Annotated in this window: 53 protein-coding genes (2 of these 53 cut by a window edge); 28 read left to right on the top strand and 25 right to left on the bottom strand. The window is 60.9% G+C overall.

Features of this window, described 5'->3' with window-relative positions; translation table 11 throughout:
- Positions 1-919, top strand: the 3' portion of a protein-coding gene (locus WDZ78_RS09485) for an ATP-binding protein (protein ID WP_425672875.1). It extends 461 nt beyond the left edge of the window; only the last 919 of its 1380 coding nucleotides appear in the window; the start codon falls outside the window, past its left edge; it ends in the stop codon at positions 917-919.
- Between the two features lie 15 nt (positions 920-934).
- Here the strand turns inward: WDZ78_RS09485 and WDZ78_RS09480 are convergent, their stop codons facing one another.
- From WDZ78_RS09480 to WDZ78_RS09465, 4 genes are all read right to left on the bottom strand, one after another.
- Complete coding sequence (locus WDZ78_RS09480; RefSeq protein WP_020011343.1) at positions 935-1276, bottom strand: tRNA-binding protein; 342 nt, start codon at positions 1274-1276, stop codon at positions 935-937.
- An 11-nt stretch (positions 1277-1287) separates the two neighbouring features.
- A complete protein-coding gene (proC, locus tag WDZ78_RS09475; protein ID WP_020011344.1) occupies positions 1288-2106 on the bottom strand; it encodes a pyrroline-5-carboxylate reductase in 819 nt (272 codons plus the stop codon).
- A 1-nt stretch (position 2107) separates the two neighbouring features.
- Complete coding sequence (locus tag WDZ78_RS09470; protein WP_004442934.1) at positions 2108-2608, bottom strand: YbjN domain-containing protein; 501 nt, start codon at positions 2606-2608, stop codon at positions 2108-2110.
- Between the two features lie 426 nt (positions 2609-3034).
- Positions 3035-3298 carry an accessory factor UbiK family protein gene (locus WDZ78_RS09465; protein WP_425672874.1) on the bottom strand — a complete coding sequence of 88 codons (264 nt, stop codon included), beginning with the start codon at positions 3296-3298 and terminating at the stop codon, positions 3035-3037.
- A gap of 310 nt (positions 3299-3608) precedes the next feature.
- On the opposite strand from WDZ78_RS09465, the gene lgt reads away from it, so the two are divergent.
- The 6 genes from lgt to WDZ78_RS09435 all read left to right on the top strand — a co-directional run bounded on the left by lgt (position 3609) and on the right by WDZ78_RS09435 (position 9625).
- Positions 3609-4421 (top strand): prolipoprotein diacylglyceryl transferase, encoded by an 813-nt coding sequence (gene lgt / locus WDZ78_RS09460; protein WP_020011345.1) that lies wholly within the window; start codon positions 3609-3611, stop codon positions 4419-4421.
- Between the two features lie 15 nt (positions 4422-4436).
- Positions 4437-5537: a class I SAM-dependent methyltransferase gene (locus WDZ78_RS09455; RefSeq protein ID WP_425672873.1), complete on the top strand. Its 1101-nt coding sequence runs from the start codon at positions 4437-4439 to the stop codon at positions 5535-5537.
- A gap of 151 nt (positions 5538-5688) precedes the next feature.
- Positions 5689-6483: a peptidoglycan editing factor PgeF gene (pgeF, locus tag WDZ78_RS09450; RefSeq protein WP_425672872.1), complete on the top strand. Its 795-nt coding sequence runs from the start codon at positions 5689-5691 to the stop codon at positions 6481-6483.
- 1 nt (position 6484) lies between these two features.
- A complete protein-coding gene (locus WDZ78_RS09445; RefSeq protein WP_020011348.1) occupies positions 6485-7636 on the top strand; it encodes a M24 family metallopeptidase in 1152 nt (383 codons plus the stop codon).
- Between the two features lie 89 nt (positions 7637-7725).
- Positions 7726-8472 carry a hypothetical protein gene (locus tag WDZ78_RS09440; RefSeq protein ID WP_020011349.1) on the top strand — a complete coding sequence of 249 codons (747 nt, stop codon included), beginning with the start codon at positions 7726-7728 and terminating at the stop codon, positions 8470-8472.
- Positions 8473-8692: 220 nt separating this feature from the next.
- On the top strand, positions 8693-9625 hold the full coding sequence (locus tag WDZ78_RS09435) for a ribose-phosphate pyrophosphokinase (RefSeq protein ID WP_003522877.1): 933 nt from the start codon (positions 8693-8695) through the stop codon (positions 9623-9625).
- A 232-nt stretch (positions 9626-9857) separates the two neighbouring features.
- Here WDZ78_RS09435 and WDZ78_RS09430 read toward each other — a convergent pair whose 3' ends face one another.
- Genes WDZ78_RS09430 through WDZ78_RS09415 form a run of 4 tightly spaced genes read right to left on the bottom strand, consistent with a single transcriptional unit; the run spans position 9858 to position 13326 of the window.
- The gene (locus WDZ78_RS09430; protein WP_425672871.1) at positions 9858-10706 is read right to left on the bottom strand and encodes a phosphatase PAP2 family protein; all 849 of its coding nucleotides are present in this window, start codon (positions 10704-10706) and stop codon (positions 9858-9860) included.
- Complete coding sequence (locus WDZ78_RS09425; protein ID WP_425672869.1) at positions 10699-12204, bottom strand: ArnT family glycosyltransferase; 1506 nt, start codon at positions 12202-12204, stop codon at positions 10699-10701. Before WDZ78_RS09425 ends, WDZ78_RS09430 begins: the two co-directional genes overlap by 8 nt.
- Complete coding sequence (locus WDZ78_RS09420) at positions 12179-12466, bottom strand: lipid-A-disaccharide synthase N-terminal domain-containing protein (RefSeq protein WP_020011353.1); 288 nt, start codon at positions 12464-12466, stop codon at positions 12179-12181. The genes WDZ78_RS09425 and WDZ78_RS09420 overlap by 26 nt, the downstream gene beginning before the upstream one ends.
- A 20-nt stretch (positions 12467-12486) precedes the next feature.
- Positions 12487-13326, bottom strand: a complete 840-nt coding sequence (locus WDZ78_RS09415) for a glycosyltransferase family 2 protein (protein ID WP_099086021.1) — start codon at positions 13324-13326, stop codon at positions 12487-12489.
- Between the two features lie 189 nt (positions 13327-13515).
- Here WDZ78_RS09415 and WDZ78_RS09410 point away from each other — a divergent pair, with 189 nt between their 5' ends.
- Entirely contained in the window at positions 13516-15780 is a 2265-nt protein-coding gene (locus tag WDZ78_RS09410; protein WP_080866331.1) for a methyl-accepting chemotaxis protein, read from the top strand.
- A gap of 140 nt (positions 15781-15920) precedes the next feature.
- Here WDZ78_RS09410 and adh read toward each other — a convergent pair whose 3' ends face one another.
- The 3 genes from adh to WDZ78_RS09395 form a co-directional block, all read right to left on the bottom strand.
- Positions 15921-17438: an aldehyde dehydrogenase gene (adh, locus tag WDZ78_RS09405; RefSeq protein WP_137038025.1), complete on the bottom strand. Its 1518-nt coding sequence runs from the start codon at positions 17436-17438 to the stop codon at positions 15921-15923.
- A 173-nt stretch (positions 17439-17611) separates the two neighbouring features.
- The gene (locus WDZ78_RS09400; protein WP_026363867.1) at positions 17612-18571 is read right to left on the bottom strand and encodes a helix-turn-helix domain-containing protein; all 960 of its coding nucleotides are present in this window, start codon (positions 18569-18571) and stop codon (positions 17612-17614) included.
- An 88-nt stretch (positions 18572-18659) separates the two neighbouring features.
- Positions 18660-20741 (bottom strand): putative bifunctional diguanylate cyclase/phosphodiesterase, encoded by a 2082-nt coding sequence (locus WDZ78_RS09395; protein WP_425672970.1) that lies wholly within the window; start codon positions 20739-20741, stop codon positions 18660-18662.
- A 305-nt stretch (positions 20742-21046) separates the two neighbouring features.
- On the opposite strand from WDZ78_RS09395, the gene WDZ78_RS09390 reads away from it, so the two are divergent.
- The 5 genes from WDZ78_RS09390 (at position 21047) to WDZ78_RS09370 (ending at position 26353) form a co-directional block, all read left to right on the top strand.
- On the top strand, positions 21047-21655 hold the full coding sequence (locus WDZ78_RS09390; RefSeq protein WP_020011359.1) for a 50S ribosomal protein L25/general stress protein Ctc: 609 nt from the start codon (positions 21047-21049) through the stop codon (positions 21653-21655).
- 296 nt (positions 21656-21951) lie between these two features.
- Positions 21952-24339, top strand: a complete 2388-nt coding sequence (locus WDZ78_RS09385; protein WP_425672868.1) for an EAL domain-containing protein — start codon at positions 21952-21954, stop codon at positions 24337-24339.
- Between the two features lie 17 nt (positions 24340-24356).
- Entirely contained in the window at positions 24357-25070 is a 714-nt protein-coding gene (locus WDZ78_RS09380; protein WP_020011361.1) for a substrate-binding periplasmic protein, read from the top strand.
- Positions 25071-25176: 106 nt separating this feature from the next.
- The gene (pth, locus tag WDZ78_RS09375; RefSeq protein WP_020011362.1) at positions 25177-25893 is read left to right on the top strand and encodes an aminoacyl-tRNA hydrolase; all 717 of its coding nucleotides are present in this window, start codon (positions 25177-25179) and stop codon (positions 25891-25893) included.
- 7 nt (positions 25894-25900) lie between these two features.
- A complete protein-coding gene (locus tag WDZ78_RS09370; protein WP_425672866.1) occupies positions 25901-26353 on the top strand; it encodes a GNAT family N-acetyltransferase in 453 nt (150 codons plus the stop codon).
- Positions 26354-26356: 3 nt separating this feature from the next.
- Here the strand turns inward: WDZ78_RS09370 and clpS are convergent, their stop codons facing one another.
- Entirely contained in the window at positions 26357-26668 is a 312-nt protein-coding gene (clpS, locus tag WDZ78_RS09365; RefSeq protein ID WP_026363868.1) for an ATP-dependent Clp protease adapter ClpS, read from the bottom strand.
- Positions 26669-26908: 240 nt separating this feature from the next.
- Here clpS and ychF point away from each other — a divergent pair, with 240 nt between their 5' ends.
- The 4 genes from ychF to WDZ78_RS09345 all read left to right on the top strand — a co-directional run bounded on the left by ychF (position 26909) and on the right by WDZ78_RS09345 (position 29914).
- Positions 26909-28012, top strand: a complete 1104-nt coding sequence (gene ychF / locus WDZ78_RS09360; protein ID WP_035260423.1) for a redox-regulated ATPase YchF — start codon at positions 26909-26911, stop codon at positions 28010-28012.
- Positions 28013-28304: 292 nt separating this feature from the next.
- Positions 28305-28778, top strand: coding sequence for a MaoC family dehydratase (locus WDZ78_RS09355; RefSeq protein ID WP_020011366.1), 474 nt, complete (start codon positions 28305-28307; stop codon positions 28776-28778).
- On the top strand, positions 28775-29242 hold the full coding sequence (locus WDZ78_RS09350) for a MaoC family dehydratase (RefSeq protein WP_425672865.1): 468 nt from the start codon (positions 28775-28777) through the stop codon (positions 29240-29242). Before WDZ78_RS09355 ends, WDZ78_RS09350 begins: the two co-directional genes overlap by 4 nt.
- A gap of 63 nt (positions 29243-29305) precedes the next feature.
- Positions 29306-29914 carry a class I SAM-dependent methyltransferase gene (locus WDZ78_RS09345; RefSeq protein ID WP_425672864.1) on the top strand — a complete coding sequence of 203 codons (609 nt, stop codon included), beginning with the start codon at positions 29306-29308 and terminating at the stop codon, positions 29912-29914.
- A gap of 39 nt (positions 29915-29953) precedes the next feature.
- Here WDZ78_RS09345 and WDZ78_RS09340 read toward each other — a convergent pair whose 3' ends face one another.
- From WDZ78_RS09340 to petA, 5 genes are all read right to left on the bottom strand, one after another.
- On the bottom strand, positions 29954-30496 hold the full coding sequence (locus tag WDZ78_RS09340; protein WP_003494623.1) for an adenine phosphoribosyltransferase: 543 nt from the start codon (positions 30494-30496) through the stop codon (positions 29954-29956).
- Between the two features lie 92 nt (positions 30497-30588).
- Positions 30589-30981 carry a GFA family protein gene (locus WDZ78_RS09335; protein ID WP_425672863.1) on the bottom strand — a complete coding sequence of 131 codons (393 nt, stop codon included), beginning with the start codon at positions 30979-30981 and terminating at the stop codon, positions 30589-30591.
- Positions 30982-31063: 82 nt separating this feature from the next.
- Positions 31064-31951: a cytochrome c1 gene (locus WDZ78_RS09330; protein ID WP_020011370.1), complete on the bottom strand. Its 888-nt coding sequence runs from the start codon at positions 31949-31951 to the stop codon at positions 31064-31066.
- A gap of 22 nt (positions 31952-31973) precedes the next feature.
- Positions 31974-33257, bottom strand: coding sequence for a cytochrome b (locus WDZ78_RS09325; RefSeq protein ID WP_004430245.1), 1284 nt, complete (start codon positions 33255-33257; stop codon positions 31974-31976).
- A 14-nt stretch (positions 33258-33271) separates the two neighbouring features.
- Positions 33272-33850, bottom strand: a complete 579-nt coding sequence (gene petA, locus WDZ78_RS09320; protein WP_035212667.1) for a ubiquinol-cytochrome c reductase iron-sulfur subunit — start codon at positions 33848-33850, stop codon at positions 33272-33274.
- Between the two features lie 309 nt (positions 33851-34159).
- Between petA and WDZ78_RS09315 the strand changes: the two genes are divergently transcribed.
- Positions 34160-35092, top strand: coding sequence for an endonuclease/exonuclease/phosphatase family protein (locus tag WDZ78_RS09315; RefSeq protein ID WP_020011373.1), 933 nt, complete (start codon positions 34160-34162; stop codon positions 35090-35092).
- A 9-nt stretch (positions 35093-35101) separates the two neighbouring features.
- Here the strand turns inward: WDZ78_RS09315 and WDZ78_RS09310 are convergent, their stop codons facing one another.
- The 3 genes from WDZ78_RS09310 to WDZ78_RS09300 form a co-directional block, all read right to left on the bottom strand.
- Entirely contained in the window at positions 35102-36970 is a 1869-nt protein-coding gene (locus WDZ78_RS09310; RefSeq protein ID WP_034501307.1) for an ABC transporter ATP-binding protein, read from the bottom strand.
- A gap of 124 nt (positions 36971-37094) precedes the next feature.
- Positions 37095-38945, bottom strand: coding sequence for an ABC transporter ATP-binding protein (locus WDZ78_RS09305; RefSeq protein ID WP_080866336.1), 1851 nt, complete (start codon positions 38943-38945; stop codon positions 37095-37097).
- 380 nt (positions 38946-39325) lie between these two features.
- Positions 39326-40201, bottom strand: a complete 876-nt coding sequence (locus WDZ78_RS09300) for a phosphodiesterase (RefSeq protein ID WP_425672862.1) — start codon at positions 40199-40201, stop codon at positions 39326-39328.
- Between the two features lie 234 nt (positions 40202-40435).
- Here WDZ78_RS09300 and WDZ78_RS09295 point away from each other — a divergent pair, with 234 nt between their 5' ends.
- Together WDZ78_RS09295 and WDZ78_RS09290 are read left to right on the top strand one after the other, a co-directional pair.
- Positions 40436-40897: a tRNA (cytidine(34)-2'-O)-methyltransferase gene (locus WDZ78_RS09295; RefSeq protein ID WP_020011377.1), complete on the top strand. Its 462-nt coding sequence runs from the start codon at positions 40436-40438 to the stop codon at positions 40895-40897.
- A gap of 172 nt (positions 40898-41069) precedes the next feature.
- Entirely contained in the window at positions 41070-42722 is a 1653-nt protein-coding gene (locus WDZ78_RS09290; RefSeq protein ID WP_112355861.1) for a Na/Pi cotransporter family protein, read from the top strand.
- Positions 42723-42782: 60 nt separating this feature from the next.
- Here the strand turns inward: WDZ78_RS09290 and WDZ78_RS09285 are convergent, their stop codons facing one another.
- Positions 42783-43058: a hypothetical protein gene (locus tag WDZ78_RS09285; protein WP_004430221.1), complete on the bottom strand. Its 276-nt coding sequence runs from the start codon at positions 43056-43058 to the stop codon at positions 42783-42785.
- 131 nt (positions 43059-43189) lie between these two features.
- Here WDZ78_RS09285 and hemF point away from each other — a divergent pair, with 131 nt between their 5' ends.
- From hemF to WDZ78_RS09270, 3 genes are all read left to right on the top strand, one after another.
- Positions 43190-44101, top strand: coding sequence for an oxygen-dependent coproporphyrinogen oxidase (gene hemF, locus WDZ78_RS09280; RefSeq protein ID WP_425672861.1), 912 nt, complete (start codon positions 43190-43192; stop codon positions 44099-44101).
- 122 nt (positions 44102-44223) lie between these two features.
- Positions 44224-44493 carry a hypothetical protein gene (locus WDZ78_RS09275; RefSeq protein WP_020011380.1) on the top strand — a complete coding sequence of 90 codons (270 nt, stop codon included), beginning with the start codon at positions 44224-44226 and terminating at the stop codon, positions 44491-44493.
- Between the two features lie 131 nt (positions 44494-44624).
- A complete protein-coding gene (locus WDZ78_RS09270) occupies positions 44625-44810 on the top strand; it encodes a DUF1059 domain-containing protein (protein WP_003523091.1) in 186 nt (61 codons plus the stop codon).
- A 26-nt stretch (positions 44811-44836) separates the two neighbouring features.
- On the opposite strand, the gene WDZ78_RS09265 is transcribed toward WDZ78_RS09270, so the two are convergent.
- The 3 genes from WDZ78_RS09265 to WDZ78_RS09255 are packed head-to-tail and all read right to left on the bottom strand — an operon-like array spanning position 44837 to position 47354.
- Positions 44837-46093 carry a CCA tRNA nucleotidyltransferase gene (locus tag WDZ78_RS09265; RefSeq protein WP_425672860.1) on the bottom strand — a complete coding sequence of 419 codons (1257 nt, stop codon included), beginning with the start codon at positions 46091-46093 and terminating at the stop codon, positions 44837-44839.
- Positions 46090-46728 (bottom strand): NUDIX hydrolase, encoded by a 639-nt coding sequence (locus WDZ78_RS09260; RefSeq protein ID WP_425672859.1) that lies wholly within the window; start codon positions 46726-46728, stop codon positions 46090-46092. The genes WDZ78_RS09265 and WDZ78_RS09260 overlap by 4 nt, the downstream gene beginning before the upstream one ends.
- Positions 46725-47354: a DUF1285 domain-containing protein gene (locus WDZ78_RS09255; protein WP_425672858.1), complete on the bottom strand. Its 630-nt coding sequence runs from the start codon at positions 47352-47354 to the stop codon at positions 46725-46727. The genes WDZ78_RS09260 and WDZ78_RS09255 overlap by 4 nt, the downstream gene beginning before the upstream one ends.
- Positions 47355-47529: 175 nt before the next feature.
- Here WDZ78_RS09255 and WDZ78_RS09250 point away from each other — a divergent pair, with 175 nt between their 5' ends.
- The 5 genes from WDZ78_RS09250 (at position 47530) to WDZ78_RS09230 (ending at position 54876) form a co-directional block, all read left to right on the top strand.
- On the top strand, positions 47530-48540 hold the full coding sequence (locus WDZ78_RS09250) for an AAA family ATPase (RefSeq protein WP_003523087.1): 1011 nt from the start codon (positions 47530-47532) through the stop codon (positions 48538-48540).
- 25 nt (positions 48541-48565) lie between these two features.
- Entirely contained in the window at positions 48566-49480 is a 915-nt protein-coding gene (locus tag WDZ78_RS09245; RefSeq protein ID WP_020011384.1) for a DUF58 domain-containing protein, read from the top strand.
- Positions 49477-52287, top strand: coding sequence for a DUF4159 domain-containing protein (locus WDZ78_RS09240; protein WP_425672857.1), 2811 nt, complete (start codon positions 49477-49479; stop codon positions 52285-52287). Before WDZ78_RS09245 ends, WDZ78_RS09240 begins: the two co-directional genes overlap by 4 nt.
- A gap of 1 nt (position 52288) precedes the next feature.
- A complete protein-coding gene (locus tag WDZ78_RS09235) occupies positions 52289-54373 on the top strand; it encodes a membrane protein (RefSeq protein WP_020011386.1) in 2085 nt (694 codons plus the stop codon).
- A gap of 89 nt (positions 54374-54462) precedes the next feature.
- Positions 54463-54876: a GNAT family N-acetyltransferase gene (locus WDZ78_RS09230; protein ID WP_026363872.1), complete on the top strand. Its 414-nt coding sequence runs from the start codon at positions 54463-54465 to the stop codon at positions 54874-54876.
- Between the two features lie 14 nt (positions 54877-54890).
- On the opposite strand, the gene WDZ78_RS09225 is transcribed toward WDZ78_RS09230, so the two are convergent.
- Positions 54891-55804, bottom strand: the 3' portion of a protein-coding gene (locus WDZ78_RS09225) for a LysR substrate-binding domain-containing protein (protein ID WP_020011388.1). It continues 40 nt past the right edge of the window; 914 of the gene's 954 nt are visible here — the last part of the coding sequence; its start codon lies beyond the right edge, outside the window; it ends in the stop codon at positions 54891-54893.

Raw genomic sequence — 55804 nt, 5'->3', positions numbered from 1 at the left:
GGTCGAAATCCGCGTCCAGCTGGAAGACAAGACCCTGCGCGTCTTTACCAGCCGCAGCGCGGCCTATGCCTCCAACACTCATATCTTCCTTGTCTGGATGGTGGGTGCATCGCTGGTGCTGATCGCCATCTCCATTCTATTTCTGCGCGGCCAGATCAAGCCCATCGAAGCGCTTGCCAAGGCGGCCGAGAACTTTGGCAGAGGCCAGAAGATCACCGCCTATTCCCCGCGCGGCGCGGACGAAGTGCGGCGTGCGGGCCTCGCCTTCATATTGATGCGCGAGCGTATCGAGCGGCAGATGGAGCAACGCACCGCCATGCTGAACGGCGTCAGCCATGACCTGCGCACCATCCTCACCCGCTTCAAGCTGCAACTGGCGCTCGCCGGCGACAATCCCGACCTTGAGGGGCTCGACAAGGATGTCGAGGACATGCAGTCAATGCTGGAGGCCTATCTGACCTTTGCCCGTACTGATGTCGAAGAGGATGTCGGCACGCTGGAGCTTCCAGCCCTTCTCGAAAAAATCGGCCATGATTTCGAACTGCACGGCAAGAAATTCAGCTACGAGCTCTATAATATCGAGCGGATCATCGCGCGACCGAATGCGCTTTCACGGCTCGTCGCCAATCTCGCCGAAAATGCGCGGCGTTACGCCGGCAATCTCCACGTCGATATCCGCAAGGCGCCACGCTCCATCATCATGACCTTTGACGATGATGGTCCCGGCATTCCGGAAATCTCACGCGAGGATGTGTTCAAGCCGTTCTTCCGGCTGGACGAGGCGCGCAACCTCAACGCCTCGGGCACGGGCCTTGGCCTCTCCATCGTTCGCGACATCGCCCGCAGCCATGGCGGCGACGTATCTCTGGATGAAAGCCCGATGGGCGGATTGCGGGTAATCGTCAAAATTCCGGCTTAGCGGTAAACACGCCGGTCAGCACATCTTCTCGCCGTTCGGCACCGGCCGCTCAACCGCGGCCAGAACGATATCGCCCTTGGCATCGGCAAAACCGAGCGTCAGCACTTCGGACCGGAAAGGGCCGATCTGGCGCGGCGGAAAATTCACCACACCAAGAACCTGCCGCCCGACAAGACTTTCCGGCGTATAATGCACCGTGATCTGCGCCGAGGATTTCTTGATGCCGATGTCCGGCCCGAAATCGATCTTCACCTTGAAGGCCGGCTTGCGCGCTTCAGGAAAAGGTTCTGCTTCGACAATGGTGCCGACGCGGATATCGACCTTCTCGAAATCGGCATAGGAAATTTCACCGCTCATCGCTCGCCCCTTCAGCCCGCCAGCTCTTCGGCGCGCGTTTTCGCGGCAGCGACCGCCCTGTCGAACAGGGGCTGCATGCCGTCCTCAGCCATCAGCACGGACAGCGCCGCAGCTGTTGTGCCGCCCGGCGAGGTCACATTCTGGCGCAGGCGCGCCGCCTCGTCGGAAGACTGGTGCAGGAGTTCGCCGGCGCCGGCCACGGTTTCACGCGCCAGACGCATGGCGACATCCGCCGGCAGGCCGGCCTTGCGCCCAGCCTCGGCCATGCATTCCACGAGATAAAAGACATAGGCAGGGCCGCTACCCGAAACCGCAGTCACCGCGTCGATATCGCTTTCGGCATCCACCCATTCAACCGGACCGCTGACCTTCAGCAACCCGTCCACCACGGTTTTAAGCTCGGGCGTCACCAGGTCGTTGGCATAGGCCCCCGTCACGCCGCGGCCGACCATGGCCGGCGTGTTGGGCATGGCCCGCACGGCGGCAACCGCACCGAAATGCGAAACGAAGGTGGCAATGGTGGTGCCCGCCGCGATGGAGACCACAACCGTTTCCGGGCCCAGCAGAGGCTTCAGCGACGGCAGCACGGCTTCCATCATCTGCGGCTTCACCGCCACGAAAAGAATACCGGCCTTGACGCCCCCAGGTACGCTTTCGGCGTGGGTGGCGCCGGCTTCCGCAATCGTCGTGCGCATGGCGTCGGAAGGGCGCGGGTCGATGACGATGACCTGCGATCCCGGCACACCCTTTTTCAGCCAGCCTGAAAGCATGGCGCCGCCCATATTGCCGGCGCCAACGAGGACGAGCGGCCCGGAAGCCTTGTACACCATGTTACGCTTCTCCCACGGTCTCAAACATGACCGCTTCGATTGCACTTTTCGCATCAAGCCCCGACCAGACGACGAACTGGAATGCCTGATAATATTGCTCGCAGGCCTCCAGCGCGCTGGAGAGCAGCACTTCAACCTGCTGGTTGTTCGGCTCGGCGCCGCCGGACAGAAGCAACGACTGGCGGAAGATCACGACGTCTTCCTGTCGCCACAGATCGAAATGCCCCATCAGCACCTGACCATTGACCTGCGACAGCAGGCAAATGACTTCGTTGACACGGTGGTCCGGCACCTTGATGTCGAAGGCGCAGGCAAGATGCAGCGCTTCGAAATCTTCCATCCATGCAAAGGAAACGTGATAATCGGCCCAGTGGCCCGCCACAGTCATGGCGATCTCGTCTTCGCCCGAACGCTCGAACGACCAGTCGTTCGAGGCGGCGACAATCTCGATCATATCGACGGGATTGGACTGACGCTCAATTTCAAATTCTATCAGACTCATGCGGCACCTTCTCAGCCGGTCAGAATGTCGTGTTTTGAACGCCGGGCACAAAACGCACATACAAACCGGGATAAACATTTGAGACGATTGCCCGACACCACCAGAATAACGCATTCACCCTGTCTGGAGCTTACCGGTCTTTTCGAATCATCATTTAAAATCAGTGTATAATGGCCGAGTCCTGCTGCCACCCCTTCCCCGCCATTTTTGCCTTTTGAGCAGTGGATATCTTCTCCCCCATCACCTCAGGCGAGAGTCTTAAGCGACTCTGCCGATTGTGTTTTTTGGAAGTGTCCACAGGCCCAAAAAATTCGCGTCCGAGCACGACTTTCGGCAACCGGCAGTCAAGTCGGCCAGAGGGAGCCGAAAAACAAAAAGCCCCGGAATCGCCTGCGATCCGGGGCTTCTTGGAAAAGTGACGAGGCATCAGTCCCTCGCGGCCGAAAGCTTTGCTTCGAGAGCCTCGATCCGGGCGCGCAACGCGTCATTTTCATCCCGCGCCTGAATGGCCATTTCGCGCACTGCGTCGAATTCCTCGCGGCGGACAACGTCCAGACTGTTCAGCCAGCGATCCGCCTGGGCATGGAAAGCCGCTTCGGCTTCCTTGCGCACGCCCTGCGCCGCGCCGGCCGCGTCGGTCATCAGCTTGGCGAATTCATCCAGAAAACGATTGGTGCCTGTCGTGCTCATGGCGCTTGTCCTTCGTCGGTTCAGGGGCATCGTCTTGCCCGCTGTTGATAGTCTTCAGGTAGGCACTCCACCGCCGCCTTGCAAGCGAAATCGAAAAATCGCAAGAGCTTGCGTGACCTACGGTATCTTGAACCGGAGCTTGAAGAATCACCTTGACCGCCGCCACCGCAATCGCCATTTTCCTTGGCGTCAGGGAGACCGGTGAGCATCATCGCCCGGCCCCTCCTGAGGCAATGGATCGTTCCGTTGTCCGCCCAGCAACGATGACGGAATATACGGATTGTTAGCCGCTCCCACCCAACTCGCCATCATGCCCTTCCCCAATATCGATCCGGTGGCGCTGTCCCTCGGCCCGCTCTCGATCCACTGGTACGGCATTGCCTATGTTGCCGGCATCATGCTCGGCTGGTTTTACGCCCGTCGCCTCGCCCGCACGGATCGCCTGTGGCCGAACGACGTCTCGCCCATCTCGGCGCAGCATCTTGATGATTTCATCCTCTGGGCAGCCGGCGGGATCGTGCTCGGCGGCCGCATCGGTTACATCCTGTTTTACGATATGGCAGCCGTGGCCGCCAATCCCATCAGGGCGCTTGAGATCTGGAACGGCGGCATGTCGTTCCATGGCGGCCTGATCGGCACGACGATCGCCATGATCCTCTTCGCCCGCAAGAACGGCATTCCGGTCTGGAGCATGTTCGACGTCGTCGCCGCCGTCGCGCCCATCGGCCTGCTGTTCGGGCGCATCGCCAATTTCATCAATGGTGAATTGTGGGGCCGCATTGCCGATGTGCCATGGGCGGTGGTCTTCCCAACGGGCGGCCCCTTTGCACGGCACCCGAGCCAGCTTTATGAAGCGGGCCTCGAAGGGCTCGTGCTCGTCGTCATCCTGGCAATCGCCATCTATGCCTTCAGGGCGCTGAAGACACCCGGCACCGTCACCGGCATCTTCGTCTGCGGTTACGCGCTGTCACGCATCTTCGTGGAATTCTTCCGCGAACCGGACGCCCAGATCGGTTATCTCGCCGGCAACTGGCTGACCATGGGCATGGTGCTCTCCACCCCGATGTTCGCTCTCGGCCTCTGGGCGGTCCTGCGGGCGCGCAGCGCGACAAAAAGCGCCTAAGCGGTATGATTGCCCATGACGACACCGCTTGCGCAACGTATCAAATCACTTATCCGGCTCAATGGTCCGCTCAGCGTTACCGACTATTTTTCGCTCTGCCTCGCCGATCCTGAACACGGTTATTACAAGAGTCGCGAACCCTTCGGCCGTTCGGGTGATTTCATCACCGCGCCAGAGGTCAGCCAGCTTTTCGGCGAAATGCTCGGGGTCTTCGTGGTGCATGCCTGGCAACGGCATGGCGCTCCCGCACAAACGCAACTGGTGGAAATCGGCCCCGGCCGCGGCACCATGATGTCGGATATGCTGCGCGTCATCCGCCGCATCGCGCCGCCGCTTTACGAGACGATGCGAGTGCATCTGGTCGAAACCAGCCCTCGCCTTTCCACCATCCAGAAGCAAACGCTGGCCGAACATGCGGACAGGCTGACATGGCATGACAGTTTCGACGATGTGCCGGATGGTTTCCTGCTGCTTGTCGCCAACGAACTCTTTGATGCCATTCCGATCCGGCAATTCGTCAGGACACCGCAGGGTTTCCGCGAGCGCGTGGTCAACCTCGATGCCAATGACGAACTCGTCTTCTCAACGGGTCTTGCCAGCATAGACCCGTCCCTGCTGCCGCCGCAGCCCGAACGGCAGCCGCTTGGCGCCATATTCGAGATTTCGCCGGCCCGCGAGGCCGTGATGACGGCGATCTGCCAGCGCCTCTCCGCCCATGGCGGCACGGCGCTCGCCATCGATTACGGCCATCTGGTCGCCGGTTATGGCGATACGCTGCAGGCCATGCGCAACCACGCCTTCGACCCGGCGCTTGCGCATCCCGGCGAAGCCGATCTCACCAGCCATGTCGATTTCGAAAGCCTCGTAAAGACGGCCGAAGCGACCGGCGTGCATGTCAACGGCGCGCTGCGACAGGGCGATTTTCTCTATGGTCTCGGCCTCAAGGAAAGAGCAGGCGCTCTTGCCGCCAAGGCGACGCCCGACCAGACGCTTGAAATTGCCGAAGCGGTCAATCGCCTCGCCGGTGAAGGCGCCGGCAAGATGGGGGAACTTTTCAAGGTCATCGCCGTTTCAAGTCCCGCGCTTCATCTCCTGCCGTTTCGCGCGGTGGATTGACAGCGCAATAACCTCTGGGCCAACATCGCCGCGACACACGAAGCAGGCACACTGCATCACACACGCCGCGCAACGCCGCAGCAACCGGAAACATCTCGCTTAACCGTAGCTCACTGGCCAACAGCGATATTCTCCAAGGAACTCCCGCACCATGCAGAACGCAACGCTGCCGCTCCCGCTCCAGTCCCCCCTGCTCGCCGCGTCAGGTGAAAACCGTGTCCGGCACGGTTTCTTCACCCGGCAGGGCGGCGTCTCGGAAGGGCTATATCAGGGCCTCAATGTCGGCCTTGGCTCCCATGACGAACCCGAAAAGGTGCAGGAAAACCGCCGGCGCGTGACGCAATGGTTCGGCCTGCCCTCAGGCCGCCTCGCCACCGTGCATCAGGTCCACTCCCCCGATGTCCTCGTGGTCGATGACACCTATGACGGCAGCCGCCCGCAGGCGGACGCCATGGTGACGGCAACGCCGGGTTTCGTGCTGGGCGTGCTGAGCGCCGATTGCGGGCCAATCCTGTTTGCAGATGCGGAAGCAGGCGTCGTGGGTGCGGCCCATGCCGGCTGGAAAGGCGCGCTCTTCGGCGTGCTCGAAAACACCATCGAGACCATGACGAAGCTCGGCGCCAGCCGCGAGCGCATCGCCGCCTCGCTCGGGCCTTCCATCAGCCAGAGCAATTATGAGGTCGGGCCGGAATATGTGGCGCGTTTCACCGATATCGATCCGGCCTATGCGGATTATTTCGCCGAGACGGAGAAGCAGGGCCACGCCCTGTTCGACCTCAAGCAATTCACCATAGACCGCCTGACCAAGGCCGGCGTGAAGGCGGAAAACCTCGGCCTCTGCACCTATCCGGACGAAGAACGGTTTTATTCATACCGTCGCACCACCCACCGCGCCGAACCCGATTATGGCCGGCAGATTTCCGCAATCGCAATTTTGGAGGACTGATATGGCCCTGCATTTCGAGCTTTCGGAATTCGATGCCCGCCGCGAGCGGCTGCTCGCGAAAATGGCCGAGGAGAAGCTGGATGCGCTGCTGCTTTTCGCGCAGGAAAGCATGTATTGGCTGACCGGCTATGACACTTTCGGCTACTGCTTTTTCCAGACTCTGGTGGTCAAGTCGGACGGCTCCATGACGCTGCTGACGCGCTCGGCCGATCTGCGCCAGGCCCGCAACACTTCCATCATCGAGAACGTCCTGCTGTGGGTCGACCGGCCCAATGCCGACCCGACGCTCGACCTGAAGAACCTGCTGAGTGATCTCGACCTGCTCGGCGCAAAGATCGGTGTGGAATATGACACCCACGGCATGACCGGCCGTGTCGCTCGCCTGCTGGACAACCAGCTTGCCAGCTTCGGCCAGATGGTGGACGCCTCCTATCTCGTCAGCACCCTTCGGCTTGTCAAAAGCCCGGCCGAAATCGCCTATGCCCGCAAGGCCGGGCGATTGGCCGATGAAGCTCTGGATGCGGCATTGCCCCTCATAAAGCCCGGCGCGGACGAAGCCGCCATTCTCGCGGCGATGCAGGGCGCGGTGCTGGCCGGCGGCGGCGATTATCCCGCCAATGAATTCATCATCGGCTCCGGCGCGGATGCGCTGCTGTGCCGTTACAAGGCCGGCCGCCGCAGGCTCGACGCCAAGGATCAGCTGACGCTGGAATGGGCTGGCGTCAGCGCCCATTACCATGCCGCCATGATGCGCACGGTGGTGATCGGCGAACAGGATTTCCGCCAGAAGGAACTTTACAGCGCCTGCCTGCAAAACCTCACCGCCATCGAAGAAGTACTCCACCCCGGCAAGACTTTTGGCGATGTCTTCGACGTCCATGCCCGCGTGATGGACGAACGCGGATTGACCCGCCACCGGCTGAACTCCTGCGGTTATTCGCTGGGTGCGCGTTTCTCGCCCTCTTGGATGGAGCATCAGATGTTCCACGCCGGCAATCCGCAGGAAATCACCGCCGACATGACACTGTTCGTGCATATGATCGTGATGGATTCCGATTCCGGCACGGCCATGACGCTCGGCCAGACCTATCTCACCACCGACGGCGCGCCGGAGCCGCTCTCGCGCCACAACCTCGATCTTCTCACAGCTTAAATCGCCGCCGGGTTTGACAGAGCGGGAAAAGCGCCCTTACATTGCGCCACCTTGGGCAAGAAGGAGCGGAACATGAGAGGGAAAATCGCATGAGCCGGACGGGGTTCACTCCCCTTTGTCTGGCCGTCATTGTTCCAGCGCTTGTCCTGGCTCTGTCAGGCTGCAACACGACGGAAGCGCTGACACCGCAGGTGGATGTCGGCCATAATAGCTCGCAATCGACGCCGGTAACGCAGGGCGATCTCGACCAGATGGCGGCCGCCGCCGACCGCGCGCCCACCGCCCCGGCAACCGCGACATCCGTTCCCGCCTATGCACCGCAAAACTCGCTGCAGGCGCAGGCACAGGCGCTGTCCAATGGCAGTCAGTATGGCGAACCGCTGCGCCAGAACCAGACCGCGGCCCAGCCCGCCGCAGCCGCGCAATCCGCCCCCTCGCAGCAGACGGCGTCACTTGCGCCCGCCTCCTCTGCAAACTCGATCCGCTTCCTGCCCATCATCGGCGCACCCGTTCAGGCGGTGACCCCGCTGTCGCGCCAGCTCGGGGCCGAAGCGCGGGCGAAGGGGTTGACCATCCGCGCCTCAAACGACAATTCGGCCGAAAATATCCTGAAAGGATATTTCTCCGCGTTTGCCGATGGCGGCAAGGTCAATATCGTTTACGTCTGGGACATTCTCGACGCCAATGGCGTGCGGCTGCATCGCCTGCAGGGACAGGAGGCGGTGGCGGCAAAAGGCAGCGATCCATGGGCCGCCGTGACCGACAGGGTCATGCAGGATATCGCTGCAAAAACGCTCAACGATTATTCGTCATGGAAGCAATCTCAACGCGGATGAGGTGAATCGACGGGAGAAGTCACAGAGATTTCACGAAAATCATTGCGAAAGCGCGGAGTCCTCTTGCAATCGGAAGCAACAGCGCTATTAAGGCGCGCATGGCAACAAGGCGTATCCGGCAAAGGCTTTTCAGCCGGATGTTCCTCCCCTTGAACGACGCTTGGTTACGGTGGATTGAGCCCCGTGGCGCAAGGCGATGGCATGGAAACAGGCGGCCGCAATGAAGGTTTTCGCAGGCAATTCGAACCGGCACCTTGCCGAAGCGATCTGCAAGTATCTTAATGTTCCTCTCGGAAATGCCACTGTAAAGCGGTTTGCTGACCAGGAAATATTCGTAGAAATCAGCGAAAATGTGCGTGGTGAGGACGTTTTTATCGTCCAGTCCACCTCTTTCCCGGCAAATGATCACCTGATGGAACTGCTCATCATGATCGATGCCATGCGCCGCTCCTCGGCCAAGCGCATCACGGCGGTGCTGCCCTATTTCGGTTACGCCCGCCAGGACCGCAAGGCCGGCCCCCGCACCCCGATTTCCGCCAAGCTCGTCGCCAATCTGATTACCGAAGCCGGCGCCGACCGCGTTCTCACCCTCGATCTTCATGCCGGCCAGATCCAGGGCTTCTTCGATATCCCCACCGACAATCTCTTCGCAGCACCAATTCTCGCCCGCGACGTGAAGGACCATTACGACACCAACAATGTCATGGTCGTTTCGCCTGATGTCGGCGGCGTGGTCCGCGCCCGCGCACTCGCCAAACGTCTCGACTGTCTTCTGGCCATCGTTGACAAGCGCCGTGACCGTCCGGGCGAATCCGAAGTCATGAACGTCATCGGCGATGTCTCCGGCAAGGATTGCATCCTCATCGACGATATCGTCGATTCCGGCGGCACGCTCTGCAACGCCGCTGAAGCGCTGCTGAAAAAGGGCGCGACGAGCGTCACCGCCTATATCACCCACGGCGTCCTTTCCGGCGGCGCGGTTGCCCGTGTGGCTTCCTCCAAGCTGCGCGAACTCGTCATCACCGATAGCATCCAGCCGACTACCGGTGTCCAGTCCGCGCATAATATCCGCGTTGTCAGCACCGCAGGCCTGCTCGGCGAGGCAATCAACCGCACCGCACAGGAACAGTCGGTTTCCGGCCTGTTCGACTAAAGAACTTCGCCAATCGCCCTTAGCGCTGCCAACTGCTGTCCGGTTTAATTTCCGGGCAGGCTGCCGATCGGGCTAACATTCTCTCGGCGTCATCCTCAGCCCTGTGCCGAGGCTTCAGTCACGTTGAATAAAATCATTAGGTTGCAGATCCTCGGGACAAGCCCGAGGGTGACGCAGGAGCGTCTGGCGTTTCTCGCCATTCATCGCATGGATGCAGCGCCCGACCTTCCGCTTAAGACGAGGCCGCACCCGCATCCGGCGGCCGGTGCAGACGGGAGGCGGCGGCCTTGATTTTCGGCCACCAGCGCCGAAGCCGGGTCAGGACGGCATGGCGACCATTACGCCAGATGCTGACCGTATCGGCCGAGACCGCATTCCCCGTGAACAGGTGACGGTGGCGGTTTACCGCCAGTACCCGGTAGAGAAACAGGGTCGTCAGGGCGGAAAACAGGATGGACATCACCACATCGCTGAGGAAATGCCCACCGGCCGCGATGCGCAAGCCGGACATGAGGGTTATCATACCGGCGGCAGTGCTTCCCATCACGAACCGTCCGCGCCATTGCAGCCGGGGCCAGACGAGCACGCAGAGCGGCAGAAAGAAACTGGCGATCAGGGCGGTTTCACCTGAGGAAAACGAGCAGTTTGAATAACATTGCGTGCTGAACTGGAAAGGCGGCGTGAAAAGTTGCTGCCCGCCGAATTCGGTAATGCTGAACGGGCGTGCACGACCGATGGTCGCCTTCAGCACGCCATTGACGAGAAGACCGGCGCAGAGGATCACGGGTCCGCACAGGAAGGCCCAGACGCGCCATCCGGTTCTCTGCAGCGGACCCAGCCGCAGATTGCCGACAAGGATCACGAAGACCAGAAGAGTGGCAAGCTCCGTACCTTCGCGCAGCGTATCTCGCAGCCATTCGGGAAACGGTTCACGGCCGGACCATGGCTGCTCGACGGGAGAGAAAAACAGCGCGGAGAACCGGAGATCGATGGAGGGAAAAGTCGCAAACAGGATGACGAGCGCCAATGTGGTGAGTGTCAGCCAGATCGTGATCCGCATATGCGAAAGATCATTATCCATTGCTGCCCTCCGGCATGCATTGCGGTAGCAGGCGCCAGAGGCCGATTTCCCTGCCCTCGAGGAAACCCGGCCCGGCGGTCCAGCGCGCAACCGGCGTCTCGCCGGCAAGGCAGGCCGGCAGGCCATCCGCGCTTGCCAGGAACAGGGGATTTTTCGTCTCGCCAGCTCTCAGCGGATAAAGAAGCGCGTAGTGGCTGGAGGGTACGCCGGTTTCGGGCAATGCCCGCGTCAGCACCTGTTTTTCGTCCCGCAATTGATAAAAAAGCTCGGCTAGTATCGAACGATCATTGGCGACGATGGCGTCCGCCCCCGCCTCGCGCGCCCGTGCCAGGCCGGTCGACACCAGCTCGGCGCGCCCGAGATACCGCGCCATCGCCAGTTCACCTTTGGGCAGGCGCAATTGCGTTCCGGCAATGGTCATCAGCGGCAGCACAACAGCCACGACGCCGCCAAGCACGAGGGTGGACACGGTGAGCCAGCGCCGCGACGCCAGCACCGGCGTCGCCAGAAGCACGCCGGCCGCATAGGCTCCGACCGCCCAGTTGGCGAGCGCCCGCGACATCAAACCCTGCGCGGTGATCAGCAGAACGATCGGCACCGAAAGCACGACCAGCGCCCGGGCTTCACCGGTCCTTGCGCGGATCGTCGCGACAATCATGCCAACGAAAACGAATGGTCCGACCACGCCTGCCTGCGAGAAGAAGAACTCCAGCGCGGAGCCGATCTTCAGCTGGACGCCATGCCAGTTCGCATTGTCGGCCGTGTGGCGTGCGGTCATGAAATCATGCGCAGCGTTCCACCACAGATTGGGCGCGATGACGGCAACGCAGACCAGTGCCGCAATCGCCGCGTCACGCAGCCGGATGCGCCATGCCTCGCAAAGCCAGCCGGCGGCGATGAAGCAGGGCAGAAAATAGATCATCGCATATTTCGACATCAGCCCGAGGCCGAAAGAGAGACCGAGAGCGATGCTCCAGCCCAACGCCGGCCGGCCCTCGCCGCGGGCGAGCGCAAGCTTGCGCACGGAGATCATCGACAACACGATGAACAGCATCATCGGCGTATCGGTCGAGATCAGCAGGCTGCCGAGCGTCACGGCCGGCAAGGTCAGATAGATCACCGCAGCCAGCGAGCCCAGCCTGACATCGTAGATCATACGGCCCAGCACAAGGATCGCCGCCGCCGCCACGCCATGCACCACGGGCGCGGCCAGCCGAACCTGAAACGTGCCCTCGCCACCCCCCAGAATGGTCGCCGCGCGAATGAGCCAGCCGATCAGCGGCGGCTTGGAATAGGCGCCGAGCGCCATTTCGCGGCCCCAAAGCCAATATTGCGCCTCATCGACAAAAAGGTCGGTGCGGTTGAAGGCCAGACCAAGGACGCGCAGGGCGGTTGTGAGGACGATCGCTGAAAACGCAAATGTCAGCCATCGGCGCTCATCGCCTGCCTGCGCATAAGGCAGGGTCGCCGCGTCATGCATGCTGGCGGCGTTCTGCATGAATCAACCAGAGATTTCGGGCATAGATGAAGAGGCCGGAGGCCTGCCCGATGATAAAGACCGGATCACGCCGCCAGATGGCGTAGGACAAAAGCACCAGACCGCCGATAACGGAAAAATACCAGAAGGCCACGGGAATGACCGAGCGGTTCGCCCGTTCCGAGGAAATCCATTGAACCAGAAAACGCATGGTGAACAGCATCTGGCCCATGAAGCCGGTGCAGACCCACAGAAATTCCTTCCAGCTGTTCACATGCAGCATGGACCATAAAGCCGGTGCATTCACGGCAATGTCTCCGTTTTGAAAGTTTCAGCCCAGCTTGACCGCTTGCGCCGACGCAACAGCCAGGCGACACCGATCAGATCGTGGATACCGACAAGCGCGCGGCCAATATTGGTGTAATGGGAATTTCCGTGCAGCCGCGCCCGGTGTGTGACGTCGACATGGGCGACCTGCCAGCCGTCGCGACTGAACAGCGCCGGGAAATAGCGGTGGTGATGATCGAAATAGGGCAAAGCGAGATAGGCGTCGCGGCGGAAGGCCTTGAGACCGCAGCCTGTATCGCGCGTGCCGTCCTTCAATATCCGCGCCCGAAGCCCGTTGGCGAAGCGGGAGGAAAGGCGTTTTCCAAGCGTATCACGCCGGCCGACGCGCTGGCCGGCCACGAGGCCAAGCCGGCTCGGGGCGCTGGCTGAGAGAAGCGGTGCGAGAAGTGCCGGCAGATTGTCCGGCGGGTTTTGACCATCTCCATCAAGCATGCAGATAACAGGCGCACGCGCCGCCTGCACGCCGCTATGGATCGCCGCCGATTGCCCGCCCTGGCGGTCGTGCCGGACGAGCCGCAGCATCGGATAACGGTCACCAAGCGCAAGCACTGCCTTGACCGTGCCGTCGGAAGATGCGTCGTCCACCACCACGATCTCGAAGGCGCCAACCGGCTGGCAGGCAGCAACGATCTCCGCCACGAGCGTTTCGACGCTCGCTTCCTCATTGTGCATCGGCACGACAACGGCGAAATCCGGCCTTGGTCTCACGCTGGCTCCGTCATATCCGTCCGCATTCAGTCCGCAGACATCATCGATAGTGGCGAGAGAAGGAGCGCGAAAAGCTTGCATGAACATGAACAGCCGTTGAACTTCACCCGATATGCGCCCGTTCTATTGCAGTTTTATTACGGGAAACGTCTCAGTGGCGGCCGGTTATTTTTTCACGGCATGCGGGAAATAATCGTACAATTCGCAGCGCTTTTAACGCGGCCGTAAGCAATTTTTGTCACCCTGCGCTCACGTTTTTTTGGGGGAGGAAACAGGATGCCGGGTGGGAATCCGACTGCTGTAAAAGCTAAATCATTGTCGATAAAAGCTAAATTTGCCGCGCTCGTCACGGGCGCAACACTGGTTTCATGCCTGTCCGTGGGGTTGTTATCCTACGAGATGGGCAAGTCGGGCCTGATCGACGCCAGCGAAATCAGGCTCGAGACGGTTGCAAGCAACCAGTCCAAACAGCTTGACGCCTATACTTTGCGCGTCGAACAGAGCATTTCCGAACTGTCGCAAAACGCCGCGGTCGCGCAGGCGCTGGAGACGATGACCACAGTTGTGCCGACGGAAAGGGATGCGATCCTCCAGGCTTTCCGCCGCGAGGGCGTCTCCGAGGAGGAGCGCGCCTCCTTCAACGGCGAAGGGTTGCGACTGCTTTATGCCATTCGCCATGCCACCATCAACTCCACCATCGCCAGCGTCTGGCGCAACACCCGCGTCAGCGACATCTATGTGATCGATAAGAGCGGCCTCATTATATACACCGTGACCAAGGGGAAAAACTTCCTGACCAGCGTGACGGAACCGCAGAACGCCGCGATCAAGGAGCTGTTCGACCGCATCGAGGCCGGCAAGGACGGTGTCGTCAGCACCACGGGCTTCAGCGGTGGGGAAAATGATTCGGCCATGATCGGCATGCCGCTCGCCGTTTCCAACTGGGGCCAGCTGCAGCGCAAGGGCGCCGTCATCATGCGCATCGCCGCCGATCGCATCGGCGCAGTCGTGACGCCCGAGGAAACCGGCAAGACCATCGATGACGCCGTTCTTCTGAACGCCGACGGCAAACGCCGGGCTGGCGTTCTTTCGGGCGGCGCGGATGCCGCCGTTTCCGAAAGCCTCGCGGCTCTTTCCAACGCAAACGAGGCAGGAACGGTGATGGCGCAGACGCCTGCGGGCAACATCTTCTATGCCTATCGCCCGGTCTCCGTCTTCGGACAGAAACATCTTCTGGCCATCGGTCAGCAGGAGAGCAAGGTTCTCGCCGCCGCCAACGATCTCGCCTTCTGGGCGACGCTTGCGACACTGGCCGTGCTTGCGATCATGACGCTGATCGGCATTTTCGTTTCCGCTGGTCTCACCAAACCGCTGACCGGCCTTGCCGGGCTGATGGAGCGCCTGAACGGCGGCGAGAACAATATCGAGATCAAGGCCGTTTCGCGCGGCGATGAGATCGGTACCATGGCGCGCGCGCTGGAATCCTTCCGTCAGGGCATTCTGGACAAGCAGCGCATGGAAACGGAAGCCCATCGCAAGGGCGAGGAACTGGACGAGGAACGCGCCCAGCGGGAGATGGAAAAGGCAAGAAGCGCCAGGGAACTGGAAGAAGCCGTCGATGCCCTTGCCACCGGTCTTGCCAATCTTGCGGCCGGCAGGCTCGATCTTCGCATCGAGAAATCCTTCGTGCCTTCGCTCGATCACCTGCGCGTCGACTTCAACAACTCCATGGCGGGCCTGGAAGCGACGATCTCCAATATCGGCGAAAGCGCAAACGCCATCCGCTCGGGCTCCGGCGAACTGAAAAGCGCATCGGAAGACCTGTCGCGGCGCACCGAACGCCAGGCCGCAGCCCTTGAGGAAGCGGCCGCTGCTCTCGGAGACATGACGCAGGCTGTCAATCTGTCCTTGTCGCGCTGCAATGTCGCCGTCGAGGCGACGGCGGGCACGATGCAGGACGCCCATAAATCCACGGCTGTCGTCAAAGAGGCGATCGTTGCGATGGAACGCATCGAGACCTCGTCGGCCAAGATCCGCCAGATCATCGACGTCATCGACCAGATCGCCTTTCAGACCAATCTGCTGGCGCTGAATGCCGGCGTGGAAGCCGCGCGCGCCGGAGAAGCCGGAAAGGGCTTTGCCGTTGTGGCGCAGGAAGTGCGCGAACTCGCCCAGAAATCGGCAGCCGCCGCCCGTGACATCACGACGCTGATCGCCACCTCTGCGGGTGATGTGGAAAGTGGCGTGGCGTTGGTGCTGAAGACCGGTGAAAGCCTGGAGCAGATCCAGAAGCGCATCCAGTCAGTCAATGACCAGATCGGTGAAATCGCCACCGCATCGCGCGAACAGTCCGGCCGCCTCAGCGAAATCAATGCCTCCGTCAACGAACTCGACCATGTGACGCAACAGAACGCGGCCATGGTGGAGGAAACGACAGCCGCCGCCTTCTCGCTATCCAGCGAGGCGGACGGTCTGACCGAACAGGTGGGGCAATTCTCCGTCGCCGCCGTAAGGCAGCGGGACCAGCGTTACGCGGCATAAGCCGCAACGAAAAAGGCCGGAGGCAAAACCTCCGGCCTTTTATTTTGCCTGAAAACCTGATCCGGGCTCCCAGGAGCCGAAGCCCCTGGGAGCACGCCGGCTTGATCGTGATGATCCGTCGCCGGCTTCCGGGGAGGAACTCAGAAGAAGCCGACCTTGTTCGGGCTATAGGACACGAGCAGGTTCTTGGTCTGCTGATAATGATCGAGCATCATCTTGTGGGTCTCGCGACCGATGCCCGACTGCTTGTAACCGCCGAAGGCGGCGCCAGCCGGATAGACGTGGTAGCAGTTCGTCCACACACGGCCCGCCTCGATGCCCCGGCCAGCCCGGTAGGCGACATTGGTATCGCGGCTCCACACGCCTGCGCCCAGACCGTAAACCGTGTCATTGGCGATTTCGAGCGCTTCTTCCACCGTCTTGAAGGTGGTGACGGAAACCACAGGACCGAAGATTTCCTCCTGGAAAATCCGCATCTTGTTGTTGCCTTCAAAGACGGTCGGCTGAATGTAATAACCGTCCTTCAGATCGCCCGTGAGCGTCTTGCGGTCACCGCCGGTCAGAACCTTGGCGCCTTCCTTCTTGCCGATATCGAGATAGCTCATGATCTTGTCGAACTGTTCCTGCGACGCCTGCGCGCCCAGCATGGTCGACGGATTGAGCGGATCGTCCTGGCTGATGGCCTGAACGCGTTTGATCGCCTTTTCCATGAAGCGGTCATAGATCGATTCATGAACCAGCGCGCGTGAGGGGCATGTGCAAACCTCGCCCTGGTTAAGCGCGAAGAAAGCGAAACCTTCGAGCGCCTTGTCGAGGAAGGCGTCGTCCTCGTTCATCACGTCGGCAAAGAAGATGTTCGGCGACTTGCCGCCAAGCTCCAGCGTGATGTTGGTGACGTTATCGGCTGCATAGCGCATGATTTCCTTGCCGACCGAGGTCGAGCCGGTAAACGCGATCTTGGCGATGCGGTTGCTCTGCGCCAGCGGCTTGCCGGCTTCAAGGCCCGTGCCGTTGACGATGTTGAGAACGCCAGGCGGCAACAGATCTTCGATAAGCTCCATCACGACAAGGATGGACGCCGGGGTCTGTTCGGCCGGCTTCAGCACCACGCAATTGCCGGCGGCAAGCGCCGGGGCAAGTTTCCACGCGGCCATCAGGATCGGGAAGTTCCACGGAATGATCTGGCCGACGACACCGAGCGGCTCATGGAAGTGATAGGCGACCGTGTCATTGTCGATTTCGCCGATCGTGCCTTCCTGTGCACGGATGCAGCCCGCGAAATAACGGAAATGGTCGATCGTCAGCGGAATATCCGCATTGGTCGTCTCGCGCAGCGGCTTGCCATTATCCCAGGTTTCTGCCCGCGCGATGAGATCGAGATTGTCCTCGATACGCTGGGCGATCCTGAGCAGGATGTTGGAGCGTTCGGTTACGCTGGTCTTGCCCCATTTCTCTCTTGCCTTGTGGGCGGCATCCAATGCGAACTCGATATCAGCCGCATCCGAGCGGGGAACTTCGCAGATCTTGTGGCCGGTGACCGGCGAAAGATTATCCATGTAGCGGCCGGATTTCGGCTCCACCCATTTGCCGCCGATGTAGTTGCCGTATTTCAGCTTGAAGGGCGCTTCGCCGGCTTTCTGCTGAACCTGAATATTCATGATTTCATCCTCCCTGATGAAAACGATCCGCGACGGACCGCATGGGAGAAAGGTGGGCCTAGATGGCGCTGTTCGGTAGAGGGGCGGCGCTGTTCCGCAGCGCACATTGTCTCACATCTGCGACAAAGGCGCTCCGATCCGGCATGATTGGCCGGATCGCAACCGCCTGGACCTTAATGCACGTCGAATTTCTTCATCTTGCGATGAAGCGTGGCGCGGCTGATGCCGAGCAGGGACGCCGCCTGCGTGACGTTGCCGTTGGTGCGAGACAACACACGCCGAAGCGCCGAGCGTTCCGCTTCCGCAAGGTCGGAACCGCTGTCGTGGCGCTGCTCCTGCAGAATATCCGCAGCGGGCAGGCCCTGCGCGATAAGGGTATCATCAAGCTTCAGCGCAAGGCGTGCGGCGCGGGTTGCACCAAGCACAAGATCGTCCTGATCAACCGCAAGCAAAGAAATCGCAGCGCCAAAACCATTCGGCACCACAACGATGCGCGCGCCCGGAAACGCGCGGCGGAAAAGATTGCCCTCGATGCGCTGCGCCGCATCCTTCACCGCCTGGGTGACGAAGGAAAAGGTCATCTCGTTGATATCGTCGCGGCAGGTGGAAATATCGAGAGCGCCCGTCACCCGGCCGGTGTGGTCGCGGATGGGCGCCGTGGTGCAGCAGAGTTCGGTATTCGACGTGAAGAAATGCTGATCGCGATAAACCACCACCGAACGCTCATCGACGAGCGCCGTGCCGATGCCGTTGGTGCCCACACTCGCCTCGCTCCAGACCGCGCCGGACCAGAGACCGAGCGCCCGGAACTCTCGGTCATCGCCGGCCGCACCGCGTCTTTCCAGCGCAACACCCTGCGCATCGGTCAAAAGCAGGCAGCAGCCGGATTTGCCGACACTTTGGAAAATGCGGTCAAGTTCATCCGTGCTTTCGGCGATCAGGCCGGCCGCACTTTCACGGGCGCGGCGGAATTCATACTCGCTGAGAAAGATCGGCTTGCGGTTTTCCTCCGGTGCAAGATGATGTTTGACCATGCAGCGACGCCAGGAGGCGACAATCGGAGAACTTGCGGCCGCGGAGCGGTGGCGCGCTGTTTCATACACGCGTTCCGCATGGGCGATGTCTGTCGGCATACGCTCCTCCCAAAGCTTTTCGGCGATGGTGCGCTGGAAGCGTTCATGTTTCAACAAAAAACTTCGCGACCGGTTTTAGCCAGCCTTATCAGACCGCCTTGAAATAACGCCGGCCGGCGGCGACCTCCGGTTCGTCTTCAGCCGAAAGGAAGGTGTCGTCGACGAGATTGGCGATGGATGTCAGCGGCCCAGGCTTTCCGAAAAAGAAGCCCTGCACCTGCAGGCAGCCTTCGCGGCGCAGGAATTCGATATGGGCCTTGGTCTCCACCCCTTCCGCAAGCACGGGAATATTGAGGCTATGCGCCAGAATGAGCGTCGAGCGAACGATCGCCTCCGATTGCACGTTGGTCGACAGGCCATCGATGAAGGCCCGGTCGATCTTGATCTTGTCGAAGGGGAAGCTCTGCAGGGTCGAAAGCGAGGAATAACCCGTGCCGTAATCGTCCATGGCGATCTTGACGCCGAGCGCCTTGAGCTTGCGGATGGTGACAAGCGCGTGGCGATGGTCGGCGATAATGCTGCCTTCGGTTATTTCCAGCTCGAGCCTTTCCGGCGCAAGCCCCGTCTCGGCGAGAATTCTCTCGACCTTGTCGGGAAAATCATTATCCGCAAGCTGCTGCGGCGCGACGTTTACGGCGATGGCAAGCGATTTTTTCCACTGAGCGGCCTGCACGCAGGCTTCTCGCAGAACCCATTCGCCCAGTTCGACGATAAAGCCGGTCTGTTCCGCGATCGGAATGAATTCGGTCGGGGAGACCATGCCGCGTTCCGGATGGTTCCAGCGCAAAAGCGCTTCGAAACCGACGATGCTGCCGCTCCTGGTATCGTTCTGCTGCTGATAATAAAGCTCGAATTCGTTGTTGGCGAGGCCGCTGCGCATGGCGACGGCAAGCACGTTACGCTCACGCGCGGCCTCGTCCATGGATTTGTCGTAAAAGCATATGGTGTCCGAAGTACCACTTTTTGCCCGATACATGGCGACGTCCGCCTGGGCCATCAGCGTATCGGCATCGATGGAGCCGGTATTGCGAACCGATATGCCGACACTTGCACCGACCGAAAATGTCTGCCCGTTCCATTCCACCGGCTTGCTGATCTGCTCGATCAATCGCTGGGCGAATTCCGCGCCATCGGCGCGGGTATAATAGGAATGGGTCATCGCCACGAATTCATCGCCGCCCATGCGCGCCAGGAACTCCCCGGCTTTCAGCACGGAACTCGCACGGTCGGCGATGGCGCGCAGCACCGCGTCGCCTGCCGCATGGCCATGCACGTCATTGATTTCCTTGAAACGGTCGAGATCGATCGACAGAAGCGCGGTATGCGCGCCCAGCGAGACATGTCGCGTGCGCCGATTGAGATGCTCGATGAATGCCGCCCGGTTGGGAATGCCCGTCAGCGGATCGTGCAGCGAAAGATGACGATAGCGGGCAACCGCCTGCTGGGTGGACTGGGCGTCGATGACATAGGTGGAAAGCCCGAGCGCCAGAAGCAGCAGCGTCACCGCAATGGCGCCTCCGCCCATGATCGCCGGCGGCAGCAGATTTTCCGGAATGATGATGCGCGGGTCAAACGCGAAGGACATCGACGCCATGCCGGTATAATGCATCGAGGCAATGGCGAGGATGAGAAACGCCACCGCGCTATACTGGCAGAAACGGTTGAGAGGCCGGGCAACGCGATTGACCGCAATGGCGCCAAACACCGCCCCCAGTACCAGTGAGGCGATGACATAGGTCCGGTCCCAGAAAATCATGCCCTGAACATTATAGGCGGCCATGCCGGTATAGTGCATCGCCGCAATGCCCAGACCGAGGATCATGCCGCCAGCTTCCACCAGCACGCTGCGTCCGCCATAGGCGGAAATTCCGAAACCGGCAGTCGTTGTGGTAATGGCGATCAGAAGCGATAGCCCGGTCAGATAGGGATCGTATCCCACGTCACCCGCGGCGACATAGCCCAGCATCGCCACGAAATGGGTGGTCCATATCGCCGCCCCGCCATTGACGCCCGCCAGAAACAGCCAGTTGACCTTCTGCACCCCCGTCGCCAGACGTGCTTTTGAAAAAAGGCGCATCGAAACGAAACTACCCAACATGCAGACGAAGACCGCTGCAACGGTATATCGATAGTCGTGATCAATGGTGAGGCACTGGAGAACTTTGAGCATTGTCATCTACGCAATTGGAATTTTGCGTAGCCTTATCATTCGCCAAGTTTTCACCCGGTTTATGTGCATGGATAAGCATACATTAAAAGTTGCAACACACGAGTGAATTAGTGAATACTAATAAAATTATAAAGCGGCACCCGTGAAAACGGGGTCACTCTTGTCTTTGGCTTCCTTTTGTATTATAGCGCCCGCACCCGTGTAGACACCCTTGGAGGCAACGCGGGCGGGATGGCCTTTGGCCTCTCCAGTTCAGGCCGCTTCGTTCGGCATGAACTCTCCATATAACCTCGAAAGGAATTGCCATGAGCAAAGAATCGTATGAGCTCAAGGCCGAGGCGCGCGAACGAGTTGGTAAGGGGTCCTCTCGTGAACTTCGCCGCAACGGTTTGATTCCCGCTGTCATCTATGGTGACAAGCAGGCCCCCATTTCCATCGCTCTGTCGACCAACGAAGTCACCAAGCGTATCCACGCTGGCGGTTTCATGACGACTGTTGCGATCATCGACGTCGACGGCAAGAAGATCAAGGTTCTCCCGAAGGACTACCAGCTCGATCCGGTCCGCGACTTCACCATGCACGTCGACTTCCTGCGCGTTTCGGGCAACACGCTCGTCAACGTTGAAGTTCCGGTTCACTTCGTCAACGAAGAAAAGTCGGACATCAAGATCGGCGGCGTTCTGAACATCGTTCGTCACACGGTGGAATTCCACTGCCCGGCCAACGATATTCCGGAATTCATCACCGTTGATCTCGCTGGTCTGAAGATCGGCGACAACGTCCACATTTCGAATGTGAAGCTGCCGAAGAACATCTCGCCGGTTATTGCCGACCGTGACTTCACGATCGCAACGATCGTTGCTCCGGCTGGCGGCGTCGCAGAAGAAACGACTGAAGAAGCTTCCGAGGAATAATCGGCGGCCGCAAGGCCTGACAGCTTTGAAGAATGAGGCCCGTTCCGTTTTCGGAACGGGCCTTTTAGTTTTTATGAACTTTAAAACCAGAAAGCTTGCCGCCCGCGCCTGATACGGAACCCGTTTCAGCGTCGATTAACACTTCCATGAAACGATACCCTTGCGCTGTCGTGGAACACCGGCCGGGCTGAGGAAATGGGATGGGAAACAGGCTCCGCCGAAAACCATCGCAAAACCTCTGCGGACGGGCGAAACGGGCGCAGCAAGTCTGGGGCAAAGGGTAGCTGCAATCGAACATGGCTCATTCCGTCGAAAGTCGCTTTATCGCGATTGTTTCCGGCGCACTTCTTACAGTGGTCGCCCCGCTCTTCACGCTTTTGCTGACGCTTTCCTACCACGAGGCCATTCGCAGCCAGCGTAACCACCTTGAAATTCTGCTGTCGACCAACGCACAGGCGCTTGCCCGCCCCCTGTGGGACCTTGATGACGACACCATAAACCAGATTACCGGCACCCTCGTTTCCGACCCTGTGATCCGCATGGTCGAGGTCAAGGATACGTCCGGCCAGCTCGATATCGTCCAGACCGCCGGCAGCGACATCATTCAGGATGCCGCTTCAACGACGCGCGAGGTGACCTACAAGACCACGAAAGGCTCCGTCACGGTCGGGCAACTCACGGTCTATTATGACGATATCAGCCTTCTGACCTCTCTCAGCCGCAACGAACTGGCCTTCATCACGATTTTCATCCTCGCCGTCCTCGCCATCGTTCTTGCCGCCGTCGCCGGCAACCGCTTCATGGTCATCCGCCCGCTGATGCGGCTGGCGGCCGCGATAGAGGCAACGCGGCGTCTCGGTTCGCGCCATCACGTCGACTGGCGCTCGAAGGACGAAATCGGCCGGCTGGCGAAAAGCTTCAACGAAATGCAGACACAGCTCGAAAAGGAAGAGCTGGAAATCAAGAACGCGCACGAGCGAAAGACGGAAATCTACAACCGCACGCCCGCCATGCTGTTCTCGCTCGACAGGCACGACCGCATCGCCGCCGTCAGTGACTATTGGGTACAGGCGACCGGCTACGACCGCACCCGGATACTCGGGCTGAATTTTGCCGATCTCATCCATCCCGATGACCGGCTTTTGTTTCAGCAGCGCAAGATGGCGCCCCCCTTGCCCGATACCTCGCATAGCGGCATCACGGTGCGTTTCCATTGCATGGATGGCAGTGTCATGGACGCACTCATCCTCGAAAAGGCCCTTGATTCCGGCGATGCAGCGCATCAGAGCACCTGCCTCTGCGTCATGACCGACGTGACCGAACTGCGCCAGTCGGAAAAGCGCAATCGCCAGCAGGCCATTTCAGACCATCTGACCGGCCTCTTCAACCGTCAGGGCTTCGAGGCCATTCTCGATCTGCAGATCCGCGATGCGGACCGCAACGGCAGCGAACTCGCCTGCCTCTTCATCGACCTCGACCGGTTCAAGGCGATCAACGACAATCTTGGCCATGCCGCAGGCGACGCTGTTCTCAAACAATTCACGCTGAAGCTCGAGCCGCTGCTGACGCCGCTGGACAGCGCATCGCGGCTTGGCGGCGACGAATTTGCCATTCTTCTGGCCGGCGACAAGGTGGAAGAGCGCGCCCTGCAATTCTGCGAGCGTATCTGCACCATGCTGGATACGCCCTTCGAGATCGAGAACAACAGCATACGTCTCAGCGCCAGCATCGGCATGGCGGTCTATCCCCTGCACGCCTCCAGCGCGTCAGAGCTTTTGCAGAATGCCGACATGGCGATGTATACCCGCAAGCGGACGGGCAAGAACGGCTCGCAGGTTTTCGACAGCTCGATCATGGACCGGGCCCGCGAACATGCGGAGCTGGAGCGGGATATCGCGCAGGCGCTTTCCGAGGACTGGTTCGAGGCCTATTTCCAGCCGATTCACGATCTCTCAACCGGCCAGACGGCGGGTTTCGAGGCGCTGCTGCGTCTCAACCACCCGGATAAGGGCCTGCTTTCTCCGGCCGCCATTGTCAGCCTCGCGGAAGAAAACGGCACCATCCAGCGCATCGGCAATGTCATTCTCGACCAGTCGATCGCCAATCTCGCCCGGCTGTCGCGCCTGCCGGGCATGGAACAGACCTATGTCGCCGTGAATTTTTCGCCGCTGCAGTTCGAGCCGGGATTGCCGACGCGCATCGCCGGCGTTCTGCACCGCCACGGCATTCTTCCCAAACGGCTGGTCGTCGAGATCACCGAAGCCGTCATCATGAAGGACGATCCGCAAATCCGGGCGATCCTCAATGCCATCCACCAGCTGGGTTGCCGCATCGCGCTCGATGATTTCGGCACGGGTTATTCCTCGCTCAGCTATCTCAGCCGTTTCCCGGTCGATATCGTCAAGATCGACCAGTCCTTCACCCGCTCGATCTGCGATGACACGCTGGAAATCAGGCAGCGCAACCGCATGCTGGTCGAAGGCATCGCCGCCATCTCGCACAAGATGAATTGCGTCGTCATTGCAGAGGGCGTCGAGACGGAAGAGCAGAAGGAACTTCTGACCGATATAGGCGCAGATTTCGGACAGGGTTATTTCTTCGCACGCCCGCAGCCGGTCGAGAGGCTGATCACCTCCCTCGACATCGCGTCCGGGAAAAGCCGCATTGCGGCGCGGCAAGCGTGAACCGGCAGGGGGCCGCAATGGGATTGATCCGCTTTTGCCTGATCTTTCTTGCTCTCGCCACTCCGGCCAGCGCAGCCAAGCTCTTCCTGACGACCGAGGTTTACCCACCCTATAATCTGCAGGCGAACGACGGCAGCGTGCGCGGCGTCTATTTCGACCAGCTCAAGATCGTGCTTGAGGACACCGGCACCAGTTACGAGGTCGCCGTCATGCCCTGGGCGCGCGCCATCGCGCTGGCCAGCACACAGGCCATGCATTGCGTCTTCGCCGCTGCGAGAACACCGGAGCGGGAAAAACAGTTCAAATGGGTGACGCCGATCCATATCGACCGCAATATCCTTGTGGCCCGCCGCAAAGCGAATGTCGAAGCCTCCAGCATCGATGAGGCCAGGAAATATCGGGTGGGAACCCAGCGTGGCGATTACACCGAAGCGCTGCTGCAAAAACTCGGTTTCCCGCAGGTGGATGTCGGCGCGGATTTCGAAATCACGCTTCACAAGCTGAAAGCCGGCCGCATCGACCTGATGCCCATGTCTGAGAGCACTTTCAAAAGCCTGCCCGCCGACACGTTCCGGGAGGTGATAACGCTGACGCGGCAACAGCTTGGGCTTGCCTGCAACAAAACCGTGCCCGACGAGATCATCGCAAAATTACAGGCCCGGCTGGACCGGCTGATTGCCGATGGAACGCAGCAGCGGATATTCGACCGCTACAATCTCGTCAGCCCGTGACCCCATCCAGACCGCATAAAAAGCCCTGAATCCATAAAAAGATTGACAGCCGGCGGATTTCGGGGTGGTGACAACAGCATCATCTGGCAACATGCGGACATGCCCCATGAAGATCATCGCAGGACTCGGCAATCCCGGCGCGCAATATGCGGGAAACCGCCACAATATCGGCTTCATGGCCGTCGATGCGCTGCAGCGCCTGCCCTCCTTTGCGCCCTGGTCGAAGAAATTCAAGGCGGAGATTTCCGAAGGCGAGATCGGCGGCGAAAAGGTCCTGCTGATGAAGCCGCTGACCTACATGAACCTTTCGGGTGAATCTGTCGGCGAAGCCATGCGCTTCTTCAAGCTTGCACCCGCAGACATCATCGCCATTCACGATGAGCTGGATTTGCCGGCCGGCCGCGCCCGCATCAAGACCGGCGGCGGTCACGGCGGTCATAACGGCCTGAAATCGCTCGACGCCCATTGCGGCAAGGAATACCGCCGCCTGCGCCTCGGCGTCGGCCATCCCGGCGACAAGGAGCGGGTGCACGGTCACGTCCTCGGGGACTTCGCCAAGGCCGACCGCGTCTGGCTCGATCCGCTTCTGGACGCCATTGCCGACAATGCCGCCATGCTGGTGAAAGCAGAGGATTCACAGCTGATGAACAAGCTGGCGCTGGCCACGGGCAGCAAGCCGGAAGCCGAGAAGCCGGCCAAGGCAGCCAAACCCGCCGCGCAATCCCATATCCATCAGGCACGCAACAGCGCCCAGCCGAAAAAGCTGCCGGAAACCGGCCCGATGGCCGAAATGTTGAAGCGTATGTTCGGCAAGAAGGACTAGATCACGAATGTCTTCGGAGACCATCGTCCTGCGCGAAGCCCGAGCCGGCGATCTGGCTGGACTGCTTGAACTTTACCGGGCGCTCAATCCGTCCGATCCGGAAATGACGACAGAAGAAGCAGATACGGCTTTCGCGGCCATGCTCTCCCAGCCGGGCCTGACCGTGTTTCTTGCGACCGAAGGCAAAGAAGCGGTCGCCACCGCCACGCTGCAGATTATTCCGAACCTGACGCGCGCCGCCCGTCCCTATGCCCTTATCGAAAACGTGGTGACGCTGGAAACCCGCCGCGGCCGCGGATATGGCCGGGCGGTCGTGCGCCATGCCGTCGAGGCCGCTTTTGCCGCAGATTGCTACAAGGTAATGCTGCTGACCGGCCGGCAGCGTCCGGAGGTTCATGCATTTTATGAAAGCTGCGGCTTCGTGCAGAACAAGACGGGTTTCCAGATAAGGCAGGATTAACGCTCACTCCTCCGGCTCGGTGGTGAACATCAGCGGAAATCCGGCTTCCTTGCCGAGATCGGTCGCTTCCTTGGCCTTGGTCTCGGCAATATCGCGCTCGCAGACCACGACAACCGCGCTGCCGAAGCGATGCGCCGTCATCATCACCCGGTGGCCGGTCTCCTCGCTCATGCGGAAGATGGCCTTCAGGACCACGGTTACGAAATCGCGCGGCGTATAGTCGTCATTCAGCAGAATGACCTTGTAGAGCTTCGGCCGCTCCAGCTTTGGTTTGACTTTCGGTTTTGGTTTGAGATCGACAGGACTGTCACTCATCATGGCCGCTCGTGCCTGTCGCTCATCGCGGTTGTTCATGGGAAACCCCGTTGATGACGAAAGATCGATCGCTTGACCCGCTTATATTGCGCCGCAACCGCGCCATCGGCAAGCTTGCCCGAAATTCCTCACCATTAAAGGAGCTTTGCCCACCCAAATCGGCACGCGGGCTTGACCTTGCCCTGCCCTTTCCGCAAAAGGCTCCTCAACGAATTCTTTCAAACGGACAGGTTTCAAGCCATGGGCTTCAAATGCGGTATCGTTGGATTGCCAAATGTCGGCAAGTCCACTCTCTTCAACGCGCTGACGAAAACGGCAGCGGCACAGGCCGCCAACTATCCCTTCTGCACCATCGAGCCGAATACCGGCGAAGTGGCGGTTCCGGATGCGCGCATGAAAATCCTCGCCGACATTGCCGGCTCGAAGGAAATCATCCCAACTCGCATCTCCTTCGTCGACATCGCCGGTCTGGTGCGCGGTGCATCGAAGGGCGAAGGCCTCGGCAACCAGTTCCTCGCCAATATCCGCGAAGTGGACGCCGTGGTTCACGTTCTGCGCTGCTTTGAGGATGACGACATCACCCACGTCGAAGGCCGCATCAACCCCGTGGCCGATGCCGAGACCATCGAGACCGAGCTGATGCTCTCCGATCTCGAAAGCCTTGAGCGCCGCACGGAACAGACCCGCAAGCGCGCCACCGGCAAGGACAAGGAATCGCTGGCGCAGCTGCCTTTGATGGAAGCCTCGCTGAAGCTTCTCAACGAAGGCAAGCCGGTCCGCACCCTGCTCTCCACGCTCGATGCCGAAGAACTGCGCATTCTCCAAGGCCTAAACCTCCTGACCGCGCATCCGGTTCTCTACGTCTGCAACGTCGCGGAAAGCGACGCCGTCGACGGCAACGAACATACGAAGGCCGTTGCCGAAATGGCGAAGGCCCAGGGCGCTGAATCCGTCGTCATCTCTGCGGCGATCGAATCCGAAGTCGCGCAGCTTCCCGATGAAGAGGCGAAGGAATTCCTCTCCGCCCTCGGTCTCGAAGAAGCGGGCCTCGACCGCCTGATCCGCGCCGGCTACAAGCTGCTCGACCTCATCACCTATTTCACCGTCGGCCCGAAGGAATGCCGCGCCTGGACCATCGAGCGCGGCACCAAGGCCCCGCAGGCCGCCGGCGTCATCCACTCCGACTTCGAACGCGGCTTCATCCGCGCCAACACCATCGCTTACAACGACTATGTCGCCTTCAAGGGCGAAGTCGGCGCGAAGGAGGCGGGCAAGGCTCGTGACGAAGGCAAGGAATATGTGGTTCAGGATGGCGACGTCATCCATTTCCGCTTTAATACCTGATCTGGGTTGAAATGGGGGACGGTCGGGGCGTAGTCGCCCGGACATCGCGGCTTGTTTCTTCTCCCCGCCGGGGAGAAGGTGGCCCGAAGGGTCGGATGAGGGGGCTAGCTCTCCGAATATCTCTACCCTCGCCCCCTCATCCCGCTGCCGCGACCTTCTCCCCCTCGGGGAGAAGAAACAAGTGGCACCCGCTCGCCCCATTCCTCCGCATCGCACCCTCGATTTGACCTTTACGTAAAGGGAAAAATCATTTTAGATGCCGCCGATATTGACTGTGCGAAGGGAGGAAACCATGACGCCGGTCGCGCCATATGCCTATGAGGATTTTTCCGTCGGTCGGGAATTTCCTTTGGGCCCACAATCGATCTCCGCAGAGCAGATCGTTGCTTTCGCCAGTGAATTCGATCCCCAACCCATGCACCTGTCCGAAGAGGCCGGACGCCAGAGCATTCTCGGCGGGCTCGCGGCTTCCGGCTGGCACACCTGCAGCCTGCTGATGCGGATGATGGCGGATAGCTATATCTCGGACTCAACCTCACAGGGCAGCCCCGGCATCGATTACGTCGACTGGAAGAAGCCGGTTCTCGCCGGTGATACGCTTTCGGGAAAATCCATCGTGCTGGAGCAGCGCCCTTCCGCTTCGCGCCCCGGCATCGGCCTCGTGAAATTTCGCCACGAGCTTTATAACCAGCGCGGCGTTCTGGTGTCGCACGGGGAAAACACCGTGATGTTCCTGATGCGCAGCAATGGAGGCATGGCGGCATGAGACTGGCAGAGCTTTCCCCGATCGGCGAACGCGTCACCCTCGATACGCTGCATTTTTCAGCCGAAGACATTATTCGCTTCGCCCGCGATTTCGATCCGCAGCCTTTTCACCTCGATGCCGAAGCAGCCAGGAACAGCGTTTTCGGCGGGCTTTGCGCCTCCGGCTGGCACACCGGTGCAGGCTGGATGAAATGTTTTCTCTCTCACTGGGCAAAAGAGGTGAAAAGGTTGAGGCAGCAGGGCCTTGAGCCGCCAAAACTCGGCCCCTCCCCCGGCTTTCGCGAACTTAAATGGAAGAAGCCGGTCTTCGCCGGAGACGATGTCACCTACTTCGTCACCCTGCTCGACACCCGCCCATTGGAATCAAGGGCCGGCGTCTGGTTGAACACGACCTTCAATGAGGGGGTGAACCAGTCCGGAGAGACGGTGCTGACCTTCCGCAGCGGGGTGCTGGAGTTCGAATAGGGGCTGGCCCATATCACCCCGCCGGGGTAGCTTCGAAGCAGGCATCACGGCGGGCAGGTCAATATGGATGATATTCTCAAGGGTTATGCCGAGGCGGCAACGCCGGACCTGATTTCCAGATTCGATAATCTCGACTGCCGGGCGATTTACGCGCCCGTCATCGACCTGCTGCCGTCGACACCGTGCCGGATCGCCGATATCGGCAGCGGCACCGGCCGGGACGCCGCCTGGTTTGCAGCGCAGGGTCACCATGTTCTGGCAATCGAGCCGGTCAGCGAGCTTCGCGAACCCGGCATGCGATTGCATCCATCGGACAGGATTACGTGGCTGGATGACAGCTTGCCCGGCCTCGAAAAGGCCCGTCTGCAGGGCGTTTTCGATCTGGTCATCCTGTGCGGCGTATGGCACCACGTCGATCACAGGGCAAGGCAAGCCGCGATGGAGAGCCTTGCGGAAATGACGGCCACAGGCGGCTTGCTGATCATGTCGCTGCGCCACGGCCCCGCCCCCGAAGGTCGCCGCGCCTTTGCCATTTCACCTGCGGAAACGACGGGCGAAGCCGCCCGTCTCGGCTTCACGCTGATCCGGCAGGCGGAAGTCGCCTCCATTCAGGCGGGAAACCGCGCTCTGGGCGTCCGCTGGACTTGGATTGCCTTACGGAAGACGGGATGAAAAGAGCGGGCTGCCGCAGCAGCCCTGAGTCTTTAAGCCTTAATGGCCGGAAAATTCCACCAGCGTCCGTACCTCGACACCAAGGTCTTCCAGCTTCTTGCGGCCGCCGAGATCGGGCAGATCAATGACGAAACAGGCGGAAACGATCTCCGCACCCATCTGCCGCAAAAGCTTGACCGCGCCTTCAGCTGTGCCGCCCGTGGCAATCAGGTCGTCAACCAGAATGACCTTTTCGCCCGGCTGTACCGCGTCCACATGCATTTCCATTTCGTCGACGCCGTATTCAAGGCTGTAGGCGACGCGGACGGTTGTATGCGGCAGCTTGCCCTTTTTGCGGATCGGCACGAAACCGGCCGACAGCTGATGCGCCACCGCCCCGCCCAGAATGAAGCCGCGTGCTTCCATGCCGGCAATCTTGTCGATCTTCGTTCCCGCATAGGGCTGCACGAGTTCGTCCACCGCGCGGCGGAAAGCCCGGGGATTACCGAGCAATGTTGTGATGTCCCTGAAGATGATGCCCGGCTTCGGATAGTCGGGAATGGAGCGGATGGCAGCGGAAAGCTCCGAAGCGATAACGGTCATGGTATTTCCAGTTAAGACAAGGGAAGTGGATCAGAAGGTTCGGACCACCCTATCAACTTGGCGGCTGCGGACCAACTAAAAAGGACCGGCGCTCATTCCGCCGGTGACATTCCCTTGATCCGCGCCCAGACCGGGCAGACATCCTCGAAGGAATGCGACACGGGCCGCAGCGCCTCGTCGTCCCTGTCGTCGAAACTCCCCGAGACCAGCGCGACGGTTGGGGCGTCATCAATGGCGCCGAGCGTGCTGCCGCAGACCGCGCAGAAGGCCCGGCTGGAATAATCGGACGATCGGAAAGTCGAGGGCGCACCGCCCTCTCCCGTCCATGTCACCGCATTCCTCTCGAACTCCACCCAGGCAAGACTGGGGGCGCCGGAATGCCGCTGGCAGATATCGCAGGAGCAGGTGTGTGGATTACCGGGCTCGCCCGTCACTTCAAAACGGATGGAGCCGCACAGGCAGCCGCCGCTGCGAATTTTAGTCATGTCCACCATCTCCCCTCAGCACATGAAAAGGCCCCCGCGGAAGACCGTGGGGGCCGATGATTGGCAGGCATCGGGATGCCGATCAATGTTCCTTGTTGGCGTAGACCGATTTCTTGGTGAGATAGATCAGCGCCGTGAAGATGAACAGGAACACCATGACCATGAAACCGGTACGCTTGCGCTGCTCCAGATGCGGTTCTGCGGCCCACATCAGGAATGCAGCAACGTCTTTGGAATATTGGTCCACGGTCTGCGGCGCGCCGTCGTCGTACGTCACCTGATCGGCACTGATCGGCGGCGCCATCTTCAGCGCGGCTGCACTGACGAAATACGGGTTGAAATGTGTACCTTCCGACACTTCAACGCCGGCCGGCGGATCCTGATATCCGGTCAGCAGCGCATGGATATAATCCGGGCCGCCTTCCTGATAGCCACCGATGATCGGGATCATGTCGATGACGAATTGCGGGAAGCCGCGCTCCACCCCGCGCGCCTTGGCGAGCAGCGACATGTCGGGCGGCGCAGCGCCACCATTGGCGGCAGCGGCCGCCTCATGGTTCGGGAACGGCGAAGGGAAATGATCTGATGGCACGGCCTTGCGATTATACATTTCGCCGTCGGCGTTCGGACCGTCCTGGACTTCATATTCCGCGGCGAAAGCCTTCACCTGCTCGTCCGAATAACCGAGATCCCCCAGCGTGCGGAAGGAAACGAGGCTCATGGAATGGCAGGCGGAGCAGACTTCCTTATAGACCTTCAGGCCGCGCTGCAGCTGGCCCTTGTCATATTTGCCGAAGGGTCCGGCAAAGGACCAGCTCTGCTCTTCGGGCTTGATCACCGGGAAGTGGCCCCCGGCAATCGCATGTTCCGTCTTGGTGGCGAGATCATGGCTCTCCTCCGCCGCCGAGGCGACGGTGACGGAACAGCCGATGGCGGCGAAAAGCGCGATGCTTGTTACAAGCTTCTTCATTGTCGTCATCCTTCCTTCGCGCTCAGACTTCTGTGGCCGCAGGCGCGGCACCCGTCTTGGCGGCGTTCTTTGCAAGAACGGCCTCGGTAATCGAATTCGGAATACGCCGCGGCGTTTCGACCAGACCGAGGATCGGCATGATGACGAGGAAGAAACCGAAGTAATAAAGCGTGCCGATCTGCGACATGATGACGTAGATGCCTTCCGCCGGGCGCGAGCCCAGCCAGCCGAGCATGATGGCATTCACCACGAACAGCCAGAAGAACATCTTGTACCAGGGACGATAGACGGCGGAACGAACCTTCGACGTATCGAGCCAGGGCAGGAAGAACAGCACGATGATCGCGCCGAACATGACGAGAACGCCGCCGAGCTTGGAATCGATGATCCAAATGTTGAAGGTGATGGCGCGCAGCATGGCGTAGAACGGCAGATAATACCATTCCGGCACGATATGCGCCGGCGTCTTCAGCGGGTCCGCCATGATGTAGTTATCAGGGTGGCCGAGGAAGTTCGGCATATAGAAGATGAACCACGCATAGGCGATGAGGAACACCGAAACGCCGAGCGCATCCTTGAGCGTCGCATAGGGCGTGAAGGGAACCGTGTCGGTCTTGCTCTTCACTTCCACACCGGTCGGGTTGGTCTGGCCGGTCACATGCAGCGCCCAGATGTGCAGGACGACGACACCCGCGATCATGAAGGGCAGCAGGTAATGCAGCGCGAAGAAGCGGTTCAGCGTCGGATTATCCACGGCAAAGCCGCCGAGCAGGAACTGCTGGATCCATTCACCCACGAGCGGGAAAGCCGTGAAGAAGCCGGTGATGACGGTCGCGCCCCAGAAGGACATCTGACCCCAGGGCAGAACGTAGCCCATGAAGCCCGTCGCCATCATCAGGAGATAGATCACACAGCCGAGAATCCAGAGGATTTCGCGCGGCGCCTTGTAAGAGCCGTAATAAAGACCGCGGGCAATGTGCAGATAAACCGCGATGAAGAAGAACGACGCGCCATTGGCATGCATGTAACGCAGCAGCCAGCCGTGGTTGACGTCACGCATGATCTTTTCGACGGAATTGAAGGCAACCGTCGTTTCGGCCGCATAATGCATGGCCAGCACGACACCGGTGAGGATCTGAACGATCAGCATCACGGAAAGCATCGCGCCGAAGGTGTAGGCGTAGTTCAGGTTACGCGGGACAGGATAGGCAACGAAGCTGTCATAGATCAAGCGCGGCAAGGGAAGCCGCGAATCGATCCACCTTTCGATGCCGGTGGACGGCTGATAACTGGAATGACCACTCATGAATAACTGTCCCCTTATCCGATCTTGATCACGGTATCGGATGTGAATGCAAATGTCGGGATGGCGAGGTTTTCCGGCGCCGGACCCTTACGTATGCGGCCCGCCGTATCGTAGTGCGAGCCATGGCAGGGACAGAACCACCCGCCGAAATCGCCGGCCTGGCCGAGCGGAACGCAACCGAGATGGGTACAGGAACCGATCATGACGATCCAGTTTTCCTTACCCTCGCCGGCGGAACGGTCGATGTCAGTCGCCTGCGCATCGGGGGCAACATTGGCATTGCGCGCCACGGGATCCTTCAGATCGCCGAGAGCGACGGCCTTGGCTTCCTCGATTTCCTTTTCCGTGCGGTTGCGGATGAAAATCGGCTTGCCGCGCCACTTGACGGTGAGCGACATGCCCGGCTCGACCGCCGTGACATCCACCTCGATGGAGGCGAGCGCCAGCGTCGATGCATCGGGACGCATCTGGTCAATAAAAGGCCATGCAACTGCGGCGGCACCGACGGCGCCCGCCATTCCCGTCACTAGGTAAAGAAAATCGCGACGGGTCGGTTCACCCGAAGCGTCGTGATTGGTTACGTGCTCGCTCACCGCTACACCATCCTCTGCGCTGTTTTTGCCGTAAATCGCATGAGTCCTCCCGCTATGATTTGATCCAGGACAAACTCCGTCCCATCGTCCTGGACACAACTGCGGCATTAAGAAACCGCGTCACTCTGTTTGATCGCAAAATATTGACCGACTTGGCAAGAGCAAAGCACACAAAGCTGCCGTAATTCTGCCGGAGGGGGCCGATTTGGCTCGCATTTTTTCGCCGCCCTTGGCAGGCGGGCAACATTGTGCGCATCCATGCCCCATGTTAGGAGACTTCAAGGGAGAGCTCGGAAAGCAGGGATTCGGATGACGGCGAAGCTCTCTTGCATGGTCTCCACGGCAGTGGCTGCCGTTCTGTTTATCGCCAGCCTGCGCTACATCACCGATTTCTGGCTTCTCGCCTTCGTCACCAGTTTCCAGCTTCACATCGCGCTCGCCTGTATCCTGCTGTCATGCCTCGTCTTCTGGCTGACGCGCGATGCGGTTTCGGCTCTGCTTGTGGTCTGGTCGCTGGCGCTCGCCATCCATGCCGTGGCGATGCTGATGGAATTTTCCACATCCGCCACCGCTGCGCCTGATGCAAAGCCGTTTCGGCTGCTATCCTTCAACGTCTTGATGGACAATGCCGCCAATGCGGATGCGATTGCCGACAAGATTCTCGAATCGGGCGCGGATGCCGTCTATCTCTTCGAGGCGGCGGCATTGCAATCGGTTCTGCCCCGTCTGCAGCAAACCTACCCGCACAGGCTGGGCTGTTACACAGGCACATCCGGATGCGATCTGGTCATCCTGTCAAAAAGACCATTGCAGGAAGGCCGTTTCCACAGTCTCAGCGATCTGCGTCGCGACCGGTTTGCCATCGCCCATATCGACCTCGACGGCACGGAACTGACGCTCGCCGCAGGCCACATCACCAAGCCCTATTTCGACGATTATCATCGCGATGAACTGGATGAAGTCAGCGAAATCCTCTTTCGCGTCACCGGCCCGCTCATTCTCGCCGGAGATTTCAACTCGTCCAGCATAGCGCCCGATATGCGCGCCTTTCTCGCCGCCAACGACCTGAAGAAAGCCACCTTCGAACCCGCCACATGGCCGACCGAGGCCGGTCGCTTCGGCATCGCCATCGACCACATCTTCGCCCGCGAACCGGCAACGCTCATGAAAATCACCCGCCTGCCCGATAGCCTCGGTTCCAATCATTATGGCCTGATGGCGGATTTCATGATCGGGAAATAGTCGAAGGCCTTACTGCGCCGCCTCGTCCGCAGCGAGAAAACCACCCGACTGCCGCGCCCAGAGTTCCGAATAAAGACCGCCCTGCGTGACCAGATCGGAATGGCTGCCCTGTTCCACGATGCGCCCCTGATCCATCACGATCAGTCGGTCGAGAGCCGCGATGGTCGACAGGCGGTGGGCGATGGCCAGAACCGTCTTGCCCTGCATCAGCTCATCCAGATTGCTCTGGATCGCCGCTTCCACCTCCGAATCGAGGGCCGACGTCGCCTCATCGAGCACGAGGATCGGCGCGTCCTTCAGCATCACGCGGGCAATGGCGATGCGCTGGCGCTGGCCGCCGGAAAGTTTCACGCCGCGTTCGCCCACATGCGCGTCGAACCCTTTGCGCCCACGTTGATCCTCGAGCCTTGCGATGAAGTCGTCCGCCTTGGCGCGGCGCGTCGCCTCCTGCAATTGCGCTTCGGTCGCGTCGGTGCGGCCGAACATGATGTTGTCTCTGATAGAACGGTGCAGCAGCGACGTATCCTGCGTGACCATGCCGATATGGGCGCGCAGCGATTCCTGTGTCACCCCGGCGATATCCTGACCGTCGATCAGGATACGGCCTTTTTCGACATCGTAGAAACGCAGGATGAGATTGACGAGGGTGGATTTTCCCGCGCCGGAGCGCCCGACGATGCCCACCTTTTCACCCGCCCCGATATCGAGATTAAGATGGTCGATTACGCCATTCGCCCGCCCGTAATGGAAGCTGACATTTTCGAAGCGGATGCTCGGCTTCTTGACCTCCAGCGCCTTCGCGTCAGGCCTATCGACGAGACCGATCGGCTGCGAAATCAGCTCGGCGGCATTCTGCACCGTGCCGAAATTGCGCATGATGCCGTTGAACTGCGTCATCAACCGTCCGAGCAGGAAGTTGAGGCGCAGCACGAGCGCCAGCGTGAAGGCGACCGCACCCGAACTGATCCTGCCGGAAAGCCACAGATCGATGCAGAGCGCCGCCATGGAAGTGATCATCACGCCAGACAGCAGCGCCATGGAAGCCCGCACGCCGGTGATGAAGCGCGTGAACGTCATGGTCGCATGCTGGAAAATATCGAAGCCCTGCCGCATGTAGCGGTCATTGGCATCATCACGCCCGAACAGCCGGAGCGTCTGGATATTGCTATAGGCATCCACCATGCGGCCGGAAAGCATGGAGGCGGCTTCCGCCGTTTCTTTGGAATGGTAGCGGATGCGTGGCACGAAATAACGCGCCAGCAGCGAGAAGATCGCCACCCAGACGAGGACGACGACCGCAAGCCGCCAGTCCAGCCCGCCGATCAGGAACAGCATGGAGACGGAATAGATACCGACGAACCAGACGCTTTCCATCAGCGAAGTGACAAGATCGCCAGCCGCCTGACCGCCCGACCAGACCTTGGTGACGATGCGGCCGGAAAAATCATTCTGGAAGAAGGTCAGCGATTGCCGCGCCACATGCATATAGGATTGCCAGCGCACCAGATTGTAAAAGCCGGGGGTGATGATCTGCTGGTCCACCAGCGCCGTCACCATGGTGACGATAAAACGCACGACGCCGATCAGCACCAGCATGCCGACCAGCTCGCCGCCATGGGCCGCAAGCAGCCCCGCCCAGCCCTCTGACGGCTTCACGGTGGAGAGAATATCGACGAGACGTCCGACGAACCAGAAAAGCGCCGCCTCGATGGCCGCCGTCAGCCCGCCCAGCACCAGCATGGCGAAAAACGGCGCCTTGGCCTGCGAGATATAGAACCAGATGAAGGCGAACGTGCTTTCAGGCGGCCGCAAATCGTCCTTGCGGGCGAAGGGCTTTATCCAGTTCTCGAAAAACTCGAAGATGCGGGTAATAACCATGATCCGGATATAGGAGGATTCCCGGAGCGGGAACAGCCGCCGAGGCTGCGGGAAGAGATTATATTTCGGTAACATTGCCCAAATGAAAAAGAGCGGGGAATGTTCCCCGCCCTCTCGCTTTTCCTCACTCCGCGGCCACTTCCGCCTCATGGTCGGCGATGAAGCCGCCGGACTGGCGTCGCCACAGGTCGGCATAAATGCCGCCCATTGCCGCCAGTTCCGCGTGGCTGCCCGCTTCCACGATCCGGCCCTTGTCGAGAATGATGAGCCGGTCCATCTCGGTCAGCGTCGAAAGGCGGTGGGCGATCGCAATCACCGTCTTGCCTTCCATCAGCGAGAACAGGTTCTCCTGGATCGCCGCTTCGACTTCGGAGTCGAGCGCCGATGTCGCCTCGTCCAGCACCAGGATCGGTGCGTTCTTGAGGAAGACACGGGCGATCGCGATACGCTGGCGCTGACCGCCGGAGAGCTTCACACCGCGTTCACCCACCTGGGCATCGAGGCCCTGACGACCGTGCATGTCGACAAGCGTCTCGATGAAGTCCCAGGCATTTGCCCGCTTCGCCGCCGCAATCACCTGCTCGTCGGTGGCCTCGGGGTGGCCATAGGCGATGTTGTCGCGGATCGAGCGGTGCAGCAGCGAGGTATCCTGCGTCACCACGCCGATCAGCTCGCGCAGGCTGTCCTGAGACACCTTCGAGATGTCCTGGCCGTCGATGGTGATCCTGCCGCCTTCCAGATCGTAGAAGCGCAGAAGCAGGTTCATCAGCGTCGTCTTGCCCGCGCCGGAACGGCCGACCAGCCCGACCTTCTCGCCCGGCTTGATATCGAGCGTCAGCCCGTCGATCACGCCCTTGTTCTTGCCATAGTGGAAGCGGACGTTGTCGTAACGGATGGCGCCCTGCGGCGCTGCAAGCTCAGGCGCCTTGGGAACATCGACGATATCATGCGGCTTCGTCATCATCGACATGCCGTCATAAACCGTGCCGATATTTTCGAACAGCGAGGTGACTTCCCACATGATCCACTGCGACATGCCGTTGACACGCATGGCAAGGCTGATGGCGATGGCGACAGAACCGGCCGTGACCGAACCCTGCATCCAGAAATAAAGACCGAGCGCCGCCGTGGAAAACAGTACCACGGCATTGTTGAGGTCGATCAGGATGTTGAAGCCGGAAATCTTGCGCATCTGGCGGTGAACGGTTCCAAGAAACACGTTCATGCCCTCACGCGCATATCTTTCCTCGCGGCCCGCATGGGAAAACAGCTTGATCGTCGAGATGTTGGTGTAGCTGTCGACGATCCGGCCCGTCATCATCGAGCGCGCATCGGCCTGCTCCTGCGCCAGCCGGCCGAGTTTCGGCACGAAATAGGTGAGGATGCCCATATAGATGCCGAGCCAGACCAGCAGCGGAATGACCAGCCGCCAGTCGGCCGCTGCAACCATGAACAGCATCGAAACAACGAAGCTGATCGCGTAGACGAACACGTCGATCACCTTCAGCGCCACTTCGCGGATCGCCAGCGCCGTCTGCATCACCTTGGTCGAAACCCGGCCGGCAAATTCGTTGGCGAAGAAGTTCATGGAGTGGCGCAGCAGGAAGCGATGCATCTTCCAGCGCGCGATCATGCCGAAATTGCCGGCAAGCGTCTGGTGCATCGTCATGGTGTGGATCGCGCCCATCAGCGGCAGCAGGAAGAGCACCAGCCCGGCCATGACGATCAGATGCCACCCCTCGTCGGCAAAAAACGTCTCGCGATTGGCCGTGGAAAGCCAGTCGACGATATTGCCGAGGAATTTATAAAGCATGGCTTCGGCAATGGCGATGCCCATGGACATCAGGCCAAGCAGCAGCAGCCATGGCCATGCGGGCTTCACATAGTGCCACAGGAACGGCAAAAGCTTCCTTGGCGCCACGGAGGGCGCCGAAGCGGGAAAGGGATCGAGGCGTTTTTCAAACCAGCCAAACATAGGCCAAGCTCCGGCAATCAATCGCTCCATCGTGACATGGTGAGCGGACACAAATATGGCTCACGACGGAACGGAAAAGTCTTTGAACATGGCCGCGACAGCCACATGGTGAGTCGAAATATGGGAAACGCGGCCGGGCCGCAGAGTAACACCTAGGCCAGCAGCGACACTACTGGGGCCGGGAGGCGAATACGAATGTCATTTGGCATAAGAACCTCCCTTGGCTGGTGTTGAAGACATGGCCTTGTAGCGCAAAAATTAAGCAATGACCAGTCGGAAAGACACCGAATACGCGAGAAAACACGCAAGTGCGTCCAATACGGCGAGCGGACGGAGATGACCCGCAGGGTCTCCGCCCGTTAAACGATGCGGACGTCGCCTTATTCGGCTGCGTCCTGCGCTTCGCCGTTTTCGTAGTCGGCAATCAGCTCGGCCATTCCGGCCTGCGTGTGACGCTTCAATTCCCGGCGATCGCTGGGCTGGGGCGCAAAAGTCACGGTGAGGCCCGTATCCCTTATCGTGCCAATGGCGAAAGACGCGCCGGACAACATGCGCACGCCCTCATGCAGCCACAGCGGGTCAGTGGCGAAATGCTGGCCGATGCCGACCACGACGGGAATGCCCTGCCAGTGCGACATGCGGTCGTAGTGGATGTGGCCGGCCAGAATGCCGACGACATCATGCTCGAACAGCAATTCGTCCAGAACCTCGGTATCCTCAAAGGAGAGGGATTCCCACTCCGCATCGGGACGGTCGAAATCAAGCGCCGGCGCATGGTGCATCACCAGCAGCTTCGGCAGTTCGGGGTGGTTTTCCAGCTCATCCTCGAGCCATTCGATCTGCCCGGGCTCGAAAGCCCCGCCGACCTTGCCGGGAACGCTGGTATCCATGACGATAACGTGGATGCCGGCAATGACGTCGGCATGATCATAGGGCTCATCCAGATCCTCATGGCGACCGAGCATCACCGGATAAAAACCATCGCGACGATCGTGATTGCCGAGCGCGAAGAGCACCGGCACATCCAGTTCGGCTTGCGCCATCAGGCGTTTGAGTTCTTCATAGCTGCCGGCATCGCCCCTATTGGTCAAATCGCCGCTGACGACGATGAATTCAGGCGGCGGCACGAGCGCCTTGATCTGCGCGAGCGTCGCGGAAAGCGTGGCCGAGGTCTCGGAATAAAGATCATCATCCTGCACCTGCGGATTGCCAATATGCAGATCGGTCAGATGGACGAAATTCACCCGTTCGGACATGGAATCCTCCTGTTGTCGCGTGCAGAAAATCCGGCTCGAAATGGCCTGTCCCGACCATTCATGATTGTCCGGACAGACCTGACAATGTGTTGGTGAATGGGTAGCTGCGCTGTGTGTCACGCGAATGAATATCCGCTCGGGAACAACGCCTGGGAGGGACTTTTCCCAACGCACCTGTCGCCCGCCCCGCGCCCGTGATAATCGGACGGACGCTCCAACCGCAGTGAGAAGTCCATGCTCGACATCAGGATTGCCCTTTACCAGCCCGATATTCCCGGCAATACCGGCACCATCCTGCGGCTGGCCGCGTGTCTAGGTCTCGGCGTGGACATCATCGAGCCGGCCGGTTTCGATATTTCCGACCGCAATCTGAAACGGGCGGGCATGGATTATATTGCAGCGGCGGCGCTCACGCGCCATGTCAGCTGGGACCGTTTCGAGCAATGGCGGGCAACCACCGGCCGCCGGCTCGTTCTCGCCTCCACCAAGGCCGCCCTGCCCTATACTGACATCACTTACCGCACGGATGATATCCTGCTTTTCGGCCGCGAAAGTGCTGGCGTGCCGGACCATGTGCATGAAAAGGCCGATGAGCGAATCATCATCCCCATGGTCGAGGGCCAGCGCTCCATCAACGTCGCCATGTCGGCGGCGATGATCACCGGCGAGGCTTTGCGCCAGACGGCATGGGCGTAAGCGCCATTTTTAACGCCAATTTTTCGGGCAAATACAAAATTTGACCGTTTTTCCTTCAAAACTGTCGCAACCCGGCCTGTACCGGGGGCGTTGAGGCTCCTATACTCTTTAGCCGGACAATAAAAATCGCCCTCGCCGGAACCATGCCCCGGCGGGTGTGAGGAGACGTCGCATGCAATCCACCATTGTCATCGTCAACCTTCTCGGCGCAGTCGCACTGCTGCTGTTCGGTCTGTCCCAGGTCAAGGACGGCGTTACCCGCGCTTTCGGCATGAAGCTGCGAAGCGTGCTGGCCACCGGCACCCAGAACGGTCCCCGTTCCTTCTTTTCCGGATTTTTTGCGACGGTGGCGCTGCAAAGCTCGACGGCAACCGCACTCACCGTCGCCTCCTTTGCGGAGCGTGACCTCATAAAGCCGCGCATGGCGCAGGTGGTGCTGCTCGGCGCCAATGTCGGCACCGCCGTTACCGCATGGATCGTGGCGGCCGGGGTGGAATGGCTGTCGCCGCTTTTGATCCTTGCGGGCATCGTGCTGAAAAAGGGCAGTTCCAACGCCAGACAGGGCGGCGGAACCGCGCTGATCGGCATCGGCCTGATGCTGCTGTCGCTGCATCTCCTAAGCGGCGCGACCGAACCGATGCGGGCCTCGCCGGCTCTCGGCGTCTTTATCGGCCTGCTTGATGGAGCATGGCCCGTCGCGCTGATCTTCTCGGCCGTGCTCGCCTTCGTCTCCTCTTCCAGCCTCGCGGTCGTGGTGCTCATCCTGTCGCTGGCCGCCACCGGCACGCTTTCCACCGGCCTCATCATCGTTCTCATTCTGGGCGCCAATCTCGGCGGCGCCATTCCGCCTGTTATCGCCACGCTTTCCGGCCCCGCCTCGGCGCGGCGCATCACCATCGGCAATCTTGTCGTGCGCACCATCGGCTGCCTCATTGCCATGCCGCTCGCCTCCTATGGCGCGGAACTCCTGCAGCAATTACCGCTTTCGCCCGCAAAATTGCCTGTCGATGCCCACCTCATCTTCAACGTCATTCTGGCGGCCCTGGCCTGGCCCTTCTCCGGCCTGATATCCGACCTGATGGCGAAACTGGTGCCGGGCGATCCGAAGGCTGAAGACGGCCCGAATTTCCTCGACCAGCAGGCGCTGGATATGCCGGTCGTCGCGCTTGCCAATGCCACCCGTGAGGTCTTGAGCGTCGGCGACAGCATCGAGCGGATGCTGATCCGCGCCGAAAACGCCTTCAAGCACAATGATCTGGCGCCGCTTCAGGAAGTCTCCCTGCTCGAAAAGAAGGTCGACCGCCGTCAGCAGGAGGTGAAGGTCTATCTGTCGCAGCTGGGGCGCAAGGGGCTTTCCGACGAGGAAGCGCGCCGTTCGATCGCCATCATCGATTACGCGATCAATCTCGAACATATCGGCGATATCATCGAAAAGGGCATCTGCGAGCAGATCCGCAAGAAGGTGCTGAACAGCTTCAAATTTTCCGATGACGGTTATGAGGAGCTGAAAACCCTGTTCGACATGACCATCGAGAACCTGCGCGCCGCCCAGAGCATTCTTGTGACCGGCGATTTCGAGCTCGCCCGCCGGTTGATGGAAAGCAAGGTGGATATACGCCGCCTCGAAAAACAGTCTTCCAACCGGCACTTGGAGCGGCTGCGCGACGGGCTGACGGAAAGCATGCAGACCAGCTCGCTGCATCTCGACATGCTGCGCGACCTGAAGCGCATCAACGCCCATATCGTTTCGGTGGCGCATCCCATCCTGGATGAAAGCGGCGTGCTGATCGAAAGCCGCCTGCGTTACGCGGAGCCGCGTGCCTGAGCATTTCCAGGAAAAGTGGCCCCCGGTTTTCCGTCCGGAAATGCGAAAACGCTCTAAAACTCAATCGGCCGAGGGAAGCCGCCGCATGGTGAATTCGATGCGGTCGCCCTCAAGCTGCCGCCAGCTTTCCACTTCCGTCCAATAGGCTGCTTTGGGAAAGCTGTCGAACCATTCGCGCGCCTTGGCGCGGGCTTCCTCGCGGCCGAGGCAGAAGGTCTGGCGCACGAACATGCCGTCACGCTTTTGTTCACCGCCGGCGCTTTCGCGTTCCTTGCGATGATTGGCGATCCTGCGCTTCAGCCCGTCGAGGGGCGGCGGTCCGGCAAATTTCGTCATGATATTCACCTCTGGCACCTACATCGATAAAGATAGTGTCGGCGCACCGCCTTGGCGAGTCGAATTTGTGCGCGGCGCAAACACCTGCTAGAGGCGGCGGGGAACGGACTTCACCGCAGGAGAAAGAAGATATGGAACGGCCAATCTTGCCGAAGGGCTTGCCCGAGGACATCGAAGACAAGAAGGCCACAGCCGAAGCCTGGTTCCAGCATCTGCGCGACACCATCGTCGCCTCCTTCGAAACCCTGGAAAACGATCTCACCGGCCCTCTTTCCGATCAGGAGCCCGGCCGTTTCGTGCAGAAAGACTGGCTGCGCGACAATGGCGAAGGCGGCGGCGGCAAGATGTCGATGATGGAAGGCCGCGTCTTTGAAAAGGTCGGCGTGCACACCTCCACCGTCTATGGCGAGTTTTCGCCCGAGTTCCGCAAGCAGATACCGGGAGCGGAAGAAGACCCGCGTTTCTGGGCCTCCGGCCTCTCCCTCATCGCCCACCCGGTCAATCCCAATGTGCCGGCGGTACATATGAACACCCGCATGGTCGTCACCACCAGCCACTGGTTCGGCGGCGGCGCGGACCTGACGCCGGTGCTTGGCCGCAGGCGCACGCAGCAGGACGCCGATACCCAGCTGTTCCACCGCGCCTTCGAGATCACCTGCAACCGCCATCCCGTCGCGGACTATCCGCGATACAAGACGTGGTGCGACGAGTATTTCTTCCTGAAGCACCGCAATGAGCCGCGCGGCACCGGCGGCATCTTTTTCGACTGGCTGCATCCTGACGAGGAAAAAGGCGGCTGGGACGCCAATTTCACCTACGTGCAGGATGTCGGCCGCGCCTTCAATCTCGTTTATCCGAAGATCGTCCGCGCCAATTTCAACCAGAACTGGACGGAAGAGGACCGCGACGAGCAGCTTATCCGCCGCGGCCGCTACGTGGAGTTCAACCTGCTTTATGACCGCGGCACGATCTTCGGCCTGAAGACGGGCGGCAACGTCGAATCGATTCTCTCCTCGCTGCCGCCGGTGGTGCGCTGGCCTTAAAAAACCTCACGCAAATTTGACGCTCATCAGCCATTTTGTCGCAAATAGCGCAAATTAGGACTTATGGAAAAATCAAGGCAGTGGTAGTCTCCTCCCGCAGACGTACTGGAGGAGCTATCGTCATGATTACTTCGAACAGCATGCCTATCTCTGCTTCCGTCGAGGAAGCGCCGCAATCCATCGATACCCCTGATCTGATCGACCGCCTGGCAGCGGAAATGCGCGCCACGGGTGATCGTGAACTGCCGCATTCCTTTTATGTCGAACAGGTGAAACGCTCCCTTGCCGGACAAAAAACGGCGCGGCGGGCGGCCAATGACGAAATGCCTCGTACAAAAATTCCGGCAGCTGGCACATCCTCTGTGTTCCAGTGCTGGGCAATGCCCGAATAGGGGGCCCGAATAGGGGCCCGAACAGGGTTGAAGGACGCTGCTCTGGAACATTAGCGGCGAACTTTCGTTTCATGTCCGAAGGACAGCATGTCACTTCATGCTGTCCTTCGCTGAAACAGGGAGGCAAGACCATGAGACTTTTTGAATGCGGAACGCTGGTGCCAGGTTGTGCCTGGCATACGCGCGCAGATGACGACGCTGAAGTCGTCCGCCGCACGGTGGAGCACATGCGCTCGGCCCACGGCGAAACCGTCATCCGCGAAAACATGATCGAGAACATCAAATCCCGCATCCGCGACGAGGCAAATGCGGCTTAGGCCGCGACGCCTTCGTTGCTGCGACTTCAATTCTCCAGCATATCCTTCAGCCGGGCGGTCAGCGCTGCCCGGTCGAGGGAGAAATTGACGTCGATCCACTTTTCCTCAAGGCTTTTCAGCACTTCGCCCACCTTCGGGCCAGCCTCGACGCCTGCCGCCATCACATCCGCGCCGCTCAGGGGGAAGCCGGGCCTGTGGAATTTTTCCGCCCGCGCCAGCAGGGTCGAAAGCCGCGCCACCTTCTGCATGGCCGTGTCGCCAGCCGAAACATCGGCACGGGCGGCGGCGAGCGCAAGTTTCATCCGCATTTTCACACCTTCGACGCCCTGACGGTAAAGCAGCCGGTCAAGCGCCGTCTCCTTCATCTCGGGGTCGACAGCCGGAGCGGAAGCCCAACGGGCAAGAGAGGCAGCCTCGGCTTTTGACAGCCGCAGACGCGCGGCAAGAGCGGCCAGCCTGTCCCTATCAGGCGGCAGGATGGCGGCAAGCCGCAGCATCGGGTCCACTGCCCAGCTGAGAGCCTGCTCCGCCGCCACCAGCCCGTGAATGGCGTCGATACCCCACTTCTCGGTCTCAGGAAGAATTTCCGTCAGAACACCCGATTGCCGCATCCAGAGTAGGGCGCGGGAGGGATCGCGCGCGCAAAGCAGCTTTTTCAATTCGCTCCATACCCGCTCAGCCGAAAGGGTCGCCAGCTTGTCCTTGGCCCGCGCGCTGGCCCGCAAGCCATCGGCATCAGGACGGCCGGAGCCGTAATGCGCGAAAAAGCGGAAAAAGCGCAGAATCCGCAGGTAATCTTCCGAAATCCGCATCGCCGCATCGCCGATGAAGCGCACGGTTCCGGTTTCGATATCTGGCAGCCCATCAATAAGATCAATGATCTCGCCTTTTTCATCGGCGTAGAGAGCATTGATGGTGAGATCGCGCCGCTCGGCGTCGGTCTGCCAGTCGGTGCCGAAAGCCACCTGCGCGTGGCGGCCATTGGTCTCGACATCACGGCGCAGCGTCGTTACCTCGAAACCTTCGCCATCGATTACCAGCGTCACCGTGCCGTGTTCGATGCCTGTAGGCACCGCCTTGATTCCCGCCGCCTTCGCCCGCTCCACCACCACATCAGGGGTGAGCGTCGTCGCCATGTCGACATCGACGACCGGCAGGTCCATCAGCGCATTGCGCACGGCGCCGCCGACGATCCGCACCTCGCCGCCGTCGGCATTCAGAAGCGCGAATATGCGCGTCAGCGCCGGTTTTTGAAACCAGTCCCGCCCGGCAAGGCTGCTCATGAATAAAACCTCTCGTAAATCGTCCTGACGATGCCCGCCGTAATGCCCCAAATGTAGCGTTCGCCATAGGGCATTTCGTAGAAAAACCGCTCCTTCCCCTGAAAGATGCGGCTGCCGCGCCCATGATTGGCCGGGTCCATCAAAAAGGACAGCGGCACCTCGAAAACCTCATCCACTTCCGTCGGATTAAGCGTCAGGTCAAAACCGGGACGGACGACCGACAGTACCGGCTTGATGCGAAAACCCGTCCCGGAAATATAATCCGGCAGGCGCCCCACCGTTTCCACGAAAGATCGCGAAAGGCCGATTTCCTCTTCCGTCTCGCGCAGGGCCGCCTCTTCCGGCGTGCGGTCTTCAGCATCGATGCCGCCGCCCGGAAAGGAAATCTGGCCGGAATGTTTGCGCAACGTGGAGGTGCGCTGGGTGAAGATCACCCGCGCTTCGTTGCCGTCATCAATAACGGGCACCAGCACGGCGGCATCCTTCAGCCTGATGCCGTTTCCTGAGAGCACCACACCCGGATTGAGCACATGGTCGCCATTTTCGCGCTCGGCCACGCCCTCGCCTTCCTGCAGCACCCGGCGGCGGAAATCGCTAGCGGTAAAAGCCTTGAGGCCCGTTGTCATCATAGTCATTGCGAAAGCCGTTCCAGTTCATTGGCGGGCATCACGGGAAAGACAATCCCGCCCGAGCGCACGGCAAACATGTCGATACCATCCACTTCGATCACTTCGCCGAGTGCAACGAGATCATACATCACCGCCCGCGAGATCAGCGCCTCCAGCCGGCCGCGCACCAGAAGATAGGGCTTCAATTCCCGGTTCTCGCCAAAAATTTCGAACCGCAGCGGATGCTCCGGCCCCGCCTCCACCACATCGCCGACATTGGTGCGGAAGGTAAGCAGCGGCTCGCCATCCCTCTCACCCGCGGTCACCTTCATCTCGACGGCGACGAAAGGCGCATCCACGACGCGGATGCCGACTTTTTCCACAGGAGTTACGAGATAGGTTTTGCCGTCCTCATCCTTGCGCAGAACGGTGGAAAAGAGCCGCACCAGCGGCGCTCTGCCGATGGGCGTGCCGAGGTAGAACCAGGTGCCGTCGGCGCGAATTTCCATGTCGAGATCGCCGCAAAAGGGGGGATTCCAGCGCTCAACCGGGGCCGGCCCGCGCTTGGCATCGCCAGTCTGTTCGGCAGCACGGGAAATCATCGCCGCCAGCCCCGCCGCATCGCCTGCCGAATTTATCGTCTCCGCTGCCATATTCGAGTCTCGCTTTGCCGATAAGGAAATACTAAGTCACGACATAGTCATTCGAATGGCGCTTGTCAGCGGCCAAGAGAGCAATAAGCTATATGCAGCGCAAAATCCGTCCCGGCCAGCGGCCAGCAAAACCGGGATGCGACTGTGACAGCGGCGAAGGTATGAGGAGAGCGACATGGGCGTGATGAATACCGGCGAAACCCTCGATGAAAAGGCCATCGTCGCCGCGGCCGAAAAGGCGCTTTCCGACATTGCGGCGATCCGCACGGAAGTTTCCAAGGTCATTTTCGGTCAGGAAAAAGTGGTGCAGAACACGCTTCTCGCCATCCTCTCGGGCGGCCACGCATTGCTCGTCGGTGTTCCCGGCCTTGCCAAGACCAAGCTCGTCACCACGCTCGGCACCGTGCTCGGCCTCGACGCCAATCGCATCCAGTTCACGCCAGATCTCATGCCGTCGGATATTCTCGGCTCCGAGGTCATGGATCAGGATGAGAACGGTCGCCGTTCCTTCCGTTTCATCAAGGGTCCGATTTTCGGCCAGCTGCTGATGGCCGACGAAATCAACCGCGCCAGCCCGCGCACGCAGTCCGCGCTTCTGCAGGCCATGCAGGAATATCACATCACCATGGCCGGCCAGACCTATGAGCTGCCGAAGCCGTTCCACGTTCTGGCCACCCAGAACCCGCTGGAACAGGAAGGCACCTATCCGCTGCCGGAAGCCCAGCTCGACCGCTTCCTGCTGCAGGTCGATGTCGGTTATCCCGAGCTTGCCGCCGAACGCCAGATCCTGCTCGACACGACGGGCACCGCCTCTGGCGAAGCACGCGGTGTGATCGATGCCGGGCGCCTGATGGAAATCCAGGCCCTCATCCGCCAGATGCCGGTCAGCGACAAGGTGGTGGATGCGATCCTCTCGCTCGTCCGCTCCGCCCGCCCCGGCCATGGCAACAAATTGACCGACAAACACGTTGTCTGGGGCCCGGGTCCGCGCGCAGGACAGTCGCTGATGCTGACCGCCCGCGCCCGTGCGCTCTACGAAGGCAGGCTCGCACCGTCGCTGGACGATGTCCATGCGCTGGCCGAGCCGGTGCTGGAACACCGCATGGCGCTGACGTTTGCGGCCCGCGCCGAAGGCATGTCGGTGCGCGATGTCATCGCAGCCCTCGTGGAGCAGGCGAAGAACTGAAAGCACGTTCGCGAAAGGACTGCATGTGGCATCCATCGGCCAGATCGTAGACAAGACGCCGGGTAGCGAAGTTCTGGCGCGCGCGCGCCAGCGCGCCGCACTGGTGCCGGACTGCATGGTCGAGGCAAAGCGCATCGCCAACACCGTCACTGCCGGCTGGCACGGCCGCCGCAAGCGCGGCATCGGCGAGAATTTCTGGCAGTTCCGCCCCTATGCAGAAGGCGAAAGCCTGTCGCGCATCGACTGGCGGCGCTCGGCCCGCGACGACCATACCTATGTGCGCGACCGGGAGTGGGAAGCCGCCCACACCATCTGGCTCTGGGCCGACATGTCGCCGTCGATGATGTTCAAATCCACCCTCGGCTCGGTCTCCAAGGAAAGCCGGGCGCTGGTGCTGATGCTGGCGCTGGCGGAAATCCTTGCGCGCTCGGGCGAGCGCATCGGCTGCCCCGGCATCATGGAGCCGGTCTCGGCCAGAAACGCCGCCGAACGACTGGCCGCCGCCATCATGCATGCGCCGCTCACGACAGGCATGCCGGAAACGGGCATGATCCGCGGCGCGAGCGATATCGTCCTCATCGGTGATTTTCTCGATGATGCGAAAAATGTGATGGAGCGGATTTCGCCGCTCGCGCGGCGGGGCTTACGTGGCCATGTGGTGGAAATCGCCGATCCGGCCGAGGAAACCTTCCCCTATTCCGGCCGCACCGAGTTCTCCGATCCGGAAACCGGCGAAAAACTCGTGTCCGGCCGCGCCGAAACCATTCGCGAGGATTACACCCGCGCCTATCTCGCAAGACGCGAGGCGCTGTCCTCATCGCTGCGCCGTCTCGGCTGGAACTTCGTGTTCCACCGCACCGATCATCTCGCTTCCGAGGCGCTCGTCGCCGTTCACATGTATCTTTCCGGCGCGCCCGCGCAAGGCGGTGGCCGTCGATGAGCGCATTGCCTTTCGTGTTTACCAGTCCCTACATCCTCTTCGGCCTTCTGGCGCTGCCCGCCATCTGGTGGCTGTTGCGACTCACCCCGCCGCGCCCCAAGGCGGAAGTGTTTCCACCGCTGAAAATTCTAGCGACGGTGCTGAAGCGCGAGGAAACGCCGTCGAAAAGCCCGTGGTGGCTGACCCTTCTGCGCATGGCGCTCGCCGCCGCCGTGATTTTCGCCCTGGCGGACCCGGTGGTAAACCCGCGCAACAGCAGCATCGCCGGCAGCGGTCCGCTGGTGCTCGTGGTCGATAATAGCTGGGCTTCCGCGCCCGACTGGGAGCGGCGCGTGGCAACCGCGCAAGCTCTGATCGGAGATGCCGAACGGGCCGAACGCCCCGTCTCCATCGTTTTCACCGCCGACGCCGAACATGACGCCGTGCCGGGAACGACAGCCGTGGCGCTGGACAAGCTCGCCGCAGCAAAACCGAAGCCGCTGGTTCCCGATCGTATCCGCACGGCAGAGGCCATCACCGAAGCGCTGAACGGCACGCCCCCCGGCACGCTCGCCTATATCACCGACGGCGTGCAGAGTGCGCAAGATGAAAGCGCGATGAGAACGCTTGCCAGTCTCTCGCCCGCCGAATTCCGCATCGTGAAGGGCGACGGCAAGGCGATCACCGCCATATCAGGCGCCACCAACAATGCCGACGCCATGAGCGTCACGCTTTCGCGGCTGGATACGGCCGAAGCCGCCCGGCTGACCGTCAATGCGCAGGACAGCCAGGGCCGCATTCTCGCCAATGGCACCGCCAGCTTTGCGCCCGGTGAGGCTGAGGCGACGGCGACGGTGGAAGCGCCCTTCGAACTGCGCAATGATTTCGCCCGCCTTTCCCTCGAAGGCGTATCGACGGCAGGTGCGGTGCATCTCCTCGATGACGGCTTCCGCCGCCGCCGCGTGGCGCTGCTCGCCGGCGAAACCGGCAATGATTTCCAGCCGCTGCTGCAACCGCTTTATTATATCAGCCGCGCGCTTCAGCCGTTTGCGGATCTCATCCCGCAGCGGCAGGCCGATCTGGCGCAGGCGATCCCGGAAATCCTGCAATCCAACCCCTCCGTCATCGTCATGGCCGATATCGGTCGCCTGCCGCAGGAAACCTATGAGCCGATGCAGCGGTGGCTGGCCGGCGGCGGCACGTTGATCCGTTTTGCCGGTCCGCGCCTTGCCGCGGCCCCAGCCGACGATCCGCTGGTGCCGGTGACGCTGAGGCAGGGCGAACGCGCACTTGGCGGTGCGCTCTCCTGGGCCGAGCCGCAGCCGCTTGCCGATTTCCCGAGCTTTGGCGCCTTCGCCGGCATGCCAAAGGCCGATGGTATTCTGGTCAAGCGTCAGGTTCTGGCCGAACCGACGCCGGACCTCGCCGAACGCACCTGGGCGAGCCTTGCCGATGGCACGCCGCTCGTCACCACCCGTAACGTCGAAGCTGGCCGCATCGTGCTCTTCCATGTCAGCGCCGAGGCGAGCTGGTCCGATCTGCCGATCTCAGGCCATTTCGTCGACATGCTGCGCCGTATCGTGCAATTGTCGAAGGCGGGCGGTGCTTCCGCCAACGCCAATGCCCCGGCGGCCGCCCTGCCGCCATTCCGCCTTCTGACGGCCGAAGGCGCTCTGTCGGCCGAAATCGGCACCGCTCGGCCGCTGGAAATGCGCGCAGGCCAGCCGCCTCGCACCGGTTTCGACAATCCCCCCGGCCTTTATGGCACAGAGGATGGCTTCGTGGCTCTCAATCTCTTAGCCGCTGGCGCGACGCTTCGCCCGCTTGACACATCCGTCGCCGGCGTCAGCACCACCGGTGAAGCGCTGATCGGCGAAACGGCAAAGTCCCTGCGCCCCGCCCTTTTCATCGCCGCCTTCCTGATGCTGATTGCAGATAGCCTGATCGTGCTCTTCATGAACGGCGCTTTCGCGCGCCTGCCGAAAGCCCGCAGCGCGACAGTTGCCACGCTGCTGCTGGCGCTTGGCGCCTTTGCCGCCATGTCGCCAACCGACGCCCGCGCCGACGATCCCAAACCCGGCGACGAGCAGATTTTCGAACGGCTGGACACCACCCATCTCGCTTACGTCCGCACCGGCGAAGACGATGTCGACCGCGTTTCCGAGCAGGGCCTGCAGGGCCTCAGCGAATTCCTGACCTGGCGCACGACGCTGGAGCCCGGCCAGCCGGTTGGACTCGATATTTCCAAGGATGAATTGTCCTTCTATCCCATCATCTACTGGCCGGTTTCCGCCACGGCACCAATGCCGTCAAGCGCCGCCATCTCGCGTATCGACGCCTATATGCGCGCTGGCGGCACCGTGCTGTTCGATACGCGCGACCAGTTCTCTTCGCTCGACACCGGCGCGACGAGCCCCAACGGCGAACGCCTGCAGGCGATCCTCGCCAATATCGACATTCCGCCGCTGGAGCCGGTGCCGGAAGACCATGTTCTGACGCGGTCCTTTTACCTGCTCACCAATTTCCCCGGCCGTTACAACGGCTCACCGCTCTGGGTGGAATCGCGGCAGGGCGCAGCCAAGACCACGTCGGGCCTTTCTTCCTCCGGCGACGGCGTGACGCCGATCATGATCACGGGCAATGATTTTGCCGGCGCATGGGCCGTCGATGCGCAGGGCGCGCCGGTTCTGCCAACCGTGCCGCCAGACGAGATGCAGCGTGAACACGCCTTCCGCTCCGGCGTCAACATCATGATGTATATGCTGACGGGCAACTACAAGGCCGATCAGGTCCACGTTCCCGCACTTCTCGAACGGTTGGGGCAGTGACATGACATTGACCTTCGCCCCCTTCCTGCCGTGGATCGTAATCGCCGTTCTGGCCGTCGCGGCCCTCGCCCTTTCCTTCATCGGCCTGTGGCGCGGCGTGCGCGGCGCATGGCTGCGCGGGCTGGCGCTCGCCGCCCTGCTTGCCGCCATCGCCAATCCGCTTCTGACGCAGGAAGAGCGCGAGCCGCTCTCCACCATCGTGCCCGTCATCGTCGACCGCTCGCAGAGCCAGGACGTGCAGGACCGGCCGCAGATGACCGATACCGCGCTGGAGACGCTGAAAGACCGGCTCTCGCGCTTCCCACGCATTGAGCCGCGCATCGTGGAAGTCCGCGACAATGGTGAGAGCGATTCCCCCTCAACACAGCTTTTCTCTGCGCTTTCCTCCGCCGTCTCGGATGTCTCACCGTCCCGCGTCGGCGGCGCGATCTTCCTCAGCGACGGCCAGATTCACGATATTCCCAACGCCTTGCCCAATGCCGAACAGGCGCTGGGCTTCCGCGCGCCGGTCCATGGGCTGATCACCGGCAAGGCCGATGAATTCGACCGCCGTATCGAAATCGTCCGCGCCCCGCGCTTCGGCATCGTCAACGAGGAACAGCAGCTGACGCTGCGCGTCTTCGATGACGGCCGCCCGTCAGGCGGCGGTTCGGCTGAGGTGACCGTGAAGATGAACGGCGAAGAAATCGCCACGCTGCAGGCCACGCCCGGCCAGCCGACGCCGTTCAGTTTCAAGGTTCCGCGCGGCGGCAACAATGTGATGGAGTTTTCCGTCGCCGAGCTTCCGGGCGAAATAACGGCCGCCAACAACCGTGCCGTTCACCTGATCGAAGGCATCCGCCAGAACCTGCGCGTGCTGCTGGTCTCCGGCGAACCCCATGCCGGTGAACGCGCCTGGCGCAATCTCCTGAAATCCGACGCCTCTGTCGATCTGGTGCATTTCACCATTCTGCGCCCGCCGGAAAAACAGGATGGCACGCCGATCAACGAACTCTCGCTGATCGCCTTCCCCACCCGCGAACTGTTCGTCGAGAAGATCAATGATTTCGATCTCATCATCTTCGACCGCTACCAGCATCGCGGCGTGCTGCCGATCCTTTATTACGATTACATCGCCCAATATGTCGAAAAAGGCGGCGCGCTGCTGATTGCCGCCGGGCCGGAACATGCCGGTCAGGATTCGATCGCCATGACGCCTCTGGCCTCCGTGCTGCCGGCACAGCCGACCGGTCAGGTGCATCAGGCCGCCTTTTATCCGCGCCTTTCGGAAGCGGGCAAGAAACACCCCGTCACCCGGGGGCTGGAAGGCTCGGGCAACGAGCCGCCGCAATGGGGCCGCTGGTTCCGCACCATCAGCGTCGACCCGCCGCAGGGCCAGACCGTGATGCTGGGCGACGGACAGGACCCGCTGCTGGTGCTGAACCGGCAGGGCGAAGGCCGTGTCGCCATGCTGCTGTCGGATCAGGGCTGGCTGTGGGCCCGCGGTTACGAAGGCGGTGGCCCGCATGTGGCGCTTTACCGCCGCATCGCCCACTGGCTGATGAAGGAGCCGGAGCTTGAAGAAGAGGCGCTGACGGCGCGCGCCAACGGCCGCACATTGCAGATCACCCGCCAGACCATTGGCGACGATCCCGGTCAGGCAAGCGTGCGTTTCCCTTCCGGCAAAACGGAAAATATGGCCTTCACCAGCACCGAGCCCGGTCTTTACAGGATTGAGCGCCGCATGGATGAAACCGGCCTGTTCGAAATCAAGAACGGCGATTTCACCACCCTCGTCCATGTCGGCGCGGTGGATGCGCCGGAATTCAAGGCGATGATTTCGACGACCGAAACGCTGAAACCGCTGGCCGACGCCACCAAGGGCAGCGTGCACCGTATCGCCGATAACTCCGGCCGTATCGCCCTGCCCGATATATTGCCCGTCCGCGGCGATATCAGGGTTGCCGATGAGGATCGCATGCTGATACGCATGACCGACGAGACGGTGCTGAAAGGCGTCAACACCCTGCCGCTCTTTGCCGGTTTTGCCGGGCTTGCCGCCCTGCTGCTCGCCTTCTCCGCGCTCTGGTGGCGTGAGGGCCGGTAAGGGCGTTTCGGCCCGGCGGCAGCGCCGGGCTTTCCCGTATCCGATTGGAAATCGAAAGCGGTCGCCGCCCGGCGTCTGGAGAAAAAACCATGAATTTCATTTTGAGCGATGTCGCGGATGCCGAGGCCGAAAAGGCCATCCGCGATCCGCTGGTGGCCTATAATCTTGCCCGTTTCGGCGAAAGCGACAAACGCGAGCTCATCATCACCATCCGTGACGACGAAAACATTGTTACCGGCGGTCTGGTTGGCCACACCGCCCGCGGCTGGCTTTACGTGCAGCTTCTTTTCATACCGGAAACCATGCGCGGTCAGGGCACAGGCCCCAAGCTGCTTGCAATGGCCGAGGAAGAAGCAAGAAAACGCGGCTGCATGGGGGCCTATATCGACACGATGAACCCGGATGCCCTGAGAACCTACGAGCGCTACGGGTTCACCAAAATCGGCTCGCTTGGTCCCCTTTCCAGCGGCCAGTCGATCACCTGGCTGGAGAAGCGGTTCTAGATTGCAGAAAGCTGCTAAGCCGCGATCCCCGATACCTCACCATCCACCGTCCGGCCCATAGCCTCGCGGATTTGCTGGCGAAGCCACACGGCCCCGGCATCCGCATCGGTCTGCAAGGCCCAGACCATGGCGACGGGTGGGAAATTCAACACCACCGGCACCGGGCTTATTTCCAGCCCCAGCAACGGCGCATAACGCAGCGCGATACGCGAGGAGACGGTCGCCAGCACTGCCGAGGATCGCGCCGTTGCCAGTACCGAGAGGAAATCCGGCGCGGCGGCAACGACGTCGATTTCCAAGCCGCTCAGTTCCAGCGCGTCCTTGATGCAGCCGTGCAGGCTGTCCGTCTGCGATATGACCGCATGTTTGGCCGCCATATAGGCGTCCAGTCCCACGGGATTGGGAAGATCAAGCAGAGCCGGGTTGAAACAGCAGAGTACGCTGGAAGAATAGAGCGGTTCGCAATGGTGGCGCTGCTCTTTCGAATAGGTGCATCCGACAGCCATGTCGATCACACCCGTATCCAGCATCGCCGTGATTTCCTGCTCCTGCCCGTTGCGGGCGAGAATGCGGATACCGGGCGCAATTTCCCGCAACCGCGCCGTCAGATCCGGCAAAAGCAACAGTTCCACCTCGCTCGACATGCCCAGCCGGAATGTGCGGCGCTCCGTTGCCGGATCGAACACATCCGCCGTCAGCACCGCCGCCTGCGCCTGCCTGAGCGCCTGTCGCACCGGCCCGGCCAGATTGAGCGCCCGCGCCGTCGGTTTCATCTCCTGCCCCACGCGGATGAAAAGCTCGTCCTGAAACAGGGTCCGCAGGGTGGAGATATTATGGCTCATGGCCGGCTGCTGGATTTTCAGCCGTCGCGCGGCGCGCGTGACATTCATCTCCTCCATCATTGCATCGAAGGCGATGAGAAGATTGA

The organism is Agrobacterium sp. M50-1 (assembly GCF_049843495.1).
In the GTDB taxonomy this organism is placed as follows: domain Bacteria; phylum Pseudomonadota; class Alphaproteobacteria; order Rhizobiales; family Rhizobiaceae; genus Agrobacterium; species Agrobacterium radiobacter.
The sequence above is the reverse complement of the archived record's forward strand: the minus strand, read 5'-3'. Positions and strand labels throughout refer to the sequence as shown.

What these genes read in the sequence shown, in the direction of transcription:
- WDZ78_RS09260 (WP_425672859.1), bottom strand. Translation starts at nt 46,728, where the DNA reads ATGACTATGATGACAACGGGCCTCAAGGCTTTTACCGCTAGCGATTTC.
- WDZ78_RS09395 (WP_425672970.1), bottom strand. Translation starts at nt 20,741, where the DNA reads ATGCTCAAAGTTCTCCAGTGCCTCACCATTGATCACGACTATCGATAT.
- WDZ78_RS09265 (WP_425672860.1), bottom strand. Translation starts at nt 46,093, where the DNA reads ATGAGCAGCCTTGCCGGGCGGGACTGGTTTCAAAAACCGGCGCTGACG.
- WDZ78_RS09315 (WP_020011373.1), top strand. Translation starts at nt 34,160, where the DNA reads ATGACGGCGAAGCTCTCTTGCATGGTCTCCACGGCAGTGGCTGCCGTT.
- WDZ78_RS09440 (WP_020011349.1), top strand. Translation starts at nt 7,726, where the DNA reads ATGAGCCGGACGGGGTTCACTCCCCTTTGTCTGGCCGTCATTGTTCCA.
- WDZ78_RS09355 (WP_020011366.1), top strand. Translation starts at nt 28,305, where the DNA reads ATGACGCCGGTCGCGCCATATGCCTATGAGGATTTTTCCGTCGGTCGG.
- WDZ78_RS09445 (WP_020011348.1), top strand. Translation starts at nt 6,485, where the DNA reads ATGGCCCTGCATTTCGAGCTTTCGGAATTCGATGCCCGCCGCGAGCGG.
- WDZ78_RS09340 (WP_003494623.1), bottom strand. Translation starts at nt 30,496, where the DNA reads ATGACCGTTATCGCTTCGGAGCTTTCCGCTGCCATCCGCTCCATTCCC.
- WDZ78_RS09415 (WP_099086021.1), bottom strand. Translation starts at nt 13,326, where the DNA reads ATGTTCATGCAAGCTTTTCGCGCTCCTTCTCTCGCCACTATCGATGAT.
- WDZ78_RS09250 (WP_003523087.1), top strand. Translation starts at nt 47,530, where the DNA reads ATGGGCGTGATGAATACCGGCGAAACCCTCGATGAAAAGGCCATCGTC.
- WDZ78_RS09370 (WP_425672866.1), top strand. Translation starts at nt 25,901, where the DNA reads ATGTCTTCGGAGACCATCGTCCTGCGCGAAGCCCGAGCCGGCGATCTG.
- WDZ78_RS09470 (WP_004442934.1), bottom strand. Translation starts at nt 2,608, where the DNA reads ATGAGTCTGATAGAATTTGAAATTGAGCGTCAGTCCAATCCCGTCGAT.
- WDZ78_RS09295 (WP_020011377.1), top strand. Translation starts at nt 40,436, where the DNA reads ATGCTCGACATCAGGATTGCCCTTTACCAGCCCGATATTCCCGGCAAT.
- WDZ78_RS09275 (WP_020011380.1), top strand. Translation starts at nt 44,224, where the DNA reads ATGATTACTTCGAACAGCATGCCTATCTCTGCTTCCGTCGAGGAAGCG.
- adh (WP_137038025.1), bottom strand. Translation starts at nt 17,438, where the DNA reads ATGAATATTCAGGTTCAGCAGAAAGCCGGCGAAGCGCCCTTCAAGCTG.
- WDZ78_RS09285 (WP_004430221.1), bottom strand. Translation starts at nt 43,058, where the DNA reads ATGACGAAATTTGCCGGACCGCCGCCCCTCGACGGGCTGAAGCGCAGG.
- clpS (WP_026363868.1), bottom strand. Translation starts at nt 26,668, where the DNA reads ATGAGTGACAGTCCTGTCGATCTCAAACCAAAACCGAAAGTCAAACCA.
- WDZ78_RS09400 (WP_026363867.1), bottom strand. Translation starts at nt 18,571, where the DNA reads ATGCCGACAGACATCGCCCATGCGGAACGCGTGTATGAAACAGCGCGC.
- WDZ78_RS09335 (WP_425672863.1), bottom strand. Translation starts at nt 30,981, where the DNA reads ATGACTAAAATTCGCAGCGGCGGCTGCCTGTGCGGCTCCATCCGTTTT.
- WDZ78_RS09230 (WP_026363872.1), top strand. Translation starts at nt 54,463, where the DNA reads ATGAATTTCATTTTGAGCGATGTCGCGGATGCCGAGGCCGAAAAGGCC.
- WDZ78_RS09270 (WP_003523091.1), top strand. Translation starts at nt 44,625, where the DNA reads ATGAGACTTTTTGAATGCGGAACGCTGGTGCCAGGTTGTGCCTGGCAT.
- WDZ78_RS09350 (WP_425672865.1), top strand. Translation starts at nt 28,775, where the DNA reads ATGAGACTGGCAGAGCTTTCCCCGATCGGCGAACGCGTCACCCTCGAT.
- WDZ78_RS09325 (WP_004430245.1), bottom strand. Translation starts at nt 33,257, where the DNA reads ATGAGTGGTCATTCCAGTTATCAGCCGTCCACCGGCATCGAAAGGTGG.
- WDZ78_RS09435 (WP_003522877.1), top strand. Translation starts at nt 8,693, where the DNA reads ATGAAGGTTTTCGCAGGCAATTCGAACCGGCACCTTGCCGAAGCGATC.
- WDZ78_RS09235 (WP_020011386.1), top strand. Translation starts at nt 52,289, where the DNA reads ATGACATTGACCTTCGCCCCCTTCCTGCCGTGGATCGTAATCGCCGTT.
- WDZ78_RS09345 (WP_425672864.1), top strand. Translation starts at nt 29,306, where the DNA reads ATGGATGATATTCTCAAGGGTTATGCCGAGGCGGCAACGCCGGACCTG.
- pth (WP_020011362.1), top strand. Translation starts at nt 25,177, where the DNA reads ATGAAGATCATCGCAGGACTCGGCAATCCCGGCGCGCAATATGCGGGA.
- proC (WP_020011344.1), bottom strand. Translation starts at nt 2,106, where the DNA reads ATGGTGTACAAGGCTTCCGGGCCGCTCGTCCTCGTTGGCGCCGGCAAT.
- ychF (WP_035260423.1), top strand. Translation starts at nt 26,909, where the DNA reads ATGGGCTTCAAATGCGGTATCGTTGGATTGCCAAATGTCGGCAAGTCC.
- lgt (WP_020011345.1), top strand. Translation starts at nt 3,609, where the DNA reads ATGCCCTTCCCCAATATCGATCCGGTGGCGCTGTCCCTCGGCCCGCTC.
- WDZ78_RS09305 (WP_080866336.1), bottom strand. Translation starts at nt 38,945, where the DNA reads ATGTTTGGCTGGTTTGAAAAACGCCTCGATCCCTTTCCCGCTTCGGCG.
- WDZ78_RS09480 (WP_020011343.1), bottom strand. Translation starts at nt 1,276, where the DNA reads ATGAGCGGTGAAATTTCCTATGCCGATTTCGAGAAGGTCGATATCCGC.
- WDZ78_RS09465 (WP_425672874.1), bottom strand. Translation starts at nt 3,298, where the DNA reads ATGAGCACGACAGGCACCAATCGTTTTCTGGATGAATTCGCCAAGCTG.
- pgeF (WP_425672872.1), top strand. Translation starts at nt 5,689, where the DNA reads ATGCAGAACGCAACGCTGCCGCTCCCGCTCCAGTCCCCCCTGCTCGCC.
- WDZ78_RS09255 (WP_425672858.1), bottom strand. Translation starts at nt 47,354, where the DNA reads ATGGCAGCGGAGACGATAAATTCGGCAGGCGATGCGGCGGGGCTGGCG.
- WDZ78_RS09330 (WP_020011370.1), bottom strand. Translation starts at nt 31,951, where the DNA reads ATGAAGAAGCTTGTAACAAGCATCGCGCTTTTCGCCGCCATCGGCTGT.
- WDZ78_RS09310 (WP_034501307.1), bottom strand. Translation starts at nt 36,970, where the DNA reads ATGGTTATTACCCGCATCTTCGAGTTTTTCGAGAACTGGATAAAGCCC.
- WDZ78_RS09390 (WP_020011359.1), top strand. Translation starts at nt 21,047, where the DNA reads ATGAGCAAAGAATCGTATGAGCTCAAGGCCGAGGCGCGCGAACGAGTT.
- WDZ78_RS09380 (WP_020011361.1), top strand. Translation starts at nt 24,357, where the DNA reads ATGGGATTGATCCGCTTTTGCCTGATCTTTCTTGCTCTCGCCACTCCG.
- WDZ78_RS09385 (WP_425672868.1), top strand. Translation starts at nt 21,952, where the DNA reads ATGGCTCATTCCGTCGAAAGTCGCTTTATCGCGATTGTTTCCGGCGCA.
- hemF (WP_425672861.1), top strand. Translation starts at nt 43,190, where the DNA reads ATGGAACGGCCAATCTTGCCGAAGGGCTTGCCCGAGGACATCGAAGAC.
- WDZ78_RS09430 (WP_425672871.1), bottom strand. Translation starts at nt 10,706, where the DNA reads ATGGATAATGATCTTTCGCATATGCGGATCACGATCTGGCTGACACTC.
- WDZ78_RS09410 (WP_080866331.1), top strand. Translation starts at nt 13,516, where the DNA reads ATGCCGGGTGGGAATCCGACTGCTGTAAAAGCTAAATCATTGTCGATA.
- WDZ78_RS09290 (WP_112355861.1), top strand. Translation starts at nt 41,070, where the DNA reads ATGCAATCCACCATTGTCATCGTCAACCTTCTCGGCGCAGTCGCACTG.
- WDZ78_RS09300 (WP_425672862.1), bottom strand. Translation starts at nt 40,201, where the DNA reads ATGTCCGAACGGGTGAATTTCGTCCATCTGACCGATCTGCATATTGGC.
- WDZ78_RS09240 (WP_425672857.1), top strand. Translation starts at nt 49,477, where the DNA reads ATGAGCGCATTGCCTTTCGTGTTTACCAGTCCCTACATCCTCTTCGGC.
- WDZ78_RS09425 (WP_425672869.1), bottom strand. Translation starts at nt 12,204, where the DNA reads ATGCAGAACGCCGCCAGCATGCATGACGCGGCGACCCTGCCTTATGCG.
- WDZ78_RS09455 (WP_425672873.1), top strand. Translation starts at nt 4,437, where the DNA reads ATGACGACACCGCTTGCGCAACGTATCAAATCACTTATCCGGCTCAAT.
- WDZ78_RS09420 (WP_020011353.1), bottom strand. Translation starts at nt 12,466, where the DNA reads ATGCTGCATGTGAACAGCTGGAAGGAATTTCTGTGGGTCTGCACCGGC.